This is a genomic window from Pedobacter rhizosphaerae, from assembly GCF_900111155.1.
Lineage (GTDB): Bacteria > Bacteroidota > Bacteroidia > Sphingobacteriales > Sphingobacteriaceae > Pedobacter > Pedobacter rhizosphaerae.
In genome coordinates this window covers 115,344-160,675 of sequence record NZ_FOGG01000012.1, presented here as the reverse complement: position 1 = coordinate 160,675, position 45,332 = coordinate 115,344, and the positions used below count along the sequence as shown (strand labels likewise).

The following is a 45,332-nucleotide window of genomic DNA, read 5'->3' as shown; positions in this document are numbered from 1 at the left end:
ACCAGATATGGCGAAGGCTTCGGCGGTGGCCAGTCCTACCCCACTGGATGCTCCGGTAATGACTACTGTTTTACCAGAAAGGCTGGATGTTGCGTTATGTTTTTGCATAGTGATAATTGATCAAGGTATTCTATTCTGCAACACCAGATTTACTGAAATGTTTGCTGGTGTTGGTTTAAGGCTTGGTTATGCTGAAGTGACGGAGATGATTGAGCGCAGCTTATACCGGTAGCGGGGTAAAACTTTAGCGCCCTGTGTACTGTTTAAGATGATATAAAATATACGCAAGGATATGACAGATCATAAACAGCAGGCAATTGCCATATTGAAGCAGGGATTGGAAACAATCCAGGATAGGGCTTATACCGAGATTGCGGAAATACCTACTGAAGACAGTGAGGATTTTCAGGTCAAGTACAGTTTTGTACATGAGGATATCGAGGGCATTTTTACCGTGGTTGGAAAAGCTGCTCTCGGGGGACCGGAAGAAAGGGTAACACATTTCAGCCTTTCAAGCGAATTCGCAGAGGATTCCCGGCATTATGGATTGGTGGAGGCGAAATCGCAGGTGGATGAGGATTTGGCCAGCGCTGAACTTTATCTAAATGATCACATCAAGGAGGGTTTAAACTAATGGATTATGGGAAAGCCCAGTTACCTGAGTTTTGATGAAACCAGCTATGCCTGGAAATCGGACATCGATTACCGTGAAAATCCTGGCAGCTACCGTGTTGGCAAGGGTGAACAGGTGGTGCTGATCTGTGAACCCTATAAAAGTGAGATTGGCCGGTACTGGCGCTTTAAAACTCCGGAGATAGCCCAGCAGAGCAGTGAAAAAATTTATGCCCTGTTTTTAGCTTACCTGAAAGATGGGGATTTTGTGGGTGCAGATATGGCGCGAAAGTACTTGCAGATGGGCTATACCAGATCCAGGCGTTATGCTAATTATAAAGGGGGCAGGAAATATGATGCCCCTGATGGTTACCGTGAGCTTGAACGTGGTACGGGTGATGAGCAGAAAGCAAAATCAGCAGCCATATTTTACGATCAATGGAAACTGGCGGAAGCAAATGAAGTTTATTCGGCAATAAAAAAGAGCTGGAAAGATGAAAGGGGTTAAAAAACAGCATTTGCCTGAAAAGAAGTGTGCGGTTTGTGGGCGCAGCTTTAGCTGGCGCAAAAAATGGGAAAAGGTCTGGGAAGAAGTAAAGTATTGTTCTGAAAAATGTAGTCGTAGCAGGAAACCACCAACTGGAAATTGAGAGTTGATTGTATGCTCAGATGACACATATCCCCTTGCCCAGGAATACCTCGAAAAATTTCCGGAGATTATCAATATCTTAAGCAAACGCTTCAGTTATGTTTTCATCGATGAGATGCAAGAGATGGGTAAATATCATCACGATTTGCTTAAGACCTTTCTGCGTGATGGACAGCAAGGCTTATTAATGCAGTATCTTCCCAACAAAAGGCAGAAATGCCCGCTGTTTAAAATGCGAATTATATTCTACGGTCATAAAGAAGTCCGTTAATCTAAAACAATATCCTCTATGTGAAACCCGGCCGAAAACCAGCCCGAAAAAACAATCCAGCAGGCCATTTAGCCGAAACAGAAAGTCTTGCAGCCCTTAAAAAATCTACAAAAATATTAGCGGCAAATAACAATCATATTACCTTTTCGCGCATCAATCCGGGTGAGACTAATTTCCCGGGATAAGAAAAGCTGGTTTTCAAGTAAAAGATAACAATTGAAAAATTCTCCAACTCTTAAATTTAGGCACCAGGTCTGTGTTTCACAGGTTTTCTAACATAAGTTAAGGTATGGTTCTAGGTTTCCTGTTGAGAGACAAATACGCTATGCAACTGCTGAGGATATAAAAAACATTAACATGACTAAAATCGGGTAAGGTTTCATATTAACGTGTCGGGGCTGTACATTAAAAAATCGTTTGACGACACAAAATTTCGTCACATCCATGCCTACTACGCCGAGAACGAACTGACAACCATAAATCTTAAAGTTATCTTGAAAAATCGATCTATATGACCCTATTTATCCAGCCCTCAACAAAATTACAGCTACCGGTATTTTCGGTAATGCCATATCAGTGGCGTAATGGGAACATTGTCCGGCGTATACCCGGATAATCTGGTTGAACGCTAAATCGGAATAATTAGGTGAGTAGCGCAAAAATCAAGAAACTTCAACAAGAGTCATTCCTCATAATCCACCATTCTAGCAGTCCCCAACATGTAAGGCCTCGAATTTACTTGTCATTTCCTAAAAAAACTGGCACCACTTTAAAATCATTGCATCATATTTTTAATAACTGCTAAAAGTTAACTGATTTTGCAACAGGCTAAAAACTACCAACTTTGTTATCGGATTCACCGAGAAAAGTTTGCTTGGAAATGCATTGTTTCGAACATATCTCTAAAAACATTCAGAACTGGATGTTTCCCAGGCTATCCCGTTAGGACTCATTTTGACTGAGAGCATCGTTAACGCGATAAAATATGCTTTTATAAATGATAATAAAGGATCGGTTGATATTCAATTGGCCCGCGATGGTGAGCACCATGTAATTTTAAAAGTATCAGATAACGGCATCGGGTTGCCGGAAGGTTTTCACGCTTCAGATCGTTCATCGCTAGGCTTAGATTTAATGCAGGGATTAGCCAAACAATTGAATGGTAAGTTCCATATTGCAGACAATGGCGGTGTACAGATCACCATGAGATTCCTTGTTTTGAAATAATAATTTCGGTCTAACATCCTACGTAGAGCTCACTTATAGTATGAGCTTCCAATTTGCTAGACAGAGAATTCACGAAAGAGTAGATTGGGTCGATTTTCCACATCGTTTGATTTACAAAAAGTTAAATCAAGAGTTCAACTCCCTATTATCTCGATTAGCATTTTGAATCCCATTACTTAACTGAATTGACCTCATCCTATAAACTCCGATGAGATGACTCAGCCTGATGCGCCCGATGTCTAGTCCGCTAATTGTCATATCCACCGTTCCCTTTGGACATCTATAGATTAAATGATAGCTGGTAGCTTTTCCTGAGCCTTTCCTGACAATCCTCTCATCATGAATTTCTTCCCAGAGGAATAGCTCATCACTGAATCTTCTGATTCCCCCGTTTCCGATCACTAGCTGCACATCGCGGTTTAAAAAGTCCTGGACTGAGATCCAGAAAAAAACGCCGCCAAAACAGATAAACAGGGCACCCAGCACATAGCTCCAGAGTGAACTGGGTGAGCCAGGATCATCCTTAGGATAAAATACCCAAAGACCACCTGCACCCAAGATGAGCAATGCTAGAAAAATATTCAAAGCCTGCTTCCACAGGGAAAACCTGATTACAACTTCATCGGGAACGTCCGGATCATCCGAGTGGATATGTTCTTTTTCAAATCTCATACTTCAAACCTAACATTAAAACAAAAAAAACTAACTACAACCATTTCACAGTTAGCTGGTCGGCTACAGTTTGTCCGATAACCGCAGGCACCAGGAAACACTGAAAACCGCACATCAGGAGTTTAATCATTGGCATTTATTAAACTTTTAAACAGCTTGCCCGGTAATCTCCCCGATGAAATTAACAACAAAATGATAAATTAAGTGTTTTCTTGCCAATAAGATGTAATTACGCTTTTACTTATCTGTCAGCGGATGGGCTTTGAAAGGCTAGTAATGCACAAACCCTAATTTAACAACTTGATGAAAACACCTGTTTACCTGTTCATTTGCCTATTATTACTCGCCTGCAGTTCAGGGCCAAAGCAGCCTGCACAGGATATCGATACAACCGGGACATCCGGCACAATCCAAAATCAGGTTCCTTTTGACCTGGCGAAACTGAAATTAAAGGAAGACATTCATATGTTATTGTCCGGAATTTCCGTTAAGCCTGAAATAAGTGAAGCCATCCATACCACCTTAGTGGGTTTCGAAACATTCAAAAGCAGCAATCCGAAAGTTCTTCGCTTTCATGGCAGCGAACTTGCTCTAAAAAACAACTATGTACTGTTCCATTACGAGGTCAAAGACAAGAAACTCGCAGCCTATGAGCTTTTTATCAACAACTGGCAACAGACCGATGTGCTCATTAATAGCCTAAAAAAGATTGTTAAGCCTGTTTTTAGTCAAACCGGAAACAGAGATGGGGCTATAGAACTTGATGAGCAGGGCGACGAAACTACACAGGGGCAAACACAGGCTAAAACTTTCAGGGTTTGGGAAAATGCCAATACTGGTCTCTCCTATTTTCTCAGCACGAGCGGTACCGGAAAAAATCTTTCTGGCAAGCTCACGGTACTGAATCCCACATCTCCGTTTGGCAAGGATTGGATGTCTAGCCAGGCATTAAACTGGTATAAAAATGCGAAGAGCGAACCCTTTTAATACTGTAATTTTGAACTGTTTCTCAAACGCTTTCGGCAGAACCAGACCTGACGAGGTGAACGGGCTTAAGGGTTTCTGAAATGCTAAATTTAAGGTTGATCCTGGGCCAAATTCCTGGTGGCATCTTTGGAAAGTGAGGTTAATAATTTGCCTTTATCTATTCGCCCCATCAAAAGCAGGCTTCAAAGGGTTAGGGGATATCGAACAGAGAAATATCCCTACTTAAATTCAAGGCCTACCTTATCGCCAAAGTCACCCAAAACGACTAAGTTTTGCCTGCCATCCGCATAGAGAATGTCAGTATGCCAGGCTGGATAAACCTGAATTAGAAAAATTCTAATCACACTACTAAGATTATGTGAAAATTGGAGAAATCACCAGGGTGATAATGGTTCGAAACTTGCTAGAGTTTAAACATTCAGTTAAAAAGAAATAGCTATGGGCATATTCAGCAAAAAAGAAAAAAAATCTGAAGTCAAATCTTCCTACAATGAAGAGAACGAAATCAATCTGTTTGACGTTGATATTCACAGTGAGGCATTTTTGGAAAAAGTCCGGGAACTAAAGGATGTAAACAAAAAATTTCAAAAGGGGTTTAACCTTCTTCACTTCGCCTGCGAATATCACAATATCCAGCTAGCGAAAGAATTGCTTGAACGAAATATAGCTATCGAAGAGAAAAATATCCATGGTAACACGCCGCTATGGATTGCAGTATTTAATTCCAAGGAAAACTACGAAATGGTTGACCTGCTCATGTTGCATCATGCGAACCCCAACTCAGTAAATAATGCAGGCAATACTCCGCTTAAACTCGCCGAATCATTCGGTGACGAATTACTAATCCGCCGGCTCAAACCTACTGGATAATCACTCCGTTCTAACTACACTTTAACAGGAACGAATAGCAAAAAAAACGCGTTAACGAAAATAGATGGATAAACCGGAGTATTCTGATCAATCTTTTCGGATTTAAAATTTTTATTAAATCATTAACTAACTCGCAATTATCAATTTGGTGGTGCGTGGTCAAATAGATTGATTGTCCACCGAAGAACTCGATCCTGCGACTTTTGTTCAACAACAATCTTACTTATGGTAAGGGTTCATTTAGAACTCATTACATCCATCCGGCCTTTCAGCATAACGCACTTAAAATAAATGCAAAAGACTTGTTTTTTTTTGCGAACAAGACTTCCAGGTAACAAACATTCATTGAACATTAGAAATCATCGAGTTTGGCTTCCTTAATAATGTCATTAAAAGAATTGAGCAACCCCCTGAAGATGCTATTCAATTCTGATGAGGTAGCTTTAGCTTTTTCAATACGCGTTTTTCCGGTGATAGGTGCAGATTTTAATAAAAGTGAATCCAGACTGGCAGTCAATTCCTCCCCTGCCCTGGGCTGGATATTGAGCAAGATATCATAGATGCGCATGCGGTATTTACCATCTCTGACATCAAGCTGAACACTGAATTTGTATATGGGGTATCCCTCCAGACTGTTCACCAGCGAAGATCTGTTTTCTACGTCCAGAAAAGCTTTTCCGATGAGTTGACCAGTGGTCAGATCTTCCGTTTGCAATACAGGGCCGGTATTCTTGAGCACATCTGCCATCCATTTCTTTGCACTGGCATACAAGAGCGGCTTTTTTACATCCATACCCTCTACTATTTTTTCATAAACCAGTTTACCGTTTTTAACAGGTAAATCCTGTGTAAAATTGTAGCTCTGGCCATAAGAAGAGATTGAAGCAAAGAGCAGCACCAATACCAACCATGATTTCAGCTTAGCTTTTATTTGTTCCATTGCGGTAGGATTATTTTGAAAACGTTTCAAAGATAAATCATTAACTTCTAAAAACCTTCTCAAATCCTTCTTCACTCCTCCCGTTATTATCCTACCTCCAATTTTTAAATTGACCGGGATGTTTATAAAATTGGCTTACTAATGGAGCTATCTTTTAAATGTCCTCCTTTAATGCTAGATTGCTCAATCCCTTATAAATGTTTAGAACAATAAAATCAATAACATTCACTACCTTAAAAGTTAGTGTAATGCAACAAAAACATCAGGGCAAGATTTAAATAATTATTTATCAACAAATCTAAAACTGAGCAAAAAAGTGTCAGTATATAAGACAGTACTACAAAAACAAAGCCCCATAAGTAACTCACTCACAAGGCTTTATATATAATCAGGTACCTGGAAGCAAATTCGAACTGCCACATAAGATTATATCACGATAAAGTAAATGGAAGTCTAAAATAATTGTAAGATAATTCGTTCTTAATTACCTTATTTTCAGGTAAATTTGGTAACAGATTTGTACACAAAAAATAAAGGTGAGTTTTTGGCACATTAAATCAAAAAACAAAATTTAAAATACTGATATACAGCATTTTAAACAGAAGGTTCGAACCCCTTCGGCTCCACTGTAATCAGTATCAAAAATCACCGAAAAACACTAAAAGCCTGCAAATCAACAATTTGCAGGCTTTTGTTTTTTGGTATTTAGTGGCTTTTTGGACAAAAAAACGCATATGCCAGGTCCGTCAAGAGGTGCGTCAAATTTTAAAAAACTGACGTAGCGAATTTGGCTGCAACTATCTGTCAATCAACAAATTTACTTCACACATATTTTCACTTGCGCAAATTAAAAAGGGAATTGTTTCTTTTTCTACCCTAGGTTGGGCCAATATTAAAATCTTTGATCATTTACCGGAGAACAATTGCTGCAATAATTTACTGAGACTCTCTCCGTTCAAATTTCTTGCTATGATGATCCCATTGCTGTCGATCAGATAGTTAGTGGGAATATACTTGATACCGTAGGTTCTTTGAGCCACATTTGCAAAATCACTTAACTGGTACCAGATGGAGATCTTATCCTGTTTAATAGCTCTGAGCCAGTTTTTTTTCAACGTTGGGCTGTCCCTGCTAATGCTGACAATGCTAAAACCATCCCCACTGTACTTTCTAAATTCCTTCACGAGTAATGGGGCTTGCTGCCGACACGGGCCGCACCAACTCGCCCAAAAATCTATCAATATATATTTAGCTTTTATTGCCCTTATACTTATAGCTCTACCGGAAGTATCCAAAAGGGACACATCCGGGAACTCATTCCCTACGGACATCCGTTTTGCCAGCTCAATACTACTTTCCAGAATAAGAGCAGAAGGCATTTTTCTCACCTGCTCTCCCATTTCACCGAGGAGTGAACTGATCTTTTCCGGTTCGCTCTTGATGCGTTGATCTGCTATTGGCCGATCAGCGTACCGTGTCAGGGCATACAGACCAATTGCCTCATTTGGAAAAGAGCGGACGGTCTTCAGATAAATTTCATTATCAATCACATTTTCAATTGAGTCTCTGATTTTTCCAATTTCTGCTTCTACATCTTCAGTTTTTCTGTTCACATAGCTGACTGGTCTAACCAGGCTGTCGGATAGGGTTTTATAGGATCTGACACCGCGATCTAAGTTTAATACCTTGCCTGCGAATAGGCTGACCAAAGGAGCAACTAATTTGGCTTCATAGTTGTCAGTTACCAAAATATCCATCTTAGATCCGCTCCAAAAGGATGTTGATGTTTCGGGTTTATCCTTCCACTGGATATTTATAACGTAAAGCTCTGGTTCTTCAAAGCTGGTGCTGTAAAAAACCCTCTGGTTCACAACAGCCAGCGTATCATTTTTTACAGTGTAACCGTCAAGCGCTACTTTTTGCAGTATGACGAACTTAGGAACATCCTTAACTGCCCTAAGGTCTATATCAAATTGATCATTAGAATCATTCTGTTGAGCTTCTACTCTATATGTTAGCATTAGAAGTATAATGATCGTAGTAACGGCCTTCATGTTTTTCGTTAGTAAATTCAGGTACTGTTATAATGCATCAATACTCTTCTTTAGCTCGATTCCGTTAGGACTTTTCTTAAGTCTTTCGGATAACAGAGAATATAGAACTTTAAGAGGCTGTTTTTTGTCCATATCTCCCCTAGAAGGAGCATCATTCATCTGAACCATTTTGTCTATCATGGATAGGCTTACGGGTGAATCCGGATATTTTTTTATAAATTCAACACTTTTTCCCTGCGCTACTGCGGGCTTGCTTTCATCCCACTGTTTAGTTAAGATACCTCCAGAAGTAACTTTTGACTTTGATGCCAGCTGGCTGTTTTCGATCTCGAAAGTTACCTCTTCCAGGATCACCGGCCTAAGGTTTTTCCTCCCATTGATCCAGACTCCCTGTTTGAGTTTTGAGTATAGCTCATCCATCGTGATGTTACCTCTTTCATCAACAAACAGAACTGCAGGTTTTAAATTTTCACCTTTTAAATCTGTTTTACCTGAGAAACTGAAGCTATTATTTTTAATTGGAACTACCTTGAACATCTCTTTATTCTTGGCAACAACAAGATAGGCAAACTTTGCTGTTTTGTCGTTTATAACAGTCCCTTTAACAAGATAGCTGGTCGTCTGCGCATTGATCAAAAGGGGTAAAATGGAAAGAAGTATTAGGTGTATAATTTTTTTCATACAGGAAATTAGTAATTTTTTTCTGGTATGACGAATCATACAATAAAATTAATTAATTAGACAAAATTATGAACAACAGCCATCAGAGCAATCATAGACCCGATCATCATTAGGATCTGCTTCCTGCCTATAATAACACAACAGTTAAAGCAGATACCATATTAATTACAGAAATAAAATTTAACTGAAGGTGAGTTTTTGCCGTCCAAGCAAAACAAACGGAGATCAAAATCTTAATTTACAAGTCATTATATGCTAACTGTTATTTTTAGCCATTTCTATCTTTGCAGAAAGCTCACCTACAGCAGCTTCGTTATTTCCAGCAACCTAATCTGTGTTGCGTACTTTCTGTTCCTGTAGGTATTCCGTTGGCCTCATATTGAGCGGCAAACAGAAGGTTATTCAACCTGTCAAATGGAAATCATGTTGCTATTATACTTTGAGAATCAGAACTGGTTGCGTAAAGTGTGATGGCAACACTTGGGTTGATCATGTGGCGGCCAAAACTAAGGTTGATGTACGCATTTGTTCTGCTCTGGATATTTGAAGAGTTATTATTGGTTGCGGTGTAAGATCCTTTCCTACCTAAATCAGTCACGCCATTGAAACGGCTGTGTTCTGCAGAATAAAAAAGATCAGTACTCCCCTTTTCGCGACTGAGGCTTAAACTTGTAGAAATGCGTGAATTGCGCACAGGCGAATAATCAACCAAAAATTTATTTCTAACGTTGAATGATTCGGTGCTGTTTATGTTATTTAAATTTGCATCGTAGAAGGAGGTTGCTTACCCTAAAAGCGTACCCAGTTATGAATAGCGCGGAATGATTATTTATCAATCTCTTTTTAATCATAATTTTATTAGCTTTATACATAATAAATTCTCTCAAATGACTTTAGCTTTTATCAATCTTGGTACCCCAGAAATTTTATTGATTTTATCTCTGGCATGTATTTCCCTAATCGCGGTTGCAGCATATGGTAAAAACACCATTTTAGGATTCTTCGGTTCATTACTTTTAGCGATAATTATTACGCCGATCCCCGCATTTGTGATCATCTGGCTGTTCTTTAAAAAGACGGCAACATCTTAGGCATTTCATTCCGGGAGGGCATCTGCCCGGGTATGCTTGGTACGCTTTCCAGGCTGCATAACAATATTGATTACTATATTTCAGGGTATAAAAGGGCCCGAACTGGCATATGCGAGTCGATTCTTTGTTCAGTCTAAGATTGACAGACATGAATAACAATTCCCAAATCAGTTGCCCGTAACCACTTTAAATTATAGATATGAGAAGCATACTTTTTCTAATTATCCTGATGGTCTCTTTCCAAGTCAATAAAGCACAATTCATAGCCACGCCCAAAGTGACGCCTATGCATAAGTTCTTTCAGCAATACGCAGATAGTACAGTAATTATTGAATACCAAAACGAGGGGAACGAACCCACTAAATACCGGCTAATATGTAAAAAAGAAGGATTAATAAACGCCTTCATTTACGAGCCAATAGATACAAGTTGGAAACTGATAAGTAAGATAAAATCTCAAACACCCAAAGAATTATGGCAGGAATTAGCGGCTAAAAAAGTATTGTTCCAATATATGCCAGCAGATATCAACATTTTCTTCCAGGCCTCAAAAATAAGCCAGAAAAAGGCCAATCTTGCCTGGAAGAGTATCCAAAAATTGAGCTTATGGAAACTTGTGGACGATAGCAGTTTCGGAATCGGTTGTAATGGAAGAACCACTGGAGATGCATTGGAAGGCAAGCCAAACATCATTCATCTGATTACAAAGGACAATATCAAAACGCTGATATACCAATATCCCGAGTTCTATGAAAAACGTTGTCCAGGAAATGAGAACAGGCAAAAAATAATTGCTCTTAATAATTTTTTCAGTTTGGAATTTGAGAAATTCAAGGATGATGAAACCAGATAAGGTCTACTTGACTTTAACGAGTAAAAAAATAAGTATGCCTTCCCCCCTTATCGCCAAAGTCACCCAAACGACGAGGTTATGCCTGCCATCCGCATGGAGAATGTCACTATGCCAAGGCTGGATAAACCTGAATTAAAAAAATTCTAATCACACCACTAAGATTATGTGAAAATTGGAGAAATCACCAGGGTGATAATGGTTAAAGTTAGCTTAAAGGATTAGAGAAGCCGGGAACTTACTGCCCAATGGCTAAGGGTATCGAGAAGTAAAAAGTTGAACTTTCCCCCAATTCACTCTCTGCCCATATCCTCCCCTGATGCCTTTGAATAATTTCAGAAGAAAGATAAAGCCCGATACCGAAGCCGGCAACGGTAGCAGTTTTTGAATTTTCTACCCGGTAAAACCTTTCAAACAACCGTGGAAGATCAGTGGTACTAATTCCCATGCCCTGGTCGATAATTTTAAATACCGCGTTGCTACCATCCTGGAAGCAACTAATCGAAATGTCAGTATTTCCTGATGAATACTTTATGGCATTACTGATCAAGTTATTAATCACCTGTCCGAGTTTCTCCCAATCTGCCATAATAAATAATTCAGGCCCATAATTTTCCTGGAACCGGTGATCTACGATATCGCCCTTATATTCTTCAAGGATTTCCTGAACCAGCTTATTTAATTCTACTTTCTCAAAATCGATCATGATTTTGCCGGATTCTAAACGCGCTACGTTCAGAAATCCGTTAATCATATTGGTCATCTTAACAATCTGCCGGTTTGCCCCTTCCAGAGCTTTCATTGGAAAAGCCAGTTTTTCAATTTTTGCCTTCAACTGTAAAACCTGAATATACCCTTTCACGGAAGTTAATGGCGTTTTCAGCTCATGGCTAACCATGGCAATAAAATCATTTTTTCTCTGTTCATCCTGTTTCTGGTCGGTAACATCCATCAACACAGCAGATACGCTCACAAAATTACCACTTTCATCCTTTTTACATTTGCCAACCACCCTCATCCATCGCTTTTCTCCTGTTAGCAAATGCTTTATCGGATAAGTGCTGTCTACCGGGGAACCGTAAATGATACAATTTTCGAGGACCTTGTTGAGTCCAGGAATGTAGGCCGGATCTACTGCTGAAAGGACCATTTCCCAGCTAATTTCACCCGAAACAGGTAAGCCGTAAAGTTCACGGAATCTTTCAGACATTTCTGCCCTACCGGTTTTTAAATCCAGGCTGCAGCTACCTAACTCCCCGGCATTAAAAGCAGAGTGAAGATTATCCTCACTTTCCCTTAAATCCTTAAGTGCATTAAACAACTCATGGTTTTTAGCTTCAAGTTCCGCTGTTCTGTCCTGAACAATCCTTTCCAGATTTTCGTTTAATTCTTCACCTAACCGCTGCGCTTCTTCCAATTCTGCATTTTTGATTTGTAAAAGCTGTTGTGTTTTCTTAATGTCTGTTAAATCGGTAATGATAACACTTAGAGAAATACTTTCATCCAGATCAAGTTGTTTCAGTGAAAGTTGCACAGGGGTATTATTTCCGCTGCTATTTTTTAAAAGAAGTTCTGCCTTGGTTTCTTTCTGCCAGGCTTGAGTTATTACTTCTTTAGCTAAATCTTTGTAACCTGGTTCTATAAAATCCAGGAAATCCTTTCCAATTAGCCTTTCCAATGGCGATTGACAGAGTGCTGCAAATTGGGAATTGCAATAAGAAATGATCCCGTCGCGGTTAAGGGTAAGGGCACTTTCGATCATTTGTTCAATGAATATCCGATAGGAATGGTCAGCACTTTTTAAAGTGAAAAGCTGATGACCATCTTTTCCATTTACCACTAACGCATCTACCTCACCACTACGGATAGCATCAATAATATCATTTGCTTCCTCCAGTTGAATTTGAATTTCACGATAGGCCGCCTCAAGCTTAATATAATCGCTGGATTTATCCATTTATCAATACTTAATTCCTAGCCCTATTAAAACCCTCTCGCGGTCAGAAAAATCACCAATCAAGCGCTTTTTTGGAGATGGTGTTTTTTTAATCAGCATAGGCATAGCGGTTACATTTTCATCCCTAACCAATAATGGTTGCTGATGGGCATCAATAACCTCCAAGGTGTATCTGTTTTGGAGAAACTCTTCACAAATAACACGAAGGTTTGTTACCGCGCGAACCGAAATAGGTGATGAACCGGCAATAAATAGCCGCAAAGTATAGTGCTCATCAACTAATTGGGTATGGGGATTCAACTGACCGCTTTCTTCCATTGCTATTTTTTTTACCTGGGCCGGATATCCAATCCCACTAATACTTTTTCAACGTTAGATAGATCGCCTATGATTTTTCTAACTGGTTCCGGTACTTTTTTCACCAAAGTTGGAATAGCCAGAATCTGGTCTCCCTCTGCAAGCTGAGGCTTTTCCAATAAATCTATCACTTCGATACTGTACTTACCCTCCAGATGTTCCTCACAAATCTTTTTCAGGTTGGCTAAAGCAACAACCGATTTAGATGTTTTACCTGCAACATATAGCCGCAACTCATATATTTTACCCACTATCTACTTTTCTTTTTTGATTTAATTGGCTTCGAAACATCAGCCCGGCGAAGATCAGTCATTTTCGAAAGTGTATCCCCCATTATCTGCTTTTTTAAAGCTTCCTCTACATAAACTTTATTTAATTCTTCCTCTGCTGATTCAAATTCAGACCTGAGACTATCAATTTTAGACTCAAGAACTTTTCGTTTCCTGATCAGCTCTCTGTCTTTTCTGCTGATGGCCTGCTCGTGAATAATCTCACCGGTTTGCTCTAAAAGCAACCTGGCCTCTCTTGCAGAGCCCGTTAAAACCCCTTCCTCAGTCAAAAACACATCTACCAGATCCAGTCCATTATCCGTGATAACAAACTCCCTGATCTGATTGGAATGTTTCATTCCCCTGGACTTCATGATATATAACCCCCTGTTACGTTCGCCATTGTTCTCGATATCACGGATCAGTAGCCAGGCATCAACCAAAGAAGAAACGCCTTCATCGGTCTGCTCATTAACAATATTATTGAGCGTTAAGGCAGTAAACATAACTGTTATTTGCTCGGTTTGTAAAAAATCTATCAAACGGACTAACATCGTTTTCACCTCGCTTACCGAACCGATTGTAATCAGGTTAGTAATGGGATCGAGAATAACAACATCAGGTTTAAATTTACGTATGGCCTTATGGATCGCAACCAGGTGCATTTCTAAGCCAAACAAAGTTGGCCGGGAGGCATAAAATTCCAGGTACCCTTTATCTACATGTTTTTGCAGATCCATACCGATTGAACGCATATTGCGTATGATTTGTTTTGGGGATTCCTCAAAAGCGAAGAATAGGCACTTTTCCTTTCTTAAACAGGTAGCATTGGCAAAACTGGCAGCAATCCTCGTTTTACCTGTACCTGCAGTGCCTGACGCAAGGATACTACTGCCCCGGTAAAATCCTGCGTTACCCAGCATCTGATCCAATGCGGGAACACCCGAGGAAATGCTGTCAGACGAAACATCCTTATTCAGTTCCAAAGAGGTTACCGGTAATACCGATATCCCTTCATCATCTATCAGAAATGGATATTCATTTGTCCCGTGAACTGATCCGCGGTACTTCACAATCCTAAGCCTGCGGGTTGAGATCTGGTTAATGATACGGTGATCCAAGAGAATAACACAATCAGAAACATACTCTTCCAATCCCTGCCGCGTGAGGCTTTTTTCACCACGCTCGCCGGTAATAATGGCTGTTACCCCCTTTGATTTAAGGAACTGAAATAATCTACGGATTTCAGCCCGCAATATCCCCTCATTTTTAAGCCCAGAAAAAAGGTTCTCAATGGTATCCAGTACTACGCGCTTGGCACCAATACTATCTATAGCGTACCCCAGGCGGATGAATAATCCTTCAAGGTCATATTCACCAGTTTCCTCTATCTCAGCACGGTCAATATGCACATAATCAATGCGTATCTTTTTATCAGATTCCAATTTTTCGAGATCAAAACCTAAAGAAGCAACATTGGTTTTAAGTTCATCAGCCTTTTCTTCAAAGGCCATAAATACACCAGGCTCGCCATAATTCAGCGCTCCCTTAACAATAAATTCTATGGAAAAGAGTGTTTTTCCTGAACCTGCCTCTCCGCAGATCAGCGTTGGACGGCCAGAAGGCAATCCGCCCATTGTGATTTCATCAAGTCCGGATATTCCGGTGAGTGTTTAGAGATTGCTGCATTTAGGAGAATCCCTGGCTGTTTTTTTGCTTTAGCCATTCATAATAAATTAATAGATAAAGCTATTAAAAATAGTGTGTATTCCAAGTTCCAAACCACAACAGCCCGGAATAGCAGTTTAAGTCAGTTACAATTTTCATTTTGCAACAGAAAATCATGGTACTTAATTTGCTAGAAACGACATCATCCACAAGACACCCTATATGACCCATAACGAATTCAGTCAGCAGACCTCTTTATTGGCTCCGGCATTGTATCAATTTGCAATGCGCCATACCCAGAACCCGGAAGATGCTGATGACCTGGTTCAGGATACCATGATGAAAGCCTTCAAATATTATACACAATTTGAGACAGGAAGTAACCTTAAGGCCTGGTTATTCACCATTATGAAAAACACTTTCATCAATAACTACAGGCGCAAGACTAAAACCAATGCACTAATTAGTCAAAATGATGAGGTGAGTTACCAGGAATTAAAATATAGTGCCACTCAAAATGCAGGGGAAGGCACAATGATAATGAAAGACATCAGAAAAGCACTTCAAAATATTCCTGAATACTATTCAACACCATTTATCCGTCATTTTGAGGGCTATAAATACCATGAGATTGCAGTGCAGTTGAACTTGCCTATTGGCACGGTTAAAACCCGGATCCATGTTGCCAGGAAGCTTTTAAAAGAATACCTGCAAAGCTATTCCAATTACGACTATAAAAAAGGACTTGTATAATCATTATTTATACCTATGCAGAACACCCTTTTTTACTTAAGCATTTTTTTAATGTTTTCAACCATAGTCCCTTTTATCAGACATGATTATTGGGTTTTCCGTGTATTTGAGTATCCCAGGCTTCAAAAGCTTGTTTTAAATATCATTTTGTTTTTGGGGACATTGTTAATGGCTTTCCCCAAAGATGTGCCTGGATATGTGGTATTGATTGGTTTGGCCATTAACCTGATCTATCTATGTTACCTGGTTTTCCCTTACACTCCACTGGCTAAAAAACAGATCATCACCACAAAAAGTCCTTCGGGTCCCAGCAACCTTAAAATTCTGATTGCCAACGTCTACCAGGAAAACAGGCAATCGCACCAGTACTACAAATTAATAGAACAATGTGATCCTGATGTGATCCTTTTAGTGGAAACCAATTTATGGTGGCAGAACCAGATGGAAGCGATAGAACAGAAATATCCTTACCAATTAAAAGCGCCATTGGAAAATACATATGGGATGGTGTTATATTCCAGGTTACCATTGAGCGGAGAGGTTAAATTTCTCGTTGAACAGGATATACCTTCCATAGAAGCAGAAGTTATTTTGCCTATAGGACAGCCCGTAAAGCTTTACTGTTTGCATCCACAGCCTCCCGTACCCCAGGAAAATCCAAGATCAACCGAGCGTGATAAAGAGATCCTGATGATTGCAAAAGAGGCAAAGAACTGTCAACTTCCGGTTATTGTAATGGGCGATTTAAATGATGTGGCCTGGAGTTACACTACAGATCTTTTTGGAAAAATCAGTGGATTATTAGATCCGAGACGCGGGAGGGGATTTTTTAACAGTTTTAATGCCAAGTACTTTTTCCTCCGGTTTCCACTTGACCATATTTTCTGTTCCGGGGATTTTTCGCTCAAATCAATTAATAGACTCAGCAGCTGTGGCTCTGACCACTATCCTATGTGTGTAAACCTTGAATATGCCCCACAGGCAGAAAAGAAAAATGAGATTCCGGTTGCTACACAAGAAGAAAGGGCGCTTGCAGAACAAAAAATCAATACCCCTACAGATCAGCTATAGGAAAGTAGCGAGAAGTTACATAACCAAACCGCTAAAGGAGAATTTTTTTGGGAATAGGGATGCAACAAAAGTAGTTATAGCCATGTACAACCAAATAAAAATACACTTCTTAAACGAAATTGCGTTTATATGCGAATGATGCCTCCGTTCAGCACCAATTTCTTAAAAAATAAAGCAAGAGGACCTTTTCGCCCTCTTGCTTTATTTTTATTCTATCACAACTCATCAGCTTAGTGTGATAGTAGGCTAAGCATATTATTCTTAAATCAGTTTAACCGTAAATTACTAGGAAGCCCCTTAACCGCCTAAGGCCCTGAATAAACCTATCAGTGCAGTGTAGGATGCCTGCTTAATATCTACCTGTTCCATTTCTGCATTTAATACGCTGGCCTGGGCCACTATCACCTCTAAATAACTGGCATAACCAGCAAGGTAAAGGTCATTTGCATTGGCCACAGCGTTGCTAAGTTCTTTAACCTCCCTGGTTTTATATTGATAAGCCTTTTTATAGTTTTCTATTGCCGAAAGTTGCGCAGACACTTCCTGGTATCCCTTAATAATCTTTTTCTGATAATTATAAAAGGCTGAAAGTTGTGCAGAGTTGGCCAGCTTGTAAGTGTTTTTCAATGCTGCCCTATTGAGTAATGGTGCTGAGAGCCCGCCCAGAAATCCTGCTGCCAGAGAACTTGGTGAAAATAATAGCGGAAGTTTAAATGCATTATACCCCACATATCCGTTTAAATTAAGGGATGGAAAAAACGCCTTTCTGGCGGCGCTTACATCTGCTTTTGTAGCTTTGAGCTGCAGCTCAGCCTCTTGGATGTCAGGCCGGGAAAGTAAAACACTGGATGGAATTCCGGTATAAAGCTGATTTGGCAGCGCTTTATTCATTGCACTGGTATCACGTGCCACTGCCCCTTCATATTGCCCTCTAATCAGGTTGATTTGGTTTTCAATTCGAATTATGGCCTGTCTAATCTGAAACTGCTTCCCCTCGGTGGCCAGCTTTTGAGCCCTGAACTGACTCACAGCAAGGGAAGTAGCCCTACCTCCAACTAGCTGTGCTTCAATAATCTCCAGGCCCTTTTGCTGAAGTTTGATATTTCGCTGGAGAATTTCCTGGCGTTTTTCAAGTGCGATAAGTTCATAGTAAAGTTCTGCTACCTGACAAATTAATTGTGTTTTAAACCATTGAAGACCTTTGGTACTGGCCAGATAACGGTTGTAAGCTGCTTGTTTACGCTGAGACAATTTACCCCAGATATCAATCTCCCAGGAACTTCTGAAACCCATAAAATAATCTGGGGTTGGATTAGGTATTTTCTGGTCCGCGCTCAAACGCTCGGAAAAATTCGTATCATAATTTCCCACACCGTTCATGGTGTAATTGCCGAAGCGATCTACACCCGCTGAAAGCCCCAGGTTTAAAGCCGGAAGCAACTGTGATCTGCTCAACTTCAGGTTTGCACCTGCCATTAAAATCCGTTGAAGCCCAGACTTAAGATCAAGATTATTAACTAAAGCACTATCAATAAGCGCCTTAAGCTCCTGCTGTGTAAAAAGCTCTTCCCAGTTTAGGCTTTGTGCCTCAGTACGAACAGCATTAAAACTGTCGGGCAACTTTTTAAGCGAAGGCAAGCTGGTTTGCTTTACGGATCCACAGGATTGGATAATTAACACCAGTAAAACTACCGGATAACAAAAAAGGGATATTCTTTTATATAGATTCATTTTGGAGTCTTTTACTATTTGCCAAATCTGGCTTGTTTTTAATCTTATTAGATTTTGCGAAAAGGGCATAAAGGCCTGGAATCAGCACTACGCCGAACAATGTTCCGATAAGCATCCCTCCTACGGCTGTCATCCCGATAGACCGGTTACCTACGGCACCTGCTCCGGAAGCAATACAAAGTGGGATAAGCCCCGCAACAAAAGCAAACGAAGTCATCAAAATAGGCCTGAGCCTTGATATTGCTCCCATGGCAGCAGCCTTGCTCACCGACAGGCCAGCCTTGCGTTTTTGTTCAGCAAATTCGATAATCAGGATGGCATTTTTACCCAACAAACCGATCAGCATGACCAATGCCACCTGGGCATAGATATTATTCTCCAGGCCGGCAAACTTTAACGTAAAAAATGCACCTGCAATTCCGGCAGGCAACGATAAAAGTACCGGAAGCGGTAGCAGGAAACTCTCATACTGAGCAGCAAGGATCAGGTAAACAAATACCAGGCAAATGATAAAAATATAGATCGCCTGATTTCCCGAAAGAATCTGTTCGCGGGTCATTCCTGACCATTCTATATCAAATCCCCGTGGTAGTTTCTCCTTTGCAGTTTGCTCCACAACTTCTATCGCATCACTACTGCTAAAACCAGCCGCCGCATCACCGTTAATCATCGCTGAGGGATACATATTGTAGCGGTTTATCTGCTCAGGACCATATACCCGCTCCAGGGAAACAAATGATGAATATGGTATCATCTCCCCACGATCATTCTTTACATATAAACTTAATAAATCACTAGGCTTGCTGCGATATTGAGGATAGGCCTGGAGCATTACTTTATACATTTGCCCAAACCGGATAAAATTGGTGGCATAGTAACTTCCCACTAGCGTTTGAAGTGTACTCATCGCATTATCAACCGTTACGCCCTTTTGTGCTGCCATATCCTGATCGATATGGATCATATACTGTGGAAAATTAGGATCAAAACTTGTAAATACCCCTGAAATAGCACTGTTGCTCTTTAGCGAAGCCAGAAAATCTTCGGTCACCCTGGCGGTCTTTTCCAGATCGCCGCCCTTATTTTTATCTAGCAACCGAAGTTCAAAGCCACTCGCATTTCCGAAGCCGGGCACAGTTGGAGGGGAAAAGAACTCAATGGCAGCGTCACTTATGCCATTTGTTTGTGTTTTGAGCTTAGCAATCAGATCCTCAACACTTTCCTCCCGGTCATCCCACGCCGAAAGATTAATCATAGCCATGCCATATGAAGCACCAGTAATATCACTCATCAAACTGTAACCTGCCAGTGTACTCACATTCTCTATTGCAGGAAACCCTTTGGTTACGGCATGAATTTTATCTAACACCTCCTCTGTACGCTCTACTGTAGATCCTGGCGGAGTGGTAACATTCACATAAACCATCCCCTGGTCTTCGGTAGGAATAAACCCCGATGGAAGGATACTGTTTCCTAACCAGGTAGCCAGTATAAAAAATAAAAGCAAGGCTATTGTTACGGGTTTACGACCTATGATCAACCTCACCAGGCGACCATATTTTCGTTCGGTTTTGTTATATCCACGGTTAAACAAATTGAAGAAACGTTGGATAGGTCCCCTTTTTTTCTCCTGGTTGTGGCCATGTTGCAACATTAATGCACAAAGCGCAGGAGTTAAAGTCAAGGCATTGATTCCTGAAATAACAATTGAAATGGCTAAGGTGAGTGAAAACTGACGGTAAAAAACACCTACTGGTCCAGAAAGAAAGGCCACAGGCACAAACACCGCCGACATCACCAGGGTAATGGCTACAATGGCTCCACTGATTTCCTTCATCGCCGATATGGTGGCTTCCATTGGTGGTAAGTGTTCTTCAGTCATTTTCACGTGAACTGCTTCAACCACAACTATTGCATTATCTACCACAATCCCGATGGCAAGAACCAAAGCAAAAAGTGTTAAAATATTGATCGAAAAACCCATTATCAGCAGAAACGCAAGGGTACTGATCAGTGCAACAGGTACAGCCAGCGCAGGGATCAAGGTGCTGCGAAAATCTTGCAGAAAGATGAAAACCACTATAAAAACCAATATAAATGCCTCTATTAAGGTTCGGAGTACCTCATGAATACTCGCATCCAAAAATCGCGAAACATCATAGGCATAATTATATTCCATTCCTGGAGGAAAAGAATTCTTCTTTAAACTGGCCATTTTGGATTTGATGTTATCAATTACCTCACTGGCATTCGATCCCGGACGTTGCTTGATCATAATGGACGCGGAAGGCCTCCCATCAGTTTTAGAAACCATATCATAACTCACCGTACCAAATTCGATATCTGCAATATCCTTTAAACGGGTTACCCCTCCATCACGCTGAGCCTTGAGGACCATATTTTCATATTCGTCTTTATTATTGAATTTTCCGGTATACCTCAACACATATTGCTTCACCTCAGTGCCTTTCCCCGAATTTTCACCCGCTACACCCGGTGCAGCTTCAATATTCTGGCTGCGCATTTTCTCAATGATCTCCTCAGTTGAAATATTATGCGACAGCATCCTGTCAGGTTTAAGCCATACCCGCATAGAATAGTCTCTGGCACCCATTATCTCCACAAATCCAACACCATCAATCCTTTTTAGCTCCTGAAGTACATTGATATCCGCGAAATTATAGATGAACTCTTCGTTCATCCCGGGATCCTTGCTGGTTATATTTAAGTATAACAGCATACTGTTTACTTCCTTTTCGGTGGTTACACCAGCTTTAATCACTTCTTCAGGAAGCTCATCAAGAACTGTAGTTACCCGGTTTTGTACGTTTACAGCAGCTTGATCCGGATCGGTGCCTACGTTAAAAAACACCTGAATCAAGGTTACCCCATTGTTGCTGCTTACAGTATTCATGTAAGTCATACCAGGAACACCATTTATGGCTTTTTCCAATGGTGTGGCCACCGCTTTGGCACACACCTCAGCGTTAGCACCATTATAATTGGCCGTTACCACTACCGATGGTGGCACAATATCGGGAAACTGCGTTATGGGCAGTTTAAATAAGGCTAAAACGCCCAATAAAATCAATATTAGCGAGATGACCAGTGAAAGTACCGGCCGTCTGATAAATGTTTCTACCATTTAATTATAGGATAATACAATGCCATGCTCCGCAAAACGGAACGGCATAGATGAAAATATTTCAATAAATTACTTTTGTGCAAAGAGCACCTTTTGGCTGGTGGCTACCGGCTTAATTGTTGCCCCATCGCGGATATTCTGAATCCCTTCGTATACAATGGTATCACCGGCATTCAGCCCCTCACCACATACAAAATATCCAGGCAGCCTCATTTTAGGCATGAAGCTTTTCATTTTCACCGTATTGTTTTTGCCCAGTACAAAAACGTAGTTTTTATCCTGAATTTCAAAAACCGATTTCTGAGGGATGAGCAGGCTTTGCTTGAGTGCCGAATGAAGTTTGACCTTTCCGGAAGCACCATGTTTAAGCACATTTTTTGGATTAGGGAAAATTGCCCTGAAGGCGATTGAACCTGTATTACCTGAAAATATATTCTCGTGCGTCTGTATCTTCCCTTTTAAAGGATAAACGGATCCATCAGACAGGATCAGACTGGTTTGCTTATCCTGATCAAACCTTCCGTTTCCAGCCTTGGTAAACTGCAGGTATTCGTTTTCGGAAATATCGAAATAAGCATACATATTTTGCGTATCAGAAAGCGTTGTGAGCAATGCTCCCTCCTCTATAAGGCTTCCCGTTTTTAACGGGATTCTATCAATAATACCTTCAAAAGGTGCACGGATTTGTGCATACGATAACCTTTGATTTGCATCATCAATCATCGCCCTTGCCGACTTGATCCGTGCCTCTGCCTCTTCCAGCCTGGCCTTGCCCAAGGTAAGCTCAGAGCTTGAGATCACTTTCTTTTCTACCAGACTTTTTATCCTGTCCAATTCTACCTTAGCGATACTCGCCGCAGATTTAGCGCTGGATAAATTAGCCTTAGCCTTATTGAGCTCAATCCGGTATTCATTGTCATTTAGTTTAAAAAGCAATTGGCCTTTATTCACCTTCTGACCTTCATCTACCAAAACTTTTTCAATAAAACCGCGCGAACGTGAGCGTATTTCTACGTTTTTCACGGCCTGGATATCAGCAACGTAGTCAAAGGAAAGGGATGTATCCTGTGGAACAAGTTTTAAAACAGGTATTTCCGCTATATCATTATCATTTTTCTTAGTCTGCTCTCCGGTGCAGGACTGCAGTGCAGCTGCCAGGATTGCAATGACTATGCATTTAATTTTCATGGTGTATTGTCTTTATCTGTAAGCACATAGAACTAGTTTTTGAGCAAAAACATCCACTAAATGATGTCTTTGTTCAAAAACATAACCGTACTACTGCCCTGAGCGATATTCAGGAACATATCTTAAGAAGTACGGTAATAATTAGGACTTTAAATAGAAAAGATCAGAAATACGCCAGCCTATGAAGAAAAGAATGCTGTTCTAAGCGAAAAAATGGGCTCTCGTAACCTAAATATGGGCTGAATATAAAATTTAATCTCGCTTCTACCCTTTTTTGAAAAGGCTGAAGATCACTGCTGGAATCATTTAGATGCTTATATTTCTTCCGGTATTTTGCCCATTTGGTATCTAATGAAGAGATCGTTTTTTTAACTTGCTCATCACCATTTTCAGGAGCCAGCAGTTGTGCCGCATTGGTTAAGAGTGTATGCGTATTGGAGGAAAAATGACTAAATGCCTGACCACGAAAAAAAAATGTGGCCAAAAGAAGCAAGGGAAGTACTGAAACCAGATTCAGCCTTAGAAATTTTTTTCTGATGTAAAAATCCTCGTCTATACTTATCATCAAATCCCAGGTGTGTGGCACAAATATAGGTCTTTAGGCCTAAAAAATAATATCTTATAATGTAACAGAATTGAAACTATGTTAGTTATCAGGTAGTCAAATTCTTTTTTTTACCACGCAGAAAGCAAATCCAATCTTTAGCCGTCATCCTATAAAAGATGTCTTTTCGTATCCCAAATAAGCACTCAATGGCTTATAGTTACCTGTATTCCTTAAGTCCGAATGCTGTTTCAAATAAATGGCAAAGTACCGAAATCACCACTAAGTCAAATCCAACCTGGTATATGATCAGACCTGTCAAAAATAACTATCCGATAAAATGTAGATTCGCCTAAGCGGAAAGTCAAACCTGAAAACTAAAGGGGCAAGTGCCTGGCATCGAATTTGCATAGTTTGGCCCCAAATGTACTATACTGTTTCATTGAAATACACAATTATACCAAAAACAACTAGCTACCCTTTAATATCAATTACCCTTTCTGGTGCATTATAAAACCGTTGATGCTTTTGTTTACACTCTGAATAAAATAAGTTGTAAGCTTCTTCCATTTTATCAACCTGTCGTTCGCCATTATATTCCATGAGGTATACACGAGCTATCGGTTTAAAGCTTTCCAGATAATCGAGCAATGTTACGCCGAAAAAAACCTGGTAAGGTGTTGATTGAGAACGTTTAAAGATATATTCCAATCCACTTACAAAATGTATTTTATTTAAATGTATGGAAAATAATCCTCCTTGTGGATAAATACCTAGCATGATATTGGGATCTTTAAGCAACTCTGTGGCATAATTCAAAGATTCGATCATCTTTCTCGACTTTTTATTCACTGAAAAGCAACCAAAGTATTTCAAGGCTGGAAATAATTTCAGTTGTGCTTCGACCACCATTGCCCTTAATTGCTTTTTTAAAAGTAGCCGGCAAATACGATTCAGAATCGCTCCATCATTATAGCTGTAATGATTCATGAGCATCAGGCAAGAACGATCATTTTTTACCTCTAACTCTCCAATAAATTTTATAGCAGCAAAATGACGTAAAATCCATCGCTCCGAAATTCCTGTGGCTAGCCATTTTATAAATTTATTAGGTTTGTCTTTAATCATGAGTAAAGGTTGTGGGATCAGCTGGTTTTATTGGTTTTACACTCATTTAAGACGTGTAAACTTGATGGTAAAGTTAGTTTTTTCCAATCATATTTAAAATTTACACGATTTAGAGACAGAAAAGGTTTAAGATCGGGTTTGTTGTTTTTGGCCTAGTAATCAGGTATTGTAAACCCTAACTTCTTGGGGTCTATTTAAAATGACTTGTATTTATTTTACCTTTGCGGTGATTAATGGATAGCTATAATTTAACTATTTTACGCCTACTTAATACACATACAGCTTTCCTTTAAACTCCCTAGTCCGAATTACAATTATGCCAATCGTACAATCATATTACCGTCCGCCAGCTTATCTTTTCAATAGACACTTGCAAACTATAGCACCGGTTTTTGGTGTAAAGCGAGACAATACACTTTACCAAACTGAGAAGCTAGAATTAGCTGACGGAGATTTCTTAGAACTCGATTGGATTCGGGCTGGCAATGATAAACTGATGATGCTTTTCCATGGACTAGAGGGCAATTCGAGAAGTCATTATGTACAGCAAATGGCGCAACATTTTAGTGCACTTGGTTGGGATATTTTAGCCATGCATGCGCGGAGTTGTGGGCGAGAAATGAATCGTTTGCCTGTGCTCTATCATGGGGGATCAACAAATGATATAGAAATAGTCGTAAATGAGTATGCGGAAAAATATCATTCACTTGTGCTTGTAGGATTTTCATTAGGCGCAAACATGTCGCTAAATTTTGTAGCCAGACATAGCACGCCCACCAACCTACGGGCTATTGCTGCTTTTTCTGCACCCTGTGATTTACAGAAATCTGAACAAGAAATTGACCGATTCGTTAACCGAATCTATTCACAAAAATTTTTGCTCAAACTAAAAAATAAAGTCCGAAAATTAGAAACCCAGCACCCTGGAATATTCGATTTAAATAAACTAGAGCAAATAATATCTGTTCAAGGGTTCAGTGAAAATTTTACTGCACCATTTTGTGGCTTTAGCGCATTAGATGATTTCTATTCGGCAGGCAGTAGCCTGGATTCCCTGGCGAAGATTCGTATACCTACTTTACTGGTAAATGCCAAAAATGATCCGTTTTTATCCGACACCTCCTATCCTATCGATTTAGCCAGAACTTCTGATTACCTATTTCTTGATATTCCTAAACATGGCGGTCATTCTGCTTTCCCTATTTCAGCCGAGAAATCATGGATGCCCAATAGACTTGAAAAATTTCTGGCTGAGGAAGTAAAAATACTTAATGATTGGAGCAGGGGACCGAAATTTTAAGCAGAGTAAAGCACTGCGAATACGGCCACATTGCGTTTATTTAATATAAAAATAGTACATTTCTAACATAACCTTAGCCAGACTTAGATCATATAAAGAGGACGTTATTGACCATCCAGGTGCGGATGAAACCTCAGTTAAGATTAATACTTTCCATAATTGCCCTACCTTGAACAGTAAATACAAAATCATCTTTGCTTCAGCCCTTTACCTTAACCTTCAACCCCGTTTCCGCAGCTTGATATATCGCATCAATAATTTTAAGGTCTTTCAAACCTTCCTCCCCGTTTACTGGAATCGCCGGCCTGTGATCATCAAAAATAATAGTCGCCATTTCATCCATCTGAACAGTTTGGTGGGTAGTTATTGGCTGGTTAAGCTCCCCTTTATGTGTTCTTCCCCTAATCGGGCCGTAACCCGTAGAAGGTTGCATTTCTGCGAAGCCTTTCTCTCCACTCAAATAAAACCTATCCAGGTGACTGATATTATAGCTAGACAAGCAGGAGGCTATAGCGCCACTGGGAAAACCCAATTGAAATTGTATGGTCTCATCTACACCATCTTTAAACTTTAACGGATCAGTCTTGGTTTCCTGAGCGGTTACCCAAACAGGTTCTTCACCCACCATATACCTTGCCCCGTTAATCGCATAAATTCCAATATCCATCATAGATCCACCACCTGCAAGTGCTTTATTTAACCGCCACTGGCTTGGGTCGCCGGCTTTGAAACCACATTGCGCCTGGAAAAACATGACTTTACCGAAATCACCCACATTTCTCATCCGAAGTACCTCCAGCGTACGGGGTTCAAAATGCATCCTGTAGCCGACCAGCAACTTTACATTTGCGTTTTTACAGGCATCGATCATTTCCTGGCCTTCCCTGGCATTTAATGCCATTGGTTTTTCGCATATCGCATGTTTTCCTGCTTTTGCTACACGGATAACCTGATTGTGGTGCAGTGCATTTGGGGTAATGACATAAATGGCATCTATATCCGGATTATTCTTTACCAGATCGAAGTTGTCATAATTATAGCAATTCTTTTCAGGGATATTGTAGCGAGCTTGCCAAGCTTTTATTTTTGAAGGCGTTCCGCTAATTACACCTACAAGCTTTGCCTTAGTGCAGGCTTTCATAGCTTCTGCGACACGGGTTCCATACCCACCTAAACCCATGATAGCTACCCTGAGTACTCTCCCCTCATACGGCTTTCCGATTTGGTTAGCTGCTGATGAGAAAGATGTTATTGAACCCAATTGAAGCATCAATGCCGATGCCCCCATTTTTCTTAGAAAATCTCTTCTGGTATTCATATTCCTTTTATGGCTATTTATGTGAAAAGCTTAATCTTAAGCCCTATCTGCTAAGGGCACTGATTCCACCCAATTCATTGATTTACAATATACAACCTAACATCAACATGTCACATTTAGTTTTTGAGATTTGATTGCTTACCTGCCTAGCATGACTCCCAGCTCAGTTTAAAGAAGCCAGGGTACCCAGGCAATGCTGTTAACTTAAGCTGAATGCTGTCAGTCAGAGCTTCTGAGGTGAAATCGGGACAAGTAATCGAAGACCCTCTTAATAAGTCGAAAACTAAAATGGATTACCCTTCAACAGGCTCAGAATTGACAATCCATTTTAGTTTTCTCCTCAAGTTAATAACATTGGGTACCCGGCACAGGATCAAAAATAGCTGGCTTACGTTTTATATCTCCGAAGGTAAGAAATGTCTCCTTGTTGAAGTAATAGCCCAAAAGATAGTCGAGCGCTTAAACATATAGAAATCGGATCGGGATTAAGAGGAAAAAACAACCTGCTATCTCTGCATTAATGACATATGCTATTGAATATAGTTCCTACATTTTACATCCATCAACAAATAATTACCCCTTTCTGGAACAAAAAAAATGCAGGCAACATCAGTTAACCTGCAATTAATTAATAACTAAAATTCTATAAAGTAATACTACATTAAACCATTAGCCTCCAGCCATTTACTTATCGTTTCAAAAACCTCAGGCGTGATTGCTTCTTTAATCTGCGCATATTCTTGTGGTTCGCAGGTAATACAATGTTGAAGCAAATGATTCATACTTGATATCTGCTTTATAGTGACATCCTTATTTCCTCCTTTTAGTGGCAAATTCTTCCAATTGGCAAGGTTCACCTCAGATCTAACCATTAGATCTTTGTCACCATTTATAGCCAGGATTGGAACCTTTACTTTAGGCAAGAAATTAACGGGATCAAACTTAAGAAAATACCTGTACCAAGGCTTTACTGCATTCATAACATAGCTATACACCGGAAATCGAAAATGATCGAATTCAATATTGAGCGTTTTGAAATAGGCATCATCTTTTTTCTTCCACTCATTATAGGTATCATTCAGTTTCTGTTCCATATTTACAGAATCTACATACTGATAAGCTGTTTTAAACATCAGGTTATTAATTTCATTAGAACGCTTTTTATCGATGTCACTTATCTTTGCATTTGCAACAAGATCTTCGTTTTGAAACTTCAAGGAAGACTGACCATCCAGTGCCAAACCTGCCAAGCTTATAATGAAAGCAACATCTTTGGATTTAGCTGCTGCAATCGCGGATGCCGCGCCACCTTCGCTATGTCCTACCAAACCAATGCGTTTCAATTTTAAATCCTTCCGTGATTTAAGGTAAGCAATGGCAGAAAGGGCATCATCGGCAAAATCAGCAGTTGTGGCAAGATCATACTGCCCCGTTGTTTTACCTATTCCCCTGTCATCCATCCTCAATACGGTTAAGCCCTTTGAATTAAAATAGTCGGCCAGTAATTTAAAATAAGGGTGGCCAGCCATTTTACCATCGCGATCTTGTACACCACCGCCAGAAACTAAAACAACCGCATTACCGCTATTATGCCCTTTTGGAGCAGATATTGTGGCCCCAATCGTAATACTTTTATCTGCATTATTAAACAATACCTCGGTATCCTGTGCAAAAATGTTTGCCGAAGTCAATAATAGTGCAATGAAAAAAATTCTTTTCATGTTATTCTCCTTTACGTGCCAATTCTACCATCATACTAATCTCATCAACCAATTCTGAAGGGCTGCCCATATATCCTACTTCTGAAAAACGTAATTTTCCATTCTTATCCAGCACCATCTTATGCGGAATCGCTCCAACGCCGTAGCTTTTGGAAAAGGCTGCATTTGCATCAAACAACACATTGAAATCGTAATTATTATCCTTTAGGTACTTGGACACATAAGCTTCATAATCCTTCATCTTTTCCTGGGTATCTACAAAATAGAAAACTACGTCTTTATCATTCTTGTATTTCTCCACGGCCATTTTCATGCCCGGGAAAGCAGCTTTACAAGGTGCACACCATGAAGCCCAGAAATCAAATACCACAATTTTACCTTTCAGATCGCTGAGTTTAACCATTTTTCCACGATTGCTCTTCACGTTAAATTCTGGAACGGTTTTATTAATCATCGACTTTCTAACCTTGTTTTCCAGAGCTGAATCGAGTTTCAAATCTTTTAAGGTTGCCAGGTAGCTCTCATAACCACTCTCATTCTTGTTTAATGCGATGTAGTTTTTCTTTAACATATCCAACATGAGCGGTGTCATCTGATTTTTTCTCATGCTACTTTCCAGCGTAAATTTTAACTTTTCCGCTTGTCCGTTTCGCTCTAATAATATGGCGCTTACTTCATTCAGTGGAGAATTCCCATACTCGTATTTCTGTTGCGCAGCAGAGGCAAAGTTCAATGCAGCTTCATCCTTGTTCAAGTGCATGAGTATATCTGCGTAAACTCCGGCATTGTTCAGGTAAATATCCATAAAGGCATCGCGATTTATTTCTTTAAATTGCATTAACCTACTCATCATCGGTCTGGCAAATACGTATGCTTCCTGTGCATTAAAAGTTTTAAGCGATACGTACGGAACATACATGCTCTTATAAAATAGGTTTGGAAGACTGGATAAAGGTGCCTGAGCTACATATTTCTTAAAGGTTACCGAATCTTTATCAACAGAGGCCATAATTGCGATTGAACTATAAAATTTTGAGTAATCAATCCAATTAGCCTGATCAAAAGCTCTATCCGCCTTATCCATCGGGTATAGCTCAAGAAAATTAATCATTGCAGGCAACAGTTTTTTATAATCCCTTTCGCCATTAAGCGCTTTGGCTGCAGCTAACTTTTCCGGATTACGGCGCTTTATCGCTGCAGAGTCAATAGCTGCAATCACACGCCCCATAGAATCGGCAGCTGAAGGATTGTCAAGCACCTCAGCATAAACCTTTTTGATATTTTTCAGGTCATTCAAATTTTTATCAGGCAGGGATTTAATTAACGACAGGTCCTGAAGTGCCAGGGCCCTTGCCTTTTCGGCATCGACCTTTTTCAAAACTTTAGAATGTGCATAAAAAATATCCCGCTTGCTTGATGGAAAATAACGCAGTTGTTGCTGCATCCAGTAAACCACTACATCATCACCAATCAGGAACTTATCTTTAGTAAAATCAGGAAACATCTCAGGTACTGAGGCATTTCTTAAAAATGCCCAGCCTGCATATGCACCGGGCATATTTTTACCTTCCTTATCAAACAGAAGCCATGCATAAGCACTTGTTTGCCCGATGTCTACAGTTGAACCGCTTTTAAATTTGAAAGCTACAATACTCGCATTTTTAGGCAGGGTATAATTTGCTGTCCAAATGCTATCCTTTTTTTCTAAAGCTAGTTCATTTTTAATCCATTTATAATCGCAAAACTGATAAACTGTTGCTGTTACATTCTTCTTTCCTGCCAGCACAGTGCCTTTGGGATTGTAAGTAACGCCAATTTCTTCGCCTGCAACAGGTTTCTCCGTGCTTAGTTTAAAATTTTTGTCTTGAGCAAAGGCTGAAGTGACATGGATTGCAAGTGCGATGGCACTTGCAATAATTATTTTTTTCATAGTAATAAAAATATATTTGTTGTGTGTTAAAAGAGTAATCATTATAAATTCCCTGCGCCCCTTGGCTTGGCACTGATGTCTGTTATTTTACCAAATCCATCAAACCTGTTCAATGGATTACTGTTAATAACAGCCGTTGTAGGGTTAATCGAAAGCTCGTACAACCTACCTTGAGTTCCATCCCAGGTGGCCACATACAGCAATCTGCCATCAGCATCCGCAAGATTAAAATTAGGGCTTGGTTTATAAACTTTCATACAGGTAATTGTTTCTCCTGCAGGCACCTGAAATCCGACAGCAGGTGTATTCTGAGTTGTATAATCGTAGAGATATACCTTAGATGCGGTAGCATAATAGCAAATATTGGAAGATTTGTTTGCCTGATAGAATAATGCATTTGAAATATCAGGTAAATTGGTCATATCATAGCGCCCTACACCCAGAAGGCCATCGTCAGATTTATTAAAATTGATGACATACAGCCATCTTCCTGCTCCGGTTTTATCCTTAAAGAATGCCAGCGTATAATTACTTATGCCCCTATCCATCCCAAGCATATCTTTGCCAATATTGGTCAGGTTAAAAGGTTGACCGGCATTACCAGGCACCCTGAAATCAGTAATTGTACCAGCTGTTGCAGATGTTGGCTTGATAAACCGGCCGTTTTTCTCATCATAACCAACTGATATTAATGAACCTGATGTACCGCTTACCGTGAAAGGCGCAAGGTAATAGTCTCCTGTTAAGGCAGCTGAATATGAGGCCACCAACTGATCAGAAGCATTCGTAATGTGCATTTTGCCATCATTAATCAGGGTTTCATAAGAACTGAGATCGCTTAAATTATGCGCCTGAGGATTGATCACTGTACCTGGCCTTAAAAACAGGGAGCCATTATCTCTCAAAAAGCTGAAATCGTTACCGTTTACCCTTTGTAACTGCGTACTGGTACCCACTGTCACCCAATTGGTAACTATTGCCGTAAAACTTGTTCTTCTGCTAACACTGATAAATCTGCCATCGCCAGCTAAGCGACTTCCCGTTGCGCTAAAGTATAAATTCCTCAACCTCTTTTCAGGGACACTGGTAATGGGCACTGCGTTTCTGGTAACCAAAAAATCGACATCGCTAGATCCGCCTGCGGTGTGAAGTACCAGTAATCCATATTCCATTCCTGCCGATACACTCAGGTTAAAAACGATATTAGCCTTCGCTTCATTTTTTTTGTCTGTAACGATAAGCTCTACATAATATAGGCCAATGGGATCACCAATAGATACATTCAGTCTTCTCAAACTTGAAATTTCTCTGGGTATATTGGCCTGTCCGGTGGCAACCGTTTGTTTATAAATAATCCATTTATAGCTCAGGGAAGTGGTATCAATTCCATTCATCCTGATCTTGGGTTCAATTACCAAATTGGCATATCGTTCTATGGAGTAATTTGCTGCAACTTTAGTGGTATCCAAAACAGGTGTACTTACGGTTGTATAATCATAATTACCCAAATCTTTCTTACATGAAACCACCAATGCAAGCAACAAGCCTACACAGATATATAAATATAATCTTATTGTCTTCATCATTTTGTTTAATTAGTTTGGAAAGGTTACCAATACACCATTTTCATCTGTTAAGGGTGTTGTATGGCTCGCATTATAAACAGCCAACGCCTCTTTCACACGCAACTTAATATCATTCATCATACTGTTGCTGTATTCACCTGGGTTAAGCGGCACCCTGCCACTTTGCTGAAGGGGGAAATCGGCAATCCCCGTCACATCAATAATAAACCTGAATTTGGTTTTGCTATACGTTCCAAAATAGAACGCCAGACTGATTAAGCCATCCCAGTTTGCAGGTTTAACGATATCATCACTCCAGTTTAAGGTGAAATTCTGATCTTCAACTACACCTGGCTTAAAGTCTTTCGTTTCTGCAATGGTCAGATTCAGGGTTAAACTGGTAGATTTTATCTTGGCGGTACGATAAAGTACCACAGGAAGAAAACCCTCTACCTGCCCTGCCTTTATTTTACCGTCAATAAAAGCATAATCAGTGCCTTCTACTGCCGTAGTACCCTGCTTAATCGTTGCTCCTTTTAATACCCTATCGGCATCTGTAGCCAGGCCCATTGTTTTAACTTTGATCTTTATGGTATCGGTAAGTATGGAAGAGGCTAAAGGAACAAATGAAAATGATTTGGAAGTAATCCTGGTTTGGAGCACATCGTTACCACGCTCAAAAAAGTACAATCTTGGGTCATTGGTGTAAGTATCGATCTCCTTTTCACAAGAGCTCAATAATAGGGTCAACATTGTAACAAAAAGTATCGAAAATTTTCCGGTTTTAGTCATCGTAAATGCGTTATTATCTGTTTCCATACTGAATTTCCTGATCTGGTTTTGGGAAAACATACAGTGTGTTGTTACCTGCAACCGTGGTGTAAGCAATAGTTGGTGAATTAACTCTTTTGTAATAATAGAAAAGCTGGCCTTCGCATATAAATTCCCTGCGGTATTCCTTAAAGATCTCGTTTTGAATCTGTGCAGGTGTACTGGATGCAGCGATCAAAGTTGTCTGCCCTCTATTTGTTCTTACATAGTTTAAATAGTCTACAGCGGCCTGCGGATTGCTTGTTTTTAAGCATTCTGCAGCAATGTAATACATCTCCGAAGCCCTAAGAACAGGCATCTTGTTGCCGAATACCGCCGGTGCATTCGCATTGGGAATTAATTTTGTTGGAAATAAAATTGAGGTTACATCAGCCGTTCCGGTAAGGTATAGCAAACGATAATCTGTAGAGGAATTATCCATTTCTGAACTATAATTCACCGCACTTTTACCCAGCAAGCTGGTGGCTGTTCTACTAAAATAATTACTGGCATTAGCCGCGAGGGTATTGATGTTTAATGCAAAAATAATTTCATCCTGGAACAGCCTGTCGTTACCATTGATGATATTTGCTGACTGTGCAGCGGGATATCTTCCCGAATTAATTACTTCTCGTGCACAAATCAATGCATTGGTTTGATCACCAGCATATAGATATACTCTAGCTTGAAGGGCTTTTACCGCATAATAATTGAATTTATATATCCTGTCTCTCAAATACCCCGTTGAAGTTTTCCCCTGTAAAATTGGATCGACTCCTTTTAACGCTTCGGCCGCAACGTTTAAATCAAGCTGAATCTGAGCCAGCACTTCAGTTACTGAGGAAGTTGGGGTTGCCTTTGGATCGATGGTTTTAACATAAGGAATTGCTGCTGCAGCAGCTCCTCCGGCAGACGAAGGGGCAGGCGCGTATAACCTGAGCAAATCGAAGTGCAAAAATGCCCTTAATCCATACGCCTCACCCCTGATTATGTTACGTGTAGAACCAGCGAATATGGAGGGATCGGCAACATCAATATTAGTGATCAGACTGTTTGTATTTGCAATGGCCGAATATAGTCCTGTCCAGAAATTATCCAGTCTGGTTTTTAGTTCCAGCTGTGCGTAATTGTAATTGTAGCCATCAAAACTCGCGTAAGGTGAGCCAGATATATTGGTGTATTGTTTGGCGAGTATATCTAAGGTTCCAAAGGTAAGTTCTTGACCATACAAACCATTTGCGGTTAATTGTATGTAAACGCCGGTAAGCGCATCTTTGTAACCTTGCTCATTTCTAAAAGCAACGGTAGATTCTACCTCTGTTTTAGGCTTTACCTCAAGCCATTTTTTACAGGAAGAAACTGAAAATAATGCAATTAGCATTAAAATAATATAAATATTTTTTATCGTCTTCATATTCTAAGTCTTAAAAGTTAGCCTGAACAGACATGGATACCGTACGAGCGTATGGGTAATCTAAACCACGCTCTGTTTTAACTGTTGCGATCCTTGCAATGTCATTAAGGTTGAGTGCAACGCTAATCCTGCTCTTATTTCCCGGACCAAGAAACTTCAGTTTATTAAAGTCATAGGCGATACTTACGGATGAAAAATTAAGTTCGCTCAGATTTTGAACAAATCTTGAGGTTGGTTTGGTTGGGGAAATATCAGCGATATCTTTATAAATCGCAGCCTGACCAGGAACTGACCAACGTTGTTCTAATGCGCGGATATCTACGTTGTAAATAAAGTCTGCATTTTCTACTTTTTGTACCAAACTGGTATTATATGCTTGTCCGCCAAGTCTGAAAGCAAAAGCAAAGTTTACGGTAAGATCTTTATAGCGCACATTACTCCCAAAAGTTCCATTCATATATGGATTGGTCTCACCACCAGCCACATAATCAGCAGCAGACCAAACATAAGTTTGCGTTCCATCTCTTTTTACAAAGATTTCCTTTCCGTTAGATGGATCTATACCTAGTGAAGGAACCACCCAGATGGTTGACATTGATTGACCGGGAACATACCGTGTGGAGGGGTTTTGTCTTAGTGCACGCTCTTCAGCATTGGTTCCACTATTTAACTTATTGGCATCTTCTGTGGTATTCAGCTGCTCTAAGGAACTCGAAACTTTTCTTATCCTATTGGTATTATGTGCTGCATTAACAAATACATTAACAAATGTTCTGGAAGCGGTATTGTTGTAAACCCTTAAATTGGCACCAATCTGGTACCCCTGATTTCGTACTTCACCAATATTCTCTTTATAACTTACAAATCCCGTAGATAAAGGAAGAATCTGGTCAGACAACAAATTTTGGGTATCCTTAATATAAAAATCGAAGCGCAGGCTTAAACGTTGGAAAATACCAAGATCTAAACCTATGTTTTTGTCCATTACCTTTTGCCAGCGTAAATCAGGATTGGCCAAAGAAATGAGGTTAAAACCAACATCACCATTATAATTTTGTGTTGTGTTATAACGATATGAAGTTAAGGCCTCATAAGCGCTGAAATTCTGCGTACCCGTACTTCCAATGCTTGCCCTCAACTTAAGCATATCGACTTTACCCTTCAGGTTTTTCAAAAAGGCTTCATTGTGTAGATTCCATCCTAAACCTGCAGACCAGAAACTTCCCCAGCGATTATTGGCACCAAACTGCGAGCTGGCATTAGCCCTGTAACTTAGGTCAGTTAAAAACCTGTTGTCATACGCATAATTCACCGCTGTTGTTACAGCCATTGTACGGGCAGTATTTTCAGATCCAGTGGGCCTCGATCCTGCTGTAAATCCGCCTCCGGCTGAGATAAAATCAAGATTATCATTAGGAAAACCAACTGCTGTCATACCATTAATGTTGGTAATGTTCTGAGTGATGGAATAAATGGCATTTGCAATTGCCTGGTGCTTGCCTTTGTTAAGGGTGTATGCGGCACCAATATCGGTACTCAGCCCTGAGTTTCTACCATTTGTGATGGTATACTGTCCTCTTTGTTGATACAAATCTGAGTTAATGGGAATTGAAGCATAGCGGGTATTATTGGCAGAGATATAATTATCAGAACTATTGTTTTGAAGATTGATTCCCACACGACCGGTAAATCTCAATACCGCTGATGGCCTCCACTCGGTATAAAAGTTTTCTACAATATTCGTATACCTGCTGTTGTCTTTAGAGTTAAGTTCGCCATTATACAGTGGATTATACACCGTTGCCCCAAAATTGGTATATGTTGGAATTAAACGCCCAAACTCATCTTTGATTCTCCAGTATGGATTCATTTTGGCATATTCAGCAAAAGATCCATATGGGGAATTATTGGCATTATTGCGATCTATAGTCAGAATATTATTGAATGAAAACTTCTCCTTGAAATAAGATAAGTTAACAGAGCCACTGATAGTTTCCCGGTTTGAACCCTTCATCACCCCAATGTTATTGTTGTAACTCATATTAGCTGAATATCTCAGGGACTGGTCGCCACCATCAACCATTACACTGTGGCGCTGACCATAACCATTCTGTAAAGGTTGAGAAAGCCAGTAGGAGTCTACGCCTTCCAATGCGGCCTTCTGGTTGATGGCATACTGTGCTGTGAGGGCTGATTCATTAATTGGGTTAGCAGATATATACCTTCCAGCGCGTATTTCTGCCTGTATTTTCTGAGCTGAATTGGTTAATTCATAACTGGATAAATCAGGAGCAGTAAAATTCAAACTTCCCGAATAAGACACACGGAGTGCACCAGCCTCAGGTTTAATGGTCTCCACAACCACCACGCCATTACCGGCCTTCGATCCGTAAATGGCTTTTGCAGAAGCATCTTTTAAAAGGGTAACACTTTTGATTAAGTTGATATTCAGGTCATAAATTCTTTGCAAAGTCGTTTCAAAACCATCCAGAATAAATAAAGGCAAATTGGGTGCATTTGCAAATTCGTCTCCTACATTCGGGAAACCTGTTTGCCCGCGCATCTGTACATCAGGTAAATTATTGGGATTGGAACCGAGATTATTATTTTCAACAATGATAAAAGATGGATCTAAAATGGCGAGGCCTGCAATAAGGTTCTGATTGGTAACCACTTTGAGCTGCGCATTATTAAAAGTAGAGGTGGCCCCTGTTGAGGTTCCCACCTTACGATCGAAAAGCCCGTTATTGATTACAACTTCATCAAGGTTTTGCTGCTCTACCTCCATCTGAATGAATCTGTATGCACCAGACCTGGCACTAACCCGCTTGGTTTTATAACCAACAAACCGAATCTCCAGTACGGCATTTGAATCTGGAATATTGATTGAGAAATTTCCCGTACTACCTGTCATCGTACTGATTTTTGTTCCAACAACCCAAACACTCGCACCGGGAATTGGAATTTTCTTTTCATCAGTCACTTTACCAGAAATCTGGATATCCCGATTAGTGGTTATCGCGTTAACGATCTGGTTGGCATCATTAAGCTGACTTGATCTGACAGGTATTTTTTTAGTGATGATAATATGTCTGTCTATCTGTTTAAAGGTTAAATTAGAGTTAGCCAAAAGTGCTGTTAGCAATATATCCAGGGTTGTGGTTGTTTCACCTAGATTTAACAATGGGATTTCGCGGATTTCCTCGTCTCGATAAATAAAATGGAAAGGCGTTTGTTTTTCAATTTTTTCGAGTGCCTGGGAAAGTCGCTCTCGGTTTAATTTCAATTTTACCCGTACATCTTCCATTTGCTGTCCTTTAACAGATGAAGCAACCAGCATTTGTGCTGATATGGCAAGGACAAGGATGATAAACGAAGTGATACGCATAAAATCGATTAGTAGTTTTTTATGGGTACATTGGACATAACAGTCCCTGTACTTTACTGCAATTGCAGAAAAATTCATATATTCGAATGTTGGTGTGATTTAAATACCTTATGAGAATTACATTAAAACAGGCTTATCATCCAGTTTTGGATGGCCTGGGAGGGTTCTGCATTAGTTTCATACAGCGAATATGTTGCTAACGCAGGGCCTTTTTAATTAGGATGGTACAGGTTGGTTCATTTTAGTTTTTTGGTTTAATAGTTACAAGTTTGGTTGATTCGTTGAAAGTGTATTCAGCATTATTAAAATCACAGATCAAGGTTAGTATCTCTGTTAAGCTTTGATTTTCGAAAAGTTTGGTTGTAAACTGTTGCTTTGCTAATGCTTCATCTTTTACAATAATGTTAACGTTAAATCGCTGCTGTAAAAAATTTGCTGCATGACCAACTGTGATGTTGGTAAATACCAGGTCGCCATTACTCCATGAGCTGGTTTTTTTGGCATTAATATCATGGATAGTTGACTTATCTCTGGCCTTATCGTAGATCACCTGTTTATTCGGGGTTAACATTCCCAACTGTTTCCCATCCTTTGTTACGCCAACCTTTCCACGAGCAACGGTTACAATAATTTTACCGCCGTTTGCATTCACCTCGAATGCGGTTCCCAGTACATGTGTGGTAACCGATTCAGTACGAACGATGAAGGGCTGCTGATCAATATGCTTAACATCGAAAAATGCCTGTCCTTTTAATTTCACCTCCCGAACGGGTATTTTACCAGGGATTGAGCTGTAAGACATGGTACTTCCGGCACTTAGAATAACTGTACTTCCATCTGGCAACTGAATGAGTTCGTTAGTATTTGTGGAGGTCTGATTGGCGTAATTAGCCACATTGTCAACAACCGGATGATTTACATTGATAAACCAGAATGCAGCAACGGCTACTACCAGTATAGCAGCAATGGAAGCAACCCATTTCAGATTTAATTTAAGGCGTTTAACGGGAAGCGGTGCAGCAATAGATCGATCTATCGCGGCCAAAAGCATTTGTCCACGAGTTTGCTCATCCCCCATCTCCTTCTCATCCCACACTGAACTGGTTTGAAAAGAATTAAAATACTTGATATATAGTTCCAGTTCCGCCTCGTTGGCAGATCCATCATTAATTTTGTCCGTTAGTTGAAAAAATTCTTCCTTTTGCATTTGAAAACAGCTATAAATGAAGACTAAATGAGCATTTGACAGCCGTCATTTAACATTAAGGCGTTCAACTATGGAGCAACCCCACAAACAAAGGCAAAAAAAGTTTTAAATATTTTATTTTTTTTTCCCAGAGCTAAAAAAAAGGCTAAAATAAACCGATAAAAATATGGTATGAACTACCAATTGATGATTTGAATCGCTTTAATGCAATGGTCATCTGTCTTTCAACGGCCTTTTCTGTTATTCCTAACCGAAGTGCTATTTCTTTATTGGATAAATGATGATTTCTGCTTAAATCAAAAACTTCCCTGCAGCGATCGGGAAGATCTGCAATAAATTGGAGGATAATTTTTCTAAGTTCCTTTACCTCAAGGTCACTGGTAACATTATCAAATGATGCCTCTGCCTGAGACAAATGGTCAAGGAATACTTTACCCACTTTAACTCTTCTTATCACATCAGTTACCTTATATCTTACAGCTGAGAGGAGGTATGATTTTAATGAGGTGATCTTCAGCTCTCCCCTCTTGGTCCACAGCCATGTAAAGATATCCTGATTAATATCCATACAGGCATCATGATCTTTAAGCATATTAAATGAGGCTATGTACATCGCTGACCAATGCCGGCGGTATATTTCATCTAGTGCGCCTCTATCTCCATCATTCAATAGATCGATCAGTTTATCATCGGAAAAGTCTGTTAACGTGTTTGTCAAACCTAGCAATCAGTTATGGGAATAGTCCCGGTTGATATCTTTCTATTGCTGAAGTGCACACTGCGGATCTTGTGCCCACTTCTTCTGCTAAACTAATAATAATTGTCAAATAAATATGCTTTATAAGCGAAAGAGCATCCAATTTTCAACCTAAATACGCCCCATATTACCAACCAGTATCTTATTTTAATAATAAGCTGTGTACATCTGAAGACATAGATGGTATTTTTTGGGGTTATATATTAGTTATACAAAACCAAATCAACCAACTTATTTTAAACGTTATTTTGACGTTTATAAAAAAAATTCAATATTTGTTCATTGCTAACCCTTCGTATACGAGACCAAATATCCATTCCAAGACTAAAACAAATAGCAGTCGCTTAATTTGCAAGCCCGATACCGCAATTCGCTGTGACCTAACTAAACAAATATGAAACACTACAAAATCTTACTTCTAAGTTCATTACTCCTTTTCATTTTTAACCTCACATTTGCTCAAACCATGAGTGTTTACAGCCCCGATAAAAAGCTGGTGGTAAAACTGTATATGGAGGAAGGGAAACTACATTATAATGTTTGGCTGAATAAAGAAGAAATGCTTGAGCGATCTCCTCTTGGACTTCGTGGGAGCCAAATGGATTTTTCAGCAAACTTAAAACTGATTGATCAGCAAGTGAATAAGATTAGTGAAACCTATACAGAGCCAAAAATCAAGATCAGTAAGGTAAATTACGATGCCAATGAGCTGATTTGCAGATTTGAAAACGGTAAAAAGAACCGAATGGACGTGATTTTCCGTGTAAGCAACAACAATATTGCTTTCAGGTACCATATTCCGCAAACCGGAGAACAAGCTAACTACATCATAGAAGAAGAGTTAAGCGGGTACAAATTTCCGTCGCAGACGACTACTTTCTTAACACCTCAGGCCACACCTATGATTGGCTGGATGAAAACCAAACCCAGCTATGAAGAAGAATACACTGCTGACCAGGCAATGGGTATTCCCTCCAAATATGGCGTTGGCTACACTTTTCCTGCCCTTTTCCACATCGGTAGTAAAGGATGGGTATTGTTGTCGGAAACAGGTGTAAATGCTTTATACTGCGGTTCCAAATTAAGTGAAGGAACGAAAGAAGGAAGATACAAAATTGCCTTCCCGGAAAAGGCTGAGAATAATGGTTTGGGTAGTGCGCTTCCGGCCATTCCTTTGCCAGGCAATACCCCATGGCGTACCATTACCGTTGGCAACGATCTTAAGCCTATAGTGGAAACTACTATTCCCTTTGATGTGGTTGAAGCCCAGTATGAGCCCTCCAAACCATATAGCTTTGGTCGGTCTACCTGGAGCTGGTTACTTTGGCAAGATGCCAGCATTAAATATGATGACCAAAAAACATTTATTGATCTGGCCGCTGCTATGGGATATGAACTTGCATTGATTGACGGAGGCTGGGAAAAAAATATCGGTTATCAAAAAACTGAAGAACTGATTAATTATGCCAAAAGCAAAAATGTAGGAATTTGTTTATGGTATAATTCTAATGGTTATTGGAACGATGCGCCACAAGATCCGAAAAACAGAATGAATACCCCAGCTGTAAGGAAAAAAGAGATGGCCTGGATGCAAAAAATGGGGGTTAAAGGAATTAAAGTTGACTTTTTTGGTGGCGATAAACAGGAAACCATGAAACTTTATGAAGAAATCCTATCCGATGCCAACAGTTATGGCCTCACCGTTACCTTTCATGGCTGTACATTGCCACGGGGCTGGGAAAGAATGTATCCTAATTATGTTGGTAGCGAAGCCGTATTGGCCTCAGAAAATCTGATTTTCACCCAACACGCCAATGATACAGAGGCTTTCAATGCAAGCCTCCACCCCTTTATCCGCAATGCTGTTGGATCAATGGAATTTGGTCCGGTACTTTTAAACAAACACCATAACAAGAAAAATGATGGTGGTACCATCAGAAAAACCACCGAAACCTTTCAGCTGGCAACAGCTGTTCTTTTCCAGTCTCCTGTACAGAATTTTGGCCTTACGCCTAACAACCTCAAAGAGATGCCAGCACACGTGATCGATTTTATGAAAAAAGTTCCAACCACCTGGGATAACACGGTATTCATTGAAGGTTATCCCGGCAAATACTGTGTTTTGGCCCGTCGTCATCAGGATACCTGGTATATTGCTGCAATCAACGCTGAAAGTACCGACAAAACGATTACGGTTTCACTTCCGATGTTAACAAGTAATGAAGTATCAGTTTACTATGATGGCGATGACAGATCACCGCAAATTGGCGTTAAGAAATTAAACAAATCCAAACAGCTTAGAATAAAGTTACTGGCCAACGGTGGTAATATAATAGTATCTAAATAAGCTGAGTACTGGATCATCACTGTAAAAACATGAAGATTAGACTCATACTTGTTATTGTTTATTGCTTTCAATCCATTTTAGTCTGTGCGCAACCCAACCCTGCCAAATACCTGTCTTTACAGGAAGGCTTATCCAGTCAGCAGGTAATTGATGTTGTTCACGATCAATATGGCTTTATTTGGATTGCTACCGAAATGGGGTTAAACCGTTTTGCAAGCAATTCATTTAAGCAATTTTACAAAACCGAGAAAGCAGATGGCTCTTCAGTTAACAGCAATGAAATTAACACCCTTTTTTGCGATGATGATAAACTTTATATAGGTACCAGGGCTAACGGATTAAATGTTTATGACATGAAAACCAACCGGTTTTCCTATTATCTTCATCACGATAATGATCCAAAGTCGATTGCTACGAATGATATTACTGACATCATTAAATCGGGCAGTGGGAAATTCTGGCTAGCCACTTACCATCAGGGGGTTCAGCGGTTCGACCCGGTTAGCAAAACATTTGAACGCTTTAACAAGAAAACCATGGCTGGTTTGGCAGAGAACAGCATTTGGTCTTTGGTAGAAGATCATAGCGGTATGCTCTACGCCGGCCATGTTAATAAAGGAATATCCATTTTAGATATCAGAAAGCGTTCTACAACTGTAATTAATACTGCCAACAGTGCCGGGCTATTGCCTGATAATGAAGTAAAATCATTATTCTGTGATCAAAATAACAATATCTGGATCGGAACCAGGAAAGGTTTAGCCGTTTATAACCCATACACTAAACTTTTACAAAAAATCAGTCTGGCTAAAAAGAGCAGAAATGGTTTAGAACCTTTTATTTACACCATAAAGGAAATCAATGGTTCAATCTGGATTGGTGCAGAATCTTCTCAATTGTTTATCCTGAAAACCAGCTATGCCAAATCGGAAAAATTGCTCCGCGTTACCGAGATTGGAATTCAAAACCTACACCGAGGAAACACCTCTTCGGTTCAAAGTATAGACCGTGACCAGTTTGGCAATATTTGGATGGGTATATACAGTGGTGGTATAGCCTTTTCCACGCATCAAAAACCTTTTTTTTCCATCTTATCTACCGAAAATCTTATTCAATCGGAAGGCAGGCCCGCAACCGTAACCAGCATATTAAACGATCGTGATAACAGCATGTGGCTGGGTACCGTGGGCGATGGGGTTATTCAGATTGCACCCAATGGTAAAGCCATCAAATCCAATATGCGCAATAGTGGTATTGCCGACGACTTCCTGCTATCCGGATACCTGGACAAGGATGGCAACCGATGGTTTGGTTTACAAGATGGTGGGGTATCTTTTTTTGAATCAAAAACCAGGAAATGGAAAAAAATAGATGCGGGAGAAAAAATGACTTCCGTACGTGCCATTGTGGAAGACAGACATGGTAACATCTGCTTTGCTGCCGAAGAAGGAGTTTTTATACACCATTTAAAAACCAACACCTTCAAAAAACTGGTAACCAACAAGCCCATGATGGGCGATTTTGCTCCTCGAACGCTCATAGAAGACAATAAAGGAAATATGTGGATCGGAACCTACGGGCAAGGGATCTATATTTTTGACAGCGAGGGAAAATTAATTAACAAAATATCTAAAGGTGAAGGGATTAAAAGTAATACCATAAACCATTTATTTTCCGATCATGATAACAACATCTGGATTGCCACAAATGATGGTTTAGGCTTTCATCCGGCAGGCACACCATTTAAACAAATAAAAAGTATTACACCGCCAGGTGGTGGGGCATGGTTAACCATCAATGCTATAACTGAAGATCGTGACCAGAATATCTGGTGTTCTACAAGACTGGGACTTTTACGCTACCTGCCTAAACAAAAACGTTTTTTTAGTTATGATCAGTCTTTCGGATTACCATTAGGCGGCTTTACAATCAACAGTGTTGGTAAAGACCAAAATGGACGGATATTTTTTGGGATGCCTACAGGCGTGTGTTATTTCGATCCAAAAGACATCCCGCTCAGCCTTCCGAAATCCCCTATCAGAATAAGTCGATTCATCGTATTTAATACTGGAGAAACGCATGCACAATCAGAAAAACATCTCGATCCAACCGAGAAAATAAACCTTAAGCATAATGAAAACAGCTTTAGGGTGGAGCTTGCAGTGATGGATTATGCCCTGCATGATTTGGTTGAATTTAGTTATCAGCTGCATGGACTGGATGAAAAGTGGGTTTACATAGGCGCTGAAAAAAACCTCGATTTCAGGAATATTCCCCATGGAGATTATGAACTGCGTATCCGGACGAGGCAAAAAAACGAACAGTGGTCTGAGGATTATCAAAAAGTCAGGATCCAAATCTCTCCACCCCTATACCTAAGCAATTATGCATTGGTATTGTACGCCATTGTGATATTAGCCATCATTATTACCCTGGTTACCTTTCACATTAGAAAAGTATATGCCGAAGCCGAACTCCGGTTAAAAAAGCTGCAGATTGAGCATGATGGTAAACTAAACCTGGAGCGGATGAACTTCTATACTAACATCACCCATGAACTTCGTACTCCATTAACGCTAATTCTTGGCCCTCTGGAGGATCTGCTTAGTGAAGAAAAGCTATCCCATAAACATAAAGACTGGGTGCTGATGGTACAAAAGAATGCCAACAGATTGTTCTCCCTGGTTAATCAGCTGTTAGAATTTAGAAAAGTAGAATCTCAACATAAACCCTTGGTTTTGGGAGAAAATTTTTTGGGTGAATTGGTTCAGCAAATTGTTAATAAATACACTGAAGCCAATAATAATCCTGATTTAAGGATTATCTGCAACATTGAGCAGGATGATATCAAAACCAACTT

General features: G+C 40.0%; 36 protein-coding genes (1 of these 36 only partly in view). 13 read left to right on the top strand and 23 right to left on the bottom strand.

Annotated elements, in window-relative coordinates; all coding sequences use genetic code 11:
• Nucleotides 1-292: 292 nt before the first annotated feature.
• The 4 genes from BMX11_RS11955 to BMX11_RS11935 all read left to right on the top strand — a co-directional run bounded on the left by BMX11_RS11955 (nucleotide 293) and on the right by BMX11_RS11935 (nucleotide 2,759).
• Nucleotides 293-634, top strand: coding sequence for a hypothetical protein (locus BMX11_RS11955; RefSeq protein ID WP_090884523.1), 342 nt, complete (start codon nucleotides 293-295; stop codon nucleotides 632-634).
• Between the two features lie 6 nt (nucleotides 635-640).
• Nucleotides 641-1,120 (top strand): DUF4385 domain-containing protein, encoded by a 480-nt coding sequence (locus tag BMX11_RS11950; RefSeq protein WP_090884521.1) that lies wholly within the window; start codon nucleotides 641-643, stop codon nucleotides 1,118-1,120.
• Nucleotides 1,107-1,262, top strand: a complete 156-nt coding sequence (locus BMX11_RS24725) for a DUF2256 domain-containing protein (RefSeq protein WP_090884519.1) — start codon at nucleotides 1,107-1,109, stop codon at nucleotides 1,260-1,262. Before BMX11_RS11950 ends, BMX11_RS24725 begins: the two co-directional genes overlap by 14 nt.
• A 1,188-nt stretch (nucleotides 1,263-2,450) precedes the next feature.
• Complete coding sequence (locus BMX11_RS11935) at nucleotides 2,451-2,759, top strand: sensor histidine kinase (protein ID WP_090884515.1); 309 nt, start codon at nucleotides 2,451-2,453, stop codon at nucleotides 2,757-2,759.
• 126 nt (nucleotides 2,760-2,885) lie between these two features.
• Here the strand turns inward: BMX11_RS11935 and BMX11_RS11930 are convergent, their stop codons facing one another.
• A complete protein-coding gene (locus BMX11_RS11930) occupies nucleotides 2,886-3,431 on the bottom strand; it encodes a hypothetical protein (protein WP_090884513.1) in 546 nt (181 codons plus the stop codon).
• A gap of 303 nt (nucleotides 3,432-3,734) precedes the next feature.
• Between BMX11_RS11930 and BMX11_RS11925 the strand changes: the two genes are divergently transcribed.
• Both BMX11_RS11925 and BMX11_RS11920 read left to right on the top strand, forming a co-directional pair.
• A complete protein-coding gene (locus tag BMX11_RS11925) occupies nucleotides 3,735-4,418 on the top strand; it encodes a hypothetical protein (protein WP_090884511.1) in 684 nt (227 codons plus the stop codon).
• 438 nt (nucleotides 4,419-4,856) lie between these two features.
• The gene (locus BMX11_RS11920; RefSeq protein ID WP_090884509.1) at nucleotides 4,857-5,288 is read left to right on the top strand and encodes an ankyrin repeat domain-containing protein; all 432 of its coding nucleotides are present in this window, start codon (nucleotides 4,857-4,859) and stop codon (nucleotides 5,286-5,288) included.
• Between the two features lie 352 nt (nucleotides 5,289-5,640).
• Here the strand turns inward: BMX11_RS11920 and BMX11_RS11915 are convergent, their stop codons facing one another.
• From BMX11_RS11915 to BMX11_RS11900, 4 genes are all read right to left on the bottom strand, one after another.
• Complete coding sequence (locus BMX11_RS11915; RefSeq protein ID WP_139180176.1) at nucleotides 5,641-6,228, bottom strand: DUF4468 domain-containing protein; 588 nt, start codon at nucleotides 6,226-6,228, stop codon at nucleotides 5,641-5,643.
• Nucleotides 6,229-7,133: 905 nt separating this feature from the next.
• The gene (locus BMX11_RS11910) at nucleotides 7,134-8,282 is read right to left on the bottom strand and encodes a TlpA family protein disulfide reductase (RefSeq protein ID WP_090884505.1); all 1,149 of its coding nucleotides are present in this window, start codon (nucleotides 8,280-8,282) and stop codon (nucleotides 7,134-7,136) included.
• A 27-nt stretch (nucleotides 8,283-8,309) separates the two neighbouring features.
• Nucleotides 8,310-8,963, bottom strand: coding sequence for a hypothetical protein (locus BMX11_RS11905; RefSeq protein WP_139180175.1), 654 nt, complete (start codon nucleotides 8,961-8,963; stop codon nucleotides 8,310-8,312).
• A 421-nt stretch (nucleotides 8,964-9,384) separates the two neighbouring features.
• Nucleotides 9,385-9,657, bottom strand: coding sequence for a hypothetical protein (locus tag BMX11_RS11900; RefSeq protein ID WP_139180174.1), 273 nt, complete (start codon nucleotides 9,655-9,657; stop codon nucleotides 9,385-9,387).
• A gap of 193 nt (nucleotides 9,658-9,850) precedes the next feature.
• On the opposite strand from BMX11_RS11900, the gene BMX11_RS11895 reads away from it, so the two are divergent.
• The gene (locus BMX11_RS11895; protein ID WP_090884499.1) at nucleotides 9,851-10,054 is read left to right on the top strand and encodes a hypothetical protein; all 204 of its coding nucleotides are present in this window, start codon (nucleotides 9,851-9,853) and stop codon (nucleotides 10,052-10,054) included.
• A 199-nt stretch (nucleotides 10,055-10,253) separates the two neighbouring features.
• Nucleotides 10,254-10,907, top strand: coding sequence for a hypothetical protein (locus tag BMX11_RS11890; RefSeq protein ID WP_090884498.1), 654 nt, complete (start codon nucleotides 10,254-10,256; stop codon nucleotides 10,905-10,907).
• A 235-nt stretch (nucleotides 10,908-11,142) separates the two neighbouring features.
• On the opposite strand, the gene BMX11_RS11885 is transcribed toward BMX11_RS11890, so the two are convergent.
• From BMX11_RS11885 to kaiC, 4 genes are read right to left on the bottom strand one after another with little or no spacing between them, the layout of a single operon-like run.
• Complete coding sequence (locus BMX11_RS11885; protein ID WP_090884496.1) at nucleotides 11,143-12,861, bottom strand: sensor histidine kinase; 1,719 nt, start codon at nucleotides 12,859-12,861, stop codon at nucleotides 11,143-11,145.
• Nucleotides 12,862-12,864: 3 nt separating this feature from the next.
• Entirely contained in the window at nucleotides 12,865-13,179 is a 315-nt protein-coding gene (locus BMX11_RS11880) for a circadian clock KaiB family protein (RefSeq protein ID WP_090884494.1), read from the bottom strand.
• Between the two features lie 11 nt (nucleotides 13,180-13,190).
• A complete protein-coding gene (gene kaiB, locus BMX11_RS11875) occupies nucleotides 13,191-13,469 on the bottom strand; it encodes a circadian clock protein KaiB (protein ID WP_217643826.1) in 279 nt (92 codons plus the stop codon).
• Nucleotides 13,469-15,148 (bottom strand): circadian clock protein KaiC, encoded by a 1,680-nt coding sequence (gene kaiC, locus BMX11_RS11870; protein WP_262502415.1) that lies wholly within the window; start codon nucleotides 15,146-15,148, stop codon nucleotides 13,469-13,471. Before kaiC ends, kaiB begins: the two co-directional genes overlap by 1 nt.
• A 229-nt stretch (nucleotides 15,149-15,377) precedes the next feature.
• On the opposite strand from kaiC, the gene BMX11_RS11865 reads away from it, so the two are divergent.
• Entirely contained in the window at nucleotides 15,378-15,908 is a 531-nt protein-coding gene (locus BMX11_RS11865) for an RNA polymerase sigma factor (RefSeq protein ID WP_090884488.1), read from the top strand.
• Nucleotides 15,909-15,959: 51 nt separating this feature from the next.
• Complete coding sequence (locus BMX11_RS11860) at nucleotides 15,960-16,979, top strand: endonuclease/exonuclease/phosphatase family protein (RefSeq protein ID WP_245738648.1); 1,020 nt, start codon at nucleotides 15,960-15,962, stop codon at nucleotides 16,977-16,979.
• A gap of 297 nt (nucleotides 16,980-17,276) precedes the next feature.
• On the opposite strand, the gene BMX11_RS24660 is transcribed toward BMX11_RS11860, so the two are convergent.
• The 5 genes from BMX11_RS24660 to BMX11_RS11835 all read right to left on the bottom strand — a co-directional run bounded on the left by BMX11_RS24660 (nucleotide 17,277) and on the right by BMX11_RS11835 (nucleotide 24,715).
• Complete coding sequence (locus BMX11_RS24660) at nucleotides 17,277-18,710, bottom strand: TolC family protein (RefSeq protein WP_090884484.1); 1,434 nt, start codon at nucleotides 18,708-18,710, stop codon at nucleotides 17,277-17,279.
• The gene (locus tag BMX11_RS11850) at nucleotides 18,697-21,855 is read right to left on the bottom strand and encodes an efflux RND transporter permease subunit (protein ID WP_090884482.1); all 3,159 of its coding nucleotides are present in this window, start codon (nucleotides 21,853-21,855) and stop codon (nucleotides 18,697-18,699) included. Before BMX11_RS11850 ends, BMX11_RS24660 begins: the two co-directional genes overlap by 14 nt.
• Nucleotides 21,856-21,924: 69 nt before the next feature.
• Entirely contained in the window at nucleotides 21,925-23,043 is a 1,119-nt protein-coding gene (locus BMX11_RS11845) for an efflux RND transporter periplasmic adaptor subunit (protein ID WP_090884480.1), read from the bottom strand.
• 163 nt (nucleotides 23,044-23,206) lie between these two features.
• On the bottom strand, nucleotides 23,207-23,608 hold the full coding sequence (locus tag BMX11_RS11840) for a hypothetical protein (protein ID WP_090884478.1): 402 nt from the start codon (nucleotides 23,606-23,608) through the stop codon (nucleotides 23,207-23,209).
• A gap of 453 nt (nucleotides 23,609-24,061) precedes the next feature.
• On the bottom strand, nucleotides 24,062-24,715 hold the full coding sequence (locus BMX11_RS11835) for a 1-acyl-sn-glycerol-3-phosphate acyltransferase (protein ID WP_090884476.1): 654 nt from the start codon (nucleotides 24,713-24,715) through the stop codon (nucleotides 24,062-24,064).
• Nucleotides 24,716-25,031: 316 nt separating this feature from the next.
• Here BMX11_RS11835 and BMX11_RS11830 point away from each other — a divergent pair, with 316 nt between their 5' ends.
• Entirely contained in the window at nucleotides 25,032-26,015 is a 984-nt protein-coding gene (locus tag BMX11_RS11830) for a YheT family hydrolase (protein ID WP_090884473.1), read from the top strand.
• Between the two features lie 199 nt (nucleotides 26,016-26,214).
• Here the strand turns inward: BMX11_RS11830 and BMX11_RS11825 are convergent, their stop codons facing one another.
• From BMX11_RS11825 to BMX11_RS11780, 9 genes are all read right to left on the bottom strand, one after another.
• Complete coding sequence (locus BMX11_RS11825) at nucleotides 26,215-27,333, bottom strand: Gfo/Idh/MocA family protein (RefSeq protein WP_090884470.1); 1,119 nt, start codon at nucleotides 27,331-27,333, stop codon at nucleotides 26,215-26,217.
• 656 nt (nucleotides 27,334-27,989) lie between these two features.
• Nucleotides 27,990-29,054 carry an alpha/beta hydrolase family protein gene (locus BMX11_RS11815; protein WP_090884467.1) on the bottom strand — a complete coding sequence of 355 codons (1,065 nt, stop codon included), beginning with the start codon at nucleotides 29,052-29,054 and terminating at the stop codon, nucleotides 27,990-27,992.
• 1 nt (nucleotide 29,055) lies between these two features.
• Nucleotides 29,056-30,984 carry a TlpA family protein disulfide reductase gene (locus BMX11_RS11810; protein WP_175474542.1) on the bottom strand — a complete coding sequence of 643 codons (1,929 nt, stop codon included), beginning with the start codon at nucleotides 30,982-30,984 and terminating at the stop codon, nucleotides 29,056-29,058.
• Between the two features lie 41 nt (nucleotides 30,985-31,025).
• Nucleotides 31,026-32,570 (bottom strand): PKD-like family lipoprotein, encoded by a 1,545-nt coding sequence (locus BMX11_RS11805; RefSeq protein ID WP_090884462.1) that lies wholly within the window; start codon nucleotides 32,568-32,570, stop codon nucleotides 31,026-31,028.
• Between the two features lie 9 nt (nucleotides 32,571-32,579).
• On the bottom strand, nucleotides 32,580-33,368 hold the full coding sequence (locus BMX11_RS11800) for a DUF4843 domain-containing protein (RefSeq protein ID WP_175474541.1): 789 nt from the start codon (nucleotides 33,366-33,368) through the stop codon (nucleotides 32,580-32,582).
• A complete protein-coding gene (locus BMX11_RS11795; protein ID WP_090884458.1) occupies nucleotides 33,355-34,773 on the bottom strand; it encodes a RagB/SusD family nutrient uptake outer membrane protein in 1,419 nt (472 codons plus the stop codon). Before BMX11_RS11795 ends, BMX11_RS11800 begins: the two co-directional genes overlap by 14 nt.
• Before the next feature lie 10 nt (nucleotides 34,774-34,783).
• A complete protein-coding gene (locus tag BMX11_RS11790; RefSeq protein WP_090884456.1) occupies nucleotides 34,784-38,239 on the bottom strand; it encodes a SusC/RagA family TonB-linked outer membrane protein in 3,456 nt (1,151 codons plus the stop codon).
• 163 nt (nucleotides 38,240-38,402) lie between these two features.
• On the bottom strand, nucleotides 38,403-39,368 hold the full coding sequence (locus tag BMX11_RS11785; RefSeq protein ID WP_090884454.1) for a FecR family protein: 966 nt from the start codon (nucleotides 39,366-39,368) through the stop codon (nucleotides 38,403-38,405).
• Between the two features lie 145 nt (nucleotides 39,369-39,513).
• Nucleotides 39,514-40,086, bottom strand: coding sequence for a sigma-70 family RNA polymerase sigma factor (locus tag BMX11_RS11780; RefSeq protein WP_245738647.1), 573 nt, complete (start codon nucleotides 40,084-40,086; stop codon nucleotides 39,514-39,516).
• A gap of 433 nt (nucleotides 40,087-40,519) precedes the next feature.
• Here BMX11_RS11780 and BMX11_RS11775 point away from each other — a divergent pair, with 433 nt between their 5' ends.
• Nucleotides 40,520-42,472 (top strand): glycoside hydrolase family 97 protein, encoded by a 1,953-nt coding sequence (locus BMX11_RS11775; RefSeq protein WP_090884450.1) that lies wholly within the window; start codon nucleotides 40,520-40,522, stop codon nucleotides 42,470-42,472.
• Nucleotides 42,473-42,501: 29 nt separating this feature from the next.
• Nucleotides 42,502-45,332 carry the 5' portion of a hybrid sensor histidine kinase/response regulator transcription factor gene (locus BMX11_RS11770; RefSeq protein WP_090884448.1) on the top strand. It continues 1,192 nt past the right edge of the window, so 2,831 of the gene's 4,023 nt are visible here — the first part of the coding sequence; its start codon is at nucleotides 42,502-42,504; its stop codon lies beyond the right edge, outside the window.

Excerpts from the sequence above, each read along its gene's own strand:
- BMX11_RS11955 (WP_090884523.1), top strand. The coding sequence starts at position 293 with ATGACAGATCATAAACAGCAGGCAATTGCCATATTGAAGCAGGGATTG.
- BMX11_RS11950 (WP_090884521.1), top strand. The coding sequence starts at position 641 with ATGGGAAAGCCCAGTTACCTGAGTTTTGATGAAACCAGCTATGCCTGG.
- BMX11_RS24725 (WP_090884519.1), top strand. The coding sequence starts at position 1,107 with ATGAAAGGGGTTAAAAAACAGCATTTGCCTGAAAAGAAGTGTGCGGTT.
- BMX11_RS11930 (WP_090884513.1), bottom strand. The coding sequence starts at position 3,431 with ATGAGATTTGAAAAAGAACATATCCACTCGGATGATCCGGACGTTCCC.
- BMX11_RS11925 (WP_090884511.1), top strand. The coding sequence starts at position 3,735 with ATGAAAACACCTGTTTACCTGTTCATTTGCCTATTATTACTCGCCTGC.
- BMX11_RS11920 (WP_090884509.1), top strand. The coding sequence starts at position 4,857 with ATGGGCATATTCAGCAAAAAAGAAAAAAAATCTGAAGTCAAATCTTCC.
- BMX11_RS11915 (WP_139180176.1), bottom strand. The coding sequence starts at position 6,228 with ATGGAACAAATAAAAGCTAAGCTGAAATCATGGTTGGTATTGGTGCTG.
- BMX11_RS11910 (WP_090884505.1), bottom strand. The coding sequence starts at position 8,282 with ATGAAGGCCGTTACTACGATCATTATACTTCTAATGCTAACATATAGA.
- BMX11_RS11905 (WP_139180175.1), bottom strand. The coding sequence starts at position 8,963 with ATGAAAAAAATTATACACCTAATACTTCTTTCCATTTTACCCCTTTTG.
- BMX11_RS11895 (WP_090884499.1), top strand. The coding sequence starts at position 9,851 with ATGACTTTAGCTTTTATCAATCTTGGTACCCCAGAAATTTTATTGATT.
- BMX11_RS11890 (WP_090884498.1), top strand. The coding sequence starts at position 10,254 with ATGAGAAGCATACTTTTTCTAATTATCCTGATGGTCTCTTTCCAAGTC.
- BMX11_RS11885 (WP_090884496.1), bottom strand. The coding sequence starts at position 12,861 with ATGGATAAATCCAGCGATTATATTAAGCTTGAGGCGGCCTATCGTGAA.
- BMX11_RS11880 (WP_090884494.1), bottom strand. The coding sequence starts at position 13,179 with ATGGAAGAAAGCGGTCAGTTGAATCCCCATACCCAATTAGTTGATGAG.
- BMX11_RS11865 (WP_090884488.1), top strand. The coding sequence starts at position 15,378 with ATGACCCATAACGAATTCAGTCAGCAGACCTCTTTATTGGCTCCGGCA.
- BMX11_RS11860 (WP_245738648.1), top strand. The coding sequence starts at position 15,960 with ATGTTTTCAACCATAGTCCCTTTTATCAGACATGATTATTGGGTTTTC.
- BMX11_RS24660 (WP_090884484.1), bottom strand. The coding sequence starts at position 18,710 with ATGAATCTATATAAAAGAATATCCCTTTTTTGTTATCCGGTAGTTTTA.
- BMX11_RS11850 (WP_090884482.1), bottom strand. The coding sequence starts at position 21,855 with ATGGTAGAAACATTTATCAGACGGCCGGTACTTTCACTGGTCATCTCG.
- BMX11_RS11845 (WP_090884480.1), bottom strand. The coding sequence starts at position 23,043 with ATGAAAATTAAATGCATAGTCATTGCAATCCTGGCAGCTGCACTGCAG.
- BMX11_RS11840 (WP_090884478.1), bottom strand. The coding sequence starts at position 23,608 with ATGATAAGTATAGACGAGGATTTTTACATCAGAAAAAAATTTCTAAGG.
- BMX11_RS11835 (WP_090884476.1), bottom strand. The coding sequence starts at position 24,715 with ATGATTAAAGACAAACCTAATAAATTTATAAAATGGCTAGCCACAGGA.
- BMX11_RS11830 (WP_090884473.1), top strand. The coding sequence starts at position 25,032 with ATGCCAATCGTACAATCATATTACCGTCCGCCAGCTTATCTTTTCAAT.
- BMX11_RS11825 (WP_090884470.1), bottom strand. The coding sequence starts at position 27,333 with ATGAATACCAGAAGAGATTTTCTAAGAAAAATGGGGGCATCGGCATTG.
- BMX11_RS11815 (WP_090884467.1), bottom strand. The coding sequence starts at position 29,054 with ATGAAAAGAATTTTTTTCATTGCACTATTATTGACTTCGGCAAACATT.
- BMX11_RS11810 (WP_175474542.1), bottom strand. The coding sequence starts at position 30,984 with ATGAAAAAAATAATTATTGCAAGTGCCATCGCACTTGCAATCCATGTC.
- BMX11_RS11805 (WP_090884462.1), bottom strand. The coding sequence starts at position 32,570 with ATGATGAAGACAATAAGATTATATTTATATATCTGTGTAGGCTTGTTG.
- BMX11_RS11800 (WP_175474541.1), bottom strand. The coding sequence starts at position 33,368 with ATGGAAACAGATAATAACGCATTTACGATGACTAAAACCGGAAAATTT.
- BMX11_RS11795 (WP_090884458.1), bottom strand. The coding sequence starts at position 34,773 with ATGAAGACGATAAAAAATATTTATATTATTTTAATGCTAATTGCATTA.
- BMX11_RS11790 (WP_090884456.1), bottom strand. The coding sequence starts at position 38,239 with ATGAATTTTTCTGCAATTGCAGTAAAGTACAGGGACTGTTATGTCCAA.
- BMX11_RS11785 (WP_090884454.1), bottom strand. The coding sequence starts at position 39,368 with ATGCAAAAGGAAGAATTTTTTCAACTAACGGACAAAATTAATGATGGA.
- BMX11_RS11775 (WP_090884450.1), top strand. The coding sequence starts at position 40,520 with ATGAAACACTACAAAATCTTACTTCTAAGTTCATTACTCCTTTTCATT.